At 70.0% G+C, this 55,307-nt stretch carries 58 protein-coding genes and 2 pseudogenes (1 of these 60 running past the window's edge); 35 read left to right on the forward strand and 25 right to left on the reverse strand.

Translation table 11 applies throughout. The features are described 5' to 3' along the window. Positions 1–288 (reverse strand): RNA polymerase sigma factor (locus tag ACRDSQ_RS07825; protein WP_431420025.1); only part of this gene is annotated, 288 nt, incomplete at its 3' end. Positions 289–386: 98 nt separating this feature from the next. Continuing rightward, positions 387–1,553, reverse strand: a complete 1,167-nt coding sequence (locus ACRDSQ_RS07830; protein ID WP_431420027.1) for a pyridoxal phosphate-dependent aminotransferase — start codon at positions 1,551–1,553, stop codon at positions 387–389. 77 nt (positions 1,554–1,630) lie between these two features. Between ACRDSQ_RS07830 and ACRDSQ_RS07835 the strand changes: the two genes are divergently transcribed. After that, positions 1,631–2,833: a DUF445 domain-containing protein gene (locus tag ACRDSQ_RS07835; protein ID WP_431420029.1), complete on the forward strand. Its 1,203-nt coding sequence runs from the start codon at positions 1,631–1,633 to the stop codon at positions 2,831–2,833. Positions 2,834–2,848: 15 nt separating this feature from the next. Here the strand turns inward: ACRDSQ_RS07835 and ACRDSQ_RS07840 are convergent, their stop codons facing one another. After that, entirely contained in the window at positions 2,849–3,313 is a 465-nt protein-coding gene (locus ACRDSQ_RS07840; protein WP_431420031.1) for a CGNR zinc finger domain-containing protein, read from the reverse strand. A gap of 84 nt (positions 3,314–3,397) precedes the next feature. Between ACRDSQ_RS07840 and ACRDSQ_RS07845 the strand changes: the two genes are divergently transcribed. The 6 genes from ACRDSQ_RS07845 to ACRDSQ_RS07870 all read left to right on the forward strand — a co-directional run bounded on the left by ACRDSQ_RS07845 (position 3,398) and on the right by ACRDSQ_RS07870 (position 8,435). Continuing rightward, positions 3,398–3,757: a VOC family protein gene (locus ACRDSQ_RS07845; RefSeq protein ID WP_431420121.1), complete on the forward strand. Its 360-nt coding sequence runs from the start codon at positions 3,398–3,400 to the stop codon at positions 3,755–3,757. Between the two features lie 58 nt (positions 3,758–3,815). After that, positions 3,816–4,340 carry a PadR family transcriptional regulator gene (locus ACRDSQ_RS07850; protein WP_431420032.1) on the forward strand — a complete coding sequence of 175 codons (525 nt, stop codon included), beginning with the start codon at positions 3,816–3,818 and terminating at the stop codon, positions 4,338–4,340. Then, positions 4,337–5,017 (forward strand): ABC transporter ATP-binding protein, encoded by a 681-nt coding sequence (locus ACRDSQ_RS07855; RefSeq protein WP_431420034.1) that lies wholly within the window; start codon positions 4,337–4,339, stop codon positions 5,015–5,017. The genes ACRDSQ_RS07850 and ACRDSQ_RS07855 overlap by 4 nt, the downstream gene beginning before the upstream one ends. Continuing rightward, positions 5,014–7,305, forward strand: coding sequence for an FtsX-like permease family protein (locus ACRDSQ_RS07860; RefSeq protein ID WP_431420035.1), 2,292 nt, complete (start codon positions 5,014–5,016; stop codon positions 7,303–7,305). The genes ACRDSQ_RS07855 and ACRDSQ_RS07860 overlap by 4 nt, the downstream gene beginning before the upstream one ends. Positions 7,306–7,414: 109 nt before the next feature. Continuing rightward, positions 7,415–8,293: a helix-turn-helix domain-containing protein gene (locus ACRDSQ_RS07865; RefSeq protein WP_431420036.1), complete on the forward strand. Its 879-nt coding sequence runs from the start codon at positions 7,415–7,417 to the stop codon at positions 8,291–8,293. Between the two features lie 22 nt (positions 8,294–8,315). Continuing rightward, on the forward strand, positions 8,316–8,435 hold the full coding sequence (locus ACRDSQ_RS07870) for a DUF397 domain-containing protein (RefSeq protein ID WP_431420122.1): 120 nt from the start codon (positions 8,316–8,318) through the stop codon (positions 8,433–8,435). Here ACRDSQ_RS07870 and ACRDSQ_RS07875 read toward each other — a convergent pair. Then, a complete protein-coding gene (locus tag ACRDSQ_RS07875) occupies positions 8,420–9,127 on the reverse strand; it encodes a phytanoyl-CoA dioxygenase family protein (protein ID WP_431420037.1) in 708 nt (235 codons plus the stop codon). The two genes, ACRDSQ_RS07870 and ACRDSQ_RS07875, sit on opposite strands and share 16 nt — an antisense overlap. A 222-nt stretch (positions 9,128–9,349) precedes the next feature. Between ACRDSQ_RS07875 and ACRDSQ_RS07880 the strand changes: the two genes are divergently transcribed. Further along, positions 9,350–10,693, forward strand: a complete 1,344-nt coding sequence (locus ACRDSQ_RS07880; RefSeq protein ID WP_431420038.1) for a tannase/feruloyl esterase family alpha/beta hydrolase — start codon at positions 9,350–9,352, stop codon at positions 10,691–10,693. Between the two features lie 125 nt (positions 10,694–10,818). Next, positions 10,819–11,763 carry a zinc metalloprotease gene (locus ACRDSQ_RS07885; RefSeq protein ID WP_431420041.1) on the forward strand — a complete coding sequence of 315 codons (945 nt, stop codon included), beginning with the start codon at positions 10,819–10,821 and terminating at the stop codon, positions 11,761–11,763. A gap of 79 nt (positions 11,764–11,842) precedes the next feature. Here ACRDSQ_RS07885 and ACRDSQ_RS07890 read toward each other — a convergent pair whose 3' ends face one another. The 3 genes from ACRDSQ_RS07890 to ACRDSQ_RS07900 form a co-directional block, all read right to left on the reverse strand. Next, complete coding sequence (locus tag ACRDSQ_RS07890) at positions 11,843–13,711, reverse strand: helix-turn-helix domain-containing protein (protein WP_431420043.1); 1,869 nt, start codon at positions 13,709–13,711, stop codon at positions 11,843–11,845. Positions 13,712–13,782: 71 nt separating this feature from the next. Continuing rightward, on the reverse strand, positions 13,783–15,111 hold the full coding sequence (locus tag ACRDSQ_RS07895) for an MFS transporter (RefSeq protein WP_431420045.1): 1,329 nt from the start codon (positions 15,109–15,111) through the stop codon (positions 13,783–13,785). Between the two features lie 55 nt (positions 15,112–15,166). Beyond that, entirely contained in the window at positions 15,167–15,928 is a 762-nt protein-coding gene (locus tag ACRDSQ_RS07900; protein WP_431420047.1) for a 3-hydroxybutyrate dehydrogenase, read from the reverse strand. A gap of 124 nt (positions 15,929–16,052) precedes the next feature. On the opposite strand from ACRDSQ_RS07900, the gene ACRDSQ_RS07905 reads away from it, so the two are divergent. The 4 genes from ACRDSQ_RS07905 (at position 16,053) to ACRDSQ_RS07920 (ending at position 18,115) form a co-directional block, all read left to right on the forward strand. Next, positions 16,053–16,400, forward strand: coding sequence for a zf-TFIIB domain-containing protein (locus tag ACRDSQ_RS07905; RefSeq protein WP_431420049.1), 348 nt, complete (start codon positions 16,053–16,055; stop codon positions 16,398–16,400). 5 nt (positions 16,401–16,405) lie between these two features. Then, complete coding sequence (locus tag ACRDSQ_RS07910; protein ID WP_431420050.1) at positions 16,406–17,020, forward strand: AAA family ATPase; 615 nt, start codon at positions 16,406–16,408, stop codon at positions 17,018–17,020. Between the two features lie 197 nt (positions 17,021–17,217). Next, a complete protein-coding gene (locus tag ACRDSQ_RS07915; protein WP_431420052.1) occupies positions 17,218–17,589 on the forward strand; it encodes a type II toxin-antitoxin system Phd/YefM family antitoxin in 372 nt (123 codons plus the stop codon). Positions 17,590–17,593: 4 nt separating this feature from the next. Further along, on the forward strand, positions 17,594–18,115 hold the full coding sequence (locus tag ACRDSQ_RS07920; RefSeq protein WP_431420053.1) for a type II toxin-antitoxin system RelE family toxin: 522 nt from the start codon (positions 17,594–17,596) through the stop codon (positions 18,113–18,115). Between the two features lie 65 nt (positions 18,116–18,180). On the opposite strand, the gene ACRDSQ_RS07925 is transcribed toward ACRDSQ_RS07920, so the two are convergent. Beyond that, positions 18,181–18,843, reverse strand: coding sequence for a hypothetical protein (locus tag ACRDSQ_RS07925; RefSeq protein WP_431420055.1), 663 nt, complete (start codon positions 18,841–18,843; stop codon positions 18,181–18,183). Then, the gene (locus tag ACRDSQ_RS07930; RefSeq protein WP_431420056.1) at positions 18,827–19,297 is read right to left on the reverse strand and encodes a helix-turn-helix domain-containing protein; all 471 of its coding nucleotides are present in this window, start codon (positions 19,295–19,297) and stop codon (positions 18,827–18,829) included. The genes ACRDSQ_RS07925 and ACRDSQ_RS07930 overlap by 17 nt, the downstream gene beginning before the upstream one ends. A gap of 171 nt (positions 19,298–19,468) precedes the next feature. On the opposite strand from ACRDSQ_RS07930, the gene ACRDSQ_RS07935 reads away from it, so the two are divergent. Then, entirely contained in the window at positions 19,469–19,762 is a 294-nt protein-coding gene (locus ACRDSQ_RS07935; protein WP_431420057.1) for a DUF2516 family protein, read from the forward strand. Continuing rightward, on the forward strand, positions 19,759–20,472 hold the full coding sequence (locus ACRDSQ_RS07940) for an alpha/beta fold hydrolase (RefSeq protein ID WP_431420059.1): 714 nt from the start codon (positions 19,759–19,761) through the stop codon (positions 20,470–20,472). Before ACRDSQ_RS07935 ends, ACRDSQ_RS07940 begins: the two co-directional genes overlap by 4 nt. On the opposite strand, the gene ACRDSQ_RS07945 is transcribed toward ACRDSQ_RS07940, so the two are convergent. Continuing rightward, the gene (locus ACRDSQ_RS07945; RefSeq protein WP_431420061.1) at positions 20,452–20,742 is read right to left on the reverse strand and encodes a hypothetical protein; all 291 of its coding nucleotides are present in this window, start codon (positions 20,740–20,742) and stop codon (positions 20,452–20,454) included. The two genes, ACRDSQ_RS07940 and ACRDSQ_RS07945, sit on opposite strands and share 21 nt — an antisense overlap. Before the next feature lie 11 nt (positions 20,743–20,753). After that, positions 20,754–20,975 (reverse strand): PspC domain-containing protein, encoded by a 222-nt coding sequence (locus tag ACRDSQ_RS07950; protein ID WP_431420063.1) that lies wholly within the window; start codon positions 20,973–20,975, stop codon positions 20,754–20,756. A gap of 99 nt (positions 20,976–21,074) precedes the next feature. Here ACRDSQ_RS07950 and ACRDSQ_RS07955 point away from each other — a divergent pair, with 99 nt between their 5' ends. Next, on the forward strand, positions 21,075–21,947 hold the full coding sequence (locus ACRDSQ_RS07955; protein WP_431420064.1) for an AAA family ATPase: 873 nt from the start codon (positions 21,075–21,077) through the stop codon (positions 21,945–21,947). 111 nt (positions 21,948–22,058) lie between these two features. On the opposite strand, the gene ACRDSQ_RS07960 is transcribed toward ACRDSQ_RS07955, so the two are convergent. Both ACRDSQ_RS07960 and ACRDSQ_RS07965 read right to left on the reverse strand, forming a co-directional pair. Continuing rightward, entirely contained in the window at positions 22,059–23,390 is a 1,332-nt protein-coding gene (locus tag ACRDSQ_RS07960; RefSeq protein WP_431420065.1) for a M1 family metallopeptidase, read from the reverse strand. An 83-nt stretch (positions 23,391–23,473) separates the two neighbouring features. Next, a complete protein-coding gene (locus ACRDSQ_RS07965) occupies positions 23,474–27,361 on the reverse strand; it encodes a Pls/PosA family non-ribosomal peptide synthetase (protein ID WP_431420066.1) in 3,888 nt (1,295 codons plus the stop codon). Positions 27,362–27,608: 247 nt separating this feature from the next. Between ACRDSQ_RS07965 and ACRDSQ_RS07970 the strand changes: the two genes are divergently transcribed. From ACRDSQ_RS07970 to ACRDSQ_RS08010, 9 genes are all read left to right on the forward strand, one after another. After that, positions 27,609–27,908, forward strand: a complete 300-nt coding sequence (locus ACRDSQ_RS07970; protein ID WP_431420068.1) for a PadR family transcriptional regulator — start codon at positions 27,609–27,611, stop codon at positions 27,906–27,908. 16 nt (positions 27,909–27,924) lie between these two features. Continuing rightward, a complete protein-coding gene (locus ACRDSQ_RS07975) occupies positions 27,925–29,010 on the forward strand; it encodes a vWA domain-containing protein (protein WP_431420070.1) in 1,086 nt (361 codons plus the stop codon). Then, complete coding sequence (locus tag ACRDSQ_RS07980; protein ID WP_431420071.1) at positions 29,003–30,106, forward strand: XdhC family protein; 1,104 nt, start codon at positions 29,003–29,005, stop codon at positions 30,104–30,106. The genes ACRDSQ_RS07975 and ACRDSQ_RS07980 overlap by 8 nt, the downstream gene beginning before the upstream one ends. 171 nt (positions 30,107–30,277) lie before the next feature. Next, complete coding sequence (locus ACRDSQ_RS07985; RefSeq protein WP_431420072.1) at positions 30,278–30,820, forward strand: (2Fe-2S)-binding protein; 543 nt, start codon at positions 30,278–30,280, stop codon at positions 30,818–30,820. After that, on the forward strand, positions 30,817–33,249 hold the full coding sequence (locus tag ACRDSQ_RS07990; RefSeq protein ID WP_431420073.1) for a xanthine dehydrogenase family protein molybdopterin-binding subunit: 2,433 nt from the start codon (positions 30,817–30,819) through the stop codon (positions 33,247–33,249). The genes ACRDSQ_RS07985 and ACRDSQ_RS07990 overlap by 4 nt, the downstream gene beginning before the upstream one ends. Beyond that, positions 33,246–34,100, forward strand: coding sequence for an FAD binding domain-containing protein (locus ACRDSQ_RS07995; RefSeq protein ID WP_431420075.1), 855 nt, complete (start codon positions 33,246–33,248; stop codon positions 34,098–34,100). The genes ACRDSQ_RS07990 and ACRDSQ_RS07995 overlap by 4 nt, the downstream gene beginning before the upstream one ends. 11 nt (positions 34,101–34,111) lie before the next feature. Further along, positions 34,112–34,897, forward strand: a complete 786-nt coding sequence (locus ACRDSQ_RS08000) for an SRPBCC family protein (protein ID WP_431420077.1) — start codon at positions 34,112–34,114, stop codon at positions 34,895–34,897. Between the two features lie 112 nt (positions 34,898–35,009). Continuing rightward, complete coding sequence (locus tag ACRDSQ_RS08005) at positions 35,010–36,143, forward strand: CapA family protein (RefSeq protein ID WP_431420124.1); 1,134 nt, start codon at positions 35,010–35,012, stop codon at positions 36,141–36,143. Between the two features lie 72 nt (positions 36,144–36,215). After that, complete coding sequence (locus ACRDSQ_RS08010) at positions 36,216–38,477, forward strand: HelD family protein (protein ID WP_431420079.1); 2,262 nt, start codon at positions 36,216–36,218, stop codon at positions 38,475–38,477. A gap of 14 nt (positions 38,478–38,491) precedes the next feature. Here ACRDSQ_RS08010 and ACRDSQ_RS08015 read toward each other — a convergent pair whose 3' ends face one another. From ACRDSQ_RS08015 to ACRDSQ_RS08025, 3 genes are all read right to left on the reverse strand, one after another. Beyond that, complete coding sequence (locus tag ACRDSQ_RS08015) at positions 38,492–38,977, reverse strand: carboxypeptidase regulatory-like domain-containing protein (protein ID WP_431420081.1); 486 nt, start codon at positions 38,975–38,977, stop codon at positions 38,492–38,494. After that, the gene (locus ACRDSQ_RS08020) at positions 38,974–39,579 is read right to left on the reverse strand and encodes an RNA polymerase sigma factor (RefSeq protein ID WP_431420082.1); all 606 of its coding nucleotides are present in this window, start codon (positions 39,577–39,579) and stop codon (positions 38,974–38,976) included. The genes ACRDSQ_RS08015 and ACRDSQ_RS08020 overlap by 4 nt, the downstream gene beginning before the upstream one ends. A gap of 131 nt (positions 39,580–39,710) precedes the next feature. Further along, positions 39,711–40,031: a protease inhibitor I42 family protein gene (locus ACRDSQ_RS08025; RefSeq protein ID WP_431420084.1), complete on the reverse strand. Its 321-nt coding sequence runs from the start codon at positions 40,029–40,031 to the stop codon at positions 39,711–39,713. 226 nt (positions 40,032–40,257) lie between these two features. Between ACRDSQ_RS08025 and ACRDSQ_RS08030 the strand changes: the two genes are divergently transcribed. Continuing rightward, positions 40,258–40,800: a YbaK/EbsC family protein gene (locus ACRDSQ_RS08030; RefSeq protein WP_431420085.1), complete on the forward strand. Its 543-nt coding sequence runs from the start codon at positions 40,258–40,260 to the stop codon at positions 40,798–40,800. Between the two features lie 77 nt (positions 40,801–40,877). Continuing rightward, a complete protein-coding gene (locus ACRDSQ_RS08035; protein WP_431420087.1) occupies positions 40,878–41,570 on the forward strand; it encodes a response regulator in 693 nt (230 codons plus the stop codon). Here the strand turns inward: ACRDSQ_RS08035 and ACRDSQ_RS08040 are convergent. Further along, positions 41,541–42,686, reverse strand: coding sequence for an LOG family protein (locus ACRDSQ_RS08040; RefSeq protein ID WP_431420088.1), 1,146 nt, complete (start codon positions 42,684–42,686; stop codon positions 41,541–41,543). The two genes, ACRDSQ_RS08035 and ACRDSQ_RS08040, sit on opposite strands and share 30 nt — an antisense overlap. Positions 42,687–42,729: 43 nt before the next feature. Between ACRDSQ_RS08040 and ACRDSQ_RS08045 the strand changes: the two genes are divergently transcribed. Then, a complete protein-coding gene (locus ACRDSQ_RS08045; protein WP_431420089.1) occupies positions 42,730–43,170 on the forward strand; it encodes an SRPBCC family protein in 441 nt (146 codons plus the stop codon). After that, positions 43,170–43,994 carry an NADP-dependent oxidoreductase gene (locus tag ACRDSQ_RS08050; RefSeq protein WP_431420091.1) on the forward strand — a complete coding sequence of 275 codons (825 nt, stop codon included), beginning with the start codon at positions 43,170–43,172 and terminating at the stop codon, positions 43,992–43,994. The genes ACRDSQ_RS08045 and ACRDSQ_RS08050 overlap by 1 nt, the downstream gene beginning before the upstream one ends. Here ACRDSQ_RS08050 and ACRDSQ_RS08055 read toward each other — a convergent pair. Together ACRDSQ_RS08055 and purU are read right to left on the reverse strand one after the other, a co-directional pair. Further along, positions 43,991–44,845, reverse strand: coding sequence for a GNAT family N-acetyltransferase (locus ACRDSQ_RS08055; RefSeq protein WP_431420092.1), 855 nt, complete (start codon positions 44,843–44,845; stop codon positions 43,991–43,993). The two genes, ACRDSQ_RS08050 and ACRDSQ_RS08055, sit on opposite strands and share 4 nt — an antisense overlap. 383 nt (positions 44,846–45,228) lie before the next feature. After that, the gene (gene purU, locus ACRDSQ_RS08060; RefSeq protein WP_431420093.1) at positions 45,229–46,104 is read right to left on the reverse strand and encodes a formyltetrahydrofolate deformylase; all 876 of its coding nucleotides are present in this window, start codon (positions 46,102–46,104) and stop codon (positions 45,229–45,231) included. 223 nt (positions 46,105–46,327) lie between these two features. Here purU and ACRDSQ_RS08065 point away from each other — a divergent pair. After that, positions 46,328–46,714 (forward strand): annotated as a pseudogene (locus ACRDSQ_RS08065) (hypothetical protein); the annotation flags it as partial. 99 nt (positions 46,715–46,813) lie between these two features. Here the strand turns inward: ACRDSQ_RS08065 and ACRDSQ_RS08070 are convergent. The 5 genes and pseudogenes from ACRDSQ_RS08070 to ACRDSQ_RS08090 all read right to left on the reverse strand — a co-directional run bounded on the left by ACRDSQ_RS08070 (position 46,814) and on the right by ACRDSQ_RS08090 (position 49,659). After that, positions 46,814–47,356 carry a mycothiol maleylpyruvate isomerase gene (locus tag ACRDSQ_RS08070; protein WP_431420094.1) on the reverse strand — a complete coding sequence of 181 codons (543 nt, stop codon included), beginning with the start codon at positions 47,354–47,356 and terminating at the stop codon, positions 46,814–46,816. Between the two features lie 10 nt (positions 47,357–47,366). Next, positions 47,367–47,486: pseudogene (locus tag ACRDSQ_RS08075) on the reverse strand (maleylpyruvate isomerase family mycothiol-dependent enzyme); the annotation flags it as partial. Between the two features lie 51 nt (positions 47,487–47,537). After that, positions 47,538–48,293 (reverse strand): MerR family transcriptional regulator, encoded by a 756-nt coding sequence (locus ACRDSQ_RS08080; RefSeq protein ID WP_431420097.1) that lies wholly within the window; start codon positions 48,291–48,293, stop codon positions 47,538–47,540. Between the two features lie 52 nt (positions 48,294–48,345). Then, positions 48,346–49,158, reverse strand: a complete 813-nt coding sequence (locus tag ACRDSQ_RS08085; RefSeq protein ID WP_431420099.1) for a class I SAM-dependent methyltransferase — start codon at positions 49,156–49,158, stop codon at positions 48,346–48,348. A 3-nt stretch (positions 49,159–49,161) separates the two neighbouring features. After that, entirely contained in the window at positions 49,162–49,659 is a 498-nt protein-coding gene (locus tag ACRDSQ_RS08090) for a DUF2505 domain-containing protein (RefSeq protein WP_431420101.1), read from the reverse strand. 25 nt (positions 49,660–49,684) lie between these two features. Here ACRDSQ_RS08090 and ACRDSQ_RS08095 point away from each other — a divergent pair, with 25 nt between their 5' ends. Beyond that, entirely contained in the window at positions 49,685–50,776 is a 1,092-nt protein-coding gene (locus tag ACRDSQ_RS08095; protein ID WP_431420104.1) for a UDP-N-acetylmuramate dehydrogenase, read from the forward strand. Here ACRDSQ_RS08095 and ACRDSQ_RS08100 read toward each other — a convergent pair. Then, a complete protein-coding gene (locus ACRDSQ_RS08100) occupies positions 50,754–51,512 on the reverse strand; it encodes an SDR family NAD(P)-dependent oxidoreductase (RefSeq protein ID WP_431420106.1) in 759 nt (252 codons plus the stop codon). The two genes, ACRDSQ_RS08095 and ACRDSQ_RS08100, sit on opposite strands and share 23 nt — an antisense overlap. Positions 51,513–51,665: 153 nt before the next feature. Between ACRDSQ_RS08100 and ACRDSQ_RS08105 the strand changes: the two genes are divergently transcribed. The 4 genes from ACRDSQ_RS08105 to ACRDSQ_RS08120 all read left to right on the forward strand — a co-directional run. Next, entirely contained in the window at positions 51,666–52,808 is a 1,143-nt protein-coding gene (locus tag ACRDSQ_RS08105; protein ID WP_431420108.1) for a L,D-transpeptidase, read from the forward strand. Between the two features lie 200 nt (positions 52,809–53,008). Beyond that, positions 53,009–54,301 carry a D-inositol-3-phosphate glycosyltransferase gene (gene mshA, locus ACRDSQ_RS08110; protein WP_431420110.1) on the forward strand — a complete coding sequence of 431 codons (1,293 nt, stop codon included), beginning with the start codon at positions 53,009–53,011 and terminating at the stop codon, positions 54,299–54,301. Continuing rightward, positions 54,298–54,819, forward strand: coding sequence for a YbjN domain-containing protein (locus tag ACRDSQ_RS08115; RefSeq protein WP_431420111.1), 522 nt, complete (start codon positions 54,298–54,300; stop codon positions 54,817–54,819). Before mshA ends, ACRDSQ_RS08115 begins: the two co-directional genes overlap by 4 nt. A 69-nt stretch (positions 54,820–54,888) precedes the next feature. Further along, positions 54,889–55,307 carry the 5' end (the start) of a DUF4349 domain-containing protein gene (locus ACRDSQ_RS08120; protein WP_431420112.1) on the forward strand. The gene runs 505 nt beyond the window's last position, so only the first 419 of its 924 coding nucleotides appear in the window; its start codon is at positions 54,889–54,891; the stop codon falls past the right edge of the window.

The following is a 55,307-nucleotide window of genomic DNA, read 5'->3' on the forward strand; positions in this document are numbered from 1 at the left end:
GGTCCACTCCGGCGCCCGCACCTCACGGCCGCGGTCGGCGATCATCCGCAGACACTCGCGCCGGGCCGTGGTCGCCAGCCACGCCGACAGCCGCTCCGGCGAGCGGAGCGTGGGCAGGTTCTCGGCGAGGGCGATCCAGGTGCTCTGGCTGACGTCGGCCGCGTCCGCGTCGTCGAGTTTGTGGGCGCGGGCGACCCGCCAGACCAGGCCCGCGTGCCGGTCGACCAGGTCGCGCCACGCCGCCTGGTCGCCTGTGCCCGCCCGACGGACGAGTTCGGCTGTGTCCACTGGGTCCTCCCGGTGATCGTCATCGCCGGTCGGACGACGATCACCGGGCGCCGGATCCGGGTGACCCACCAACGGGGGACACCGGGAACCAACGGGAGTCAGCCGAGTTTGTGCAGCCTGCTGATCGCCTCGTCCAGGATGTCGTCCTTCTTGCAGAAGGCGAAGCGGACCAGGTGGCGCCAGCGGTCCGGGTTGTCGGTGAAGACCTGCACCGGCACCGCCGCCACCCCGATCCGACCCGGCAGTTCGCGGCACAGCTCCAGACCGTCGGTGAAGCCCAGCGGCCGCACGTCGGCGCAGACGAAGTACGTGCCCGCCGTCTGCCGCACCCCGAACCCGGCCTCCGCGAGTCCCGCGGAGAGTCGATCACGCTTGTTCGCCAGCGAGTCCCGCAGTTCCTCGACCCACGCGCCCTCGTGGTTCAGCGCGTGCGCGACCGCGGGCTGGAACGGCGCACCGCCGACGAAGGTGAGGAACTGCTTGGCCGCGCGGACCGCCGCGACCAGCTCGGCGGGCCCGCAGACCCAGCCGATCTTCCACCCGGTGCAGTTGAAGCTCTTGCCCGCGCTGGAGATCGTCAGCGTCCGCGACGCCATCCCCGGCAGCGAACCCAGCGGCACGTGCGCCAGCCCGTCGAAGAGCAGGTCCTCGTACACCTCGTCGGTGATCGCCAGCAGGTCGTGCTCGACGCAGACCTCGGCGATCGCCTCCAACTCCGCCTGGGTGAAGACCGTCCCCGTCGGGTTGTGCGGGGTGTTCACCAGGATCGCCTTGGTCGCGGGCGTGACCGCGGCCCGCAGCGCGTCGGCGTCGAGGCCGAAGCGGCCCGAGGGCTCCTCCGCCAGGGAGACGACCCGCCGGGTGGCGCCCGACATGGCGACCGACGCGGCGTAGGAGTCGTAGTACGGCTCGAAGAGGATCACCTCGTCGCCGGTCTCGACCAGGGCCAGCAGCGACGCCGCGATGGCCTCCGTGGCGCCCACGGTGACGAGGATCTCGGAGTCCGGGTCGAAGGCCGTCCCGTACCGCGCCCGCCGCGCCGCGATGGCCGCGCGCAGCTCCGGGCGGCCGGGGCCCGGCGGGTACTGGTTGATCCCGTCGGCGATGGCTTTCTGGGCTTCGGCCAGCATGGCGGGCGGACCGTCGGTGTCCGGGAAGCCCTGGCCGAGGTTGACCGCGCCGTTGCTCACCGCGAGAGCTGTCATCTCCGCGAAGATCGTCGACGTGAACGGACGCAGCCTGGGTACGAGCGTGGTTCGAGGCACGGATATGGATCCTCACGGACAATGACGTCGTGGAGCAAGTACCCGGCGAATTTGAGAAGCGGCGCGCCCTTCGACAGATGAAGCGCGTCGCCCTGGGTTTCCTGCTGGGGGCGACGGCGATCTTCATCGGCCTGACCCTCTGGCCGGACGCGCCCCCGTGGGTCGGCTACGTGAAGGCGGCCGCCGAGGCGGGCATGGTCGGCGCCCTCGCGGACTGGTTCGCCGTCACCGCGCTGTTCCGCAGGCCGATGGGGCTGCCCATCCCGCACACGGCGATCATCCCGAACAAGAAGGACGTCCTGGGCGACAGCCTCGGCGACTTCGTCGGCACGAACTTCCTCTCCGAACAGGTGGTCCGCGAACGCCTGCGCCGCGTCGGCATCGCCAACCGCCTCGGCGGCTGGCTCGCGCAGCGCGACAACGCGGAGCGGGTCACCTCCGAGCTGGCCACGGTCGTCCGCGGCGCGGTCACGGTCCTGCGGGACGAGGACGTGCAGGCCGTCATGGAGCAGGCGGTCGTCAGCCGGATCATCGGCACGCCGTGGGGGCCGCCGATGGGCAAGCTGCTGGAACGGGTCATCGGCGACGGCGCCCACCACAAGCTCGTGGACCTCATGTGCGACCAGGCCTACGACTGGGTCAAGGTCAACCACTCGCAGGTCCTCAACGTCGTCTCCGGCCGCGCGCCCACGTGGTCGCCGAAGTTCGTCGACGCCCTGGTGGCGGACAAGGTCTACGGCGAGGTCCTGTCCTTCGCCTGGAACGTCAAGACCGACGTCAACCACCCGATGCGGCTGGCCCTGGACAAGTTCCTCACCGAGTTCGCCGGCGACATGCAGACCGACCCCCGCGTGATGGAACGCGCCGAGCAGGTCAAACACCAGGTCCTCGAACACCCGGACGTGCAGACCCTCATCGGCTCGGCGTGGAGCACCGCCAAGAAGATGCTGCTCGACGCCGCCGAGGACCCGTCGAGCGAACTGCGTACCCGCGTCCGCGCGGGCCTGATGACCCTCGGCACCCGCCTGATGAACGACGAGTCCCTGCGCACCAAGGCCGACGGCTGGGTCGAGGGCGCCGCCGCCCACATCGTCCTCAACTACCGCGACGAGATCACCACCCTGATCACCGACACGGTCCAACGCTGGGACGCTGATGAGACCGCGCGCAAGGTCGAACTCCAGGTCGGCCGCGACCTGCAGTTCATCCGAATCAACGGCACCGTCGTCGGCGCCCTCGCGGGCCTGGTGATCTACACCGTCGCCCAGCTGATCAGCTGACCCCTCGCGGGTTGGTCAGCCGAGCTTGGAGCGTTCTCGCCAGGCGCGGGCTTTTTCCCGGTTTCCGCAGACCTGCATGGAGCACCACGTCCGTGACCGGTTGCGGGACCGGTCGAAGAACGCCCACTGGCACTCGTCCGCCGGGCAGATCTTCACCCGCTCCCACTCGCCGAGCACCGCCAGCCTGCTCGCCGCCGCCAGCACCGCCCCCGCCGCGTCCGGCGCGGACACCTGTGGCACGCCCCCGACCAGCGAGATCCGCACGTCGGCGGCAGGTGGGGGATCCGCGGGCGTGCCGCCGACCAGCCCGCGCAACCCGTCGCGGACAGCCCTGACCTGCGTGGGATCGCCCGCGGTCAGTCCGCGCGAGGCCAGCCAGGCGTGCCATTTCAGGTCGTCGTCGAGCAGGTCGGCGTTCTCTTCGACGTCAAGGGTGTTCAGGAAGTCGAGGACCAACTCGACGTCGTGGGTAGAGCTCACGAAAACCACTGTAGGCCCTTTACCGGTTGACGGGTCCGCGCCTAACCTACATGCTCATATCACTGGTTACGCATCTGGGAGGAAATCATGTCCGTACCCACACTCGGCTCGGTCGTCCTGGACTGTCCCGACCCGCTGGAGCTTTCGAAGTTCTACGCACGCCTGCTCGACTGGCCCGAGCCCGACGCCGCCGAGGACAACTCGTGGTCGACCATCGGCAACGGCGGCACGCTGATCGAGTTCCAGGCGGTGGCGAACTACGAGGCGCCGACGTGGCCGGAAGGCGACCGGCCGCAGCAGTTCCACCTCGACCTCAAGGTCGAGGACCTGCCCGCCGCGCACGAGCGGGCCCTCGGGATCGGTGCGAAGCTGCTCGACGAGCAGAAGACGTTCCGCGTCTACGCCGATCCCGCCGGGCACCCGTTCTGCCTCTGCGCCTGTTGATCTCCGCAGGTCACTCCTCTATTCGCACTGTGTATACACATGCGGTACAGTTCGGGTCATGTCAATCGGCCACGCCTTGCTGGGGCTCCTGGAAACAGGGCCAAGGCACGGATACGACCTGAAGCGCACCTACGACGAGCACTTCGGCGCCGACCGCCCGCTGGCATACGGGCAGGTCTACTCGACGCTCTCGCGGCTGCTGCGCAACGGACTGGTGGAGGAGAGCGGTGTCGAACCTGGGGGCGGTCCGGAACGCAGGCGGTACGCGATCACGGACGCGGGCGTTACCGACGTCGCGGAGTGGCTCGTGACGCCGGAGAAGCCGGAGATCTACCTGCAGAGCGCGCTCTACACGAAGGTCATCCTGGCTCTCATGTCCGGCCGCAACGCCGCCGACGTGCTCGACGCCCAGCGCGTCGCGCACCTGCGGGCGATGCGCGAGCTGACCGTGCGCAAACAGCGCGGCGACCTGGCCGACCAGCTCATCTGCGACCACGCGCTGTTCCACCTCGAGGCGGACCTGCGCTGGCTGGAGTTGACCACGGCCAGGCTCGCCGACCTCGGCAAGCAGGTGGCCTCGTGACCGAGCCGCTCCTGGTCGGCGCCGATCTCCGCAAGACCTACAGCCAGACCGCGGCGCTCGACGGCGCGTCGATGACCGTCGGCGCGGGGGAGATCGTCGCGGTCATGGGACCGTCCGGCTCGGGCAAGTCGACCCTGCTGCACTGCCTGGCGGGGATCGTCGCGCCCGAGTCCGGCACGGTCGTCTACAAGGGACAGACGCTGTCGGCGATGTCCGACAAGGACCGCAGCGCGTTGCGCCGCACCGACTTCGGCTTCGTCTTCCAGTTCGGTCAGCTCGTCCCCGAGCTGACCTGCCTGGAGAACGTCGCCCTCCCGCTGCGCCTGGGCGGCCTGGCCCGCGCGAAGGCCGAGGAGTCCGCCCGGGAATGGTTGGGGCGCCTGGAAGTCGACGGCGCCGCGGCCAAGCGCCCGGGCGAGGTCTCCGGCGGACAGGGCCAGCGGGTCGCGGTCGCCAGGGCGCTCGTCACCGGCCCGAAGGTGATTTTCGCCGACGAGCCGACCGGCGCGCTGGACTCGCTCAACGGCGAACAGGTCATGCGGCTGCTCATCGACACCGCGAGGGAAACCGGCGCCGCGATCGTCCTCGTCACCCACGAGCCGCGGGTCGCCGCGTACTCCGACCGCGAGGTCATCGTCCGCGACGGCCGCGCCCGCCAGGTGGAGATGGTGCAGTGAGGGCCTGGTTCAACGACCTGTTCATCGGGGTCCGGCTGGCCGTCGGGGGTGGCCGGACCTCGGTGGCCAGGCTGGTTCTGAGCACGGTCGGCATCGGGATCGCCGTCGCGGTCCTGCTCCTGGCGTCCTCGGTCGGCCCGATGATCGACGCCCGCTACGAGCGGGGAAAGCTCTCCGAGACCAGCGAGTACGGCAAGATCGAGGGCGTCGACCCGCTGATCTACCACTACCGCAGCGACGATTTCCGCGGCCGTTCGATCGAGGTCGGGTACGTCTGGCCGAGTGGGCCCACGTCGCCGGTGCCGCCGGGTCTGCGATCGGTGCCCGCGGAGGGCGACATGTACGTGTCGCCCGCCTTGGCCGACCTGCTCGCCGAACCGGGATCAGAGCTGTTGCGCGAGCGGCTCCCGTATCGCACGGCCGGTGTGATCGACGAGTCTGCGGTCATCTCACCCGACCAGACCCGCGCCATCGTCGGGGTCGGGCCGGACATCGTGGGCCACGGCCAGGAGGTCTACGCGTTCGGCGGCCCGTCGTGGGGCACGCCGCTGGACCCGGGCCTGCTTCTGTTGCTGCTCCTGGGATCGGTGGCACTGCTCGTGCCCGTGTTCATCTTCGTCGCGTCCAGCACCAGGATCGCGGGCGCGGAACGGGACCGGAGGCTCTCCGCGTTGCGGCTGGTGGGCGCCGACAGCGGCCAGGTCCGGCGTATCGCCGCGGCCGAGAGCCTGGTCAGCGCGGCGGCGGGCCTGGTGTTCGGCGCGGGGCTGTTCCTGATCGGCAGGGAACTGGCCGCGGGCGTCCGGATCAGGGATGTCAGCGTCTACCCCTCGGACATGATGCCGGTGTGGTGGATGGTGGTCCTGATCGTGCTGGCGATCCCGGTCCTCGCCGTGCTGACCGCCCAGTTCGCCTTGCGCCGCACCATCATCGAGCCGCTCGGCGTCGTGCGGTTCAGCAAGCCCGTCCGCAGGCGAATGGTGTGGCGGTTCGCCACCGTCGGTCTTGGGGTGGCCTTGCTGTTGTTCGCCGACGAACTCAGCTCCAGCAGCCAACTCTGGTCCTACGTCATCGCGACCGGCGCGACGCTCGTGCTAGTCGGCGTCCCGCTGCTGCTCCCCTGGGTCGTCGAGCGCGCGGTCTCCGGGCTGCGTGGTGGCCCGTCGTCGTGGCAGCTGGCGATCCGCAGGCTGCAACTCGACAGCGGGACGTCGGCCAGGGTCGTCGGCGGTGTCGCCGTGGTGCTCGCGGGTGCGATCGCGCTGCAATCGGTGCTGATGTCACTCTCGGTCCGCTACGACATGCCGCCAGAGCCGACGCCCGCCCCGACCCAGTCCACCGCGACGGTGATCGGCACCCCTGAGGGGATCGACAAGGTGGTCGATCACCTGCGGCGGGTGGACCCGGATCTCCCGGTCGCGAGATTCCGGGAGGTCGAGGTCATGTTCCCTGACACTGGCTTCACGACGAACGTGCGAATCGTCGACTGCAAGACGATCGAGCGCCAGCTCAAGATCACCGACTGTGCGGACGGTCAGGTCTTCGTTCATCCGTTTCGGGGTCAGAACGACAACGACGGCATGACACCCGGCCGAGTGCTCTCCGTGGTCTATTACGACCAGCAGGGCACGCAGCGGGTGCACAGCAGATGGACGGTGCCGCCTACCCGCAGGGAGCTCAAGTACTGGCCCGCCACGCTGTCGTGGGGGTTGATCACCACTCCGGCATCCGGCCCGGCAGCGCCGCCGTCCGGTATGACGTCCGGGATAGGCGTTGACACCAGTGATCCCAACTCGGTGGAACGGCTCCGTACGGCGATGGCACTGACTCGCTGGGACGTGCACATGAATCAGTGGACGGAGACCCGCTACCAGGATCCCAACCAGCAGATGTTCGTGGCCGCCCGGCGCGGGCTGCTCATCGGATCGATCTTCACGCTGCTGCTGGCCGGGACCAGCCTGCTCGTGCTGGCGCTGGAACACATCCGGGAACGCCGCCGCCCGCTGGGGATCCTCGCCGCGAGCGGGGTGCCGACCGGGGCGCTGGCCCGCTCGCTGCTCTGGCAGATCGCCGTGCCGATCGGTCTGGGGATGGTGTTGGCGGTGGCGATCGGGGTTGTCCTCGCCGCGCTGGTGATGCGGCTCTCGGGGTCGTCGACGCTGGTCGTCGACTGGGCGGGGGTGGCGACGATGTCGCTGGCCGCCGTCGTGTTGGGCCTGCTCGTCTCCCTGGTGACGCTGCCGTTCCTGCGCGGCGCCACGAGGTTGAGCTCCATGCGAACCGAATAGCCGGGGGTGGTCAGCTGGGGACCGCTTCGGGGGCGGTCCCCAGCTGACATTGTCACTCGATCAGGGCATGGGATTCCCGGTTCCCGACTCGCGCGGGCATGGTGATCAGGTGGATGAGCGGGTCAGCCCAACGTTCAAGCGCGCCCGACTGGCGCGCATCCTTCGGTCGTACCGGCTGCAGGCCCGACTCACCCTCGAGGAGGTTGCGGCCCCGCTGTTCACCTCCAACCGGGCGTTGAGCCGGATCGAACTCGGCCAGCAGGGCATCGACCCGCACTTCCTCAAGTCCATGCTCGATCTCTACGGCGTGCCTGCGGACCGGTGGCCGGACCTGGTCGACCTGTGTTTGGAGGCACGCAAGAAGGGCTGGTGGACCGACTTCGGCGTTCCACACGCGAAAGGCACCTATGTGAGTCTGGAGACGGAGGCGAGTGCGGTCTTCGATTTCTCTCTCGGGCTCCTGCCAGGTCTTCTTCAGTGCCCGGCCTATGCTCGGGCCACTCTCATCAAGTTCGGCGCCACAGCGGCCACGATCGACCGCCAGGTCGAGTTTCGGCTTGCCCGGCAAGAGCGGTTGACCGCCGATGACCCGCTGCCCTTGCACGTGGTAATCGATCAACTGAGCCTGCTTCGACCGATTGGCGGGGAACGGGTACGGATAGCCCAGTGCGATTACCTCGCGGGGATGGCCGAGCTGCCGAACATCAAGATCCAGATCCTCCCCTTGGATGCGGGCGAACACGTTGGCATGGAGGGCTCATTCACCGTCATGCGCTTTCGGCCTCGCACCGACTATCCCGACGTCGTCTATCATCAGTTCGCGGGTAGCGAGATCTTCATCGACAGCAGAGAGCGGACCGGCAGGTTCAGCCGCCTGTTCGCCGAACTTGCCGACGTGGCCCTTGGCGAGCACGACTCGGTGGACCTGCTGGTGCGGATGGCGGAACATAGAGGTGTCTGCAGTGGAGTGGCGCAAGAGCAGCCGTAGCTCATCCGATGGCACCAATTGCGTGGAGATCGGCATCTTGATCGACCGCGCGGGTGTGCGGGACTCCAAGAATCCCAGCGGCCCGGTCATGACCGTGCCTGTCGGCGCTTTCCGTGCGCTCACCGCTCACATCAACAAATAGGCCGCGCTGCCCAACCGCTCGATAGTTCCGTCCGATGGCGAGGTGTCCAGCAGGGCCGCCGCGCCCCGGCGCTGGAACCTGGTCAGAACGGCGTGGCGGATCTGCCCAGTCTCGTTCTTCGTGCCCGAGTGCCACAGGTGTGAGTTGAACAGCCAGCACGTCCCCGCCGCGCCCACCAGCGTCACCTGGTCGGGGTGGTCGTCGTGGCCGTGCGGCGGCACGAAGCCGTGGTCGAGGTGCGAGCCGGGGACCACGCGGGTCGCGCCGTTGTCCGCGGTGAAGTCCGTCAGGGCGACCACCGCGTTGCAGACCTGCCACCGGCCCGGGCCCGCGCGGTCGATGGTGTCGATGTGCAGCGCTTGGCCGCCGTGGTCGGGGGTGCTCGCCCGGTAATGCATCTCGCTGATGCGGAACTCGGGCCCCAGCTGGTGCCGGACCGCCGCGAGCAGGTGTGGGCGCAGCCAGAACGCATCGAACACCATGCCCGCTTCGAGCAGGCCGCGCAGGTGCAGGGTGCCGCCCTGCCTGCCGCTCTCGCGGAGCCGGATCTCGACGTCGGCGAGCGCCGCGGCGACCTGGTCCGGGGACAGGAATCGGTCGAACCGGCAGTAGCCGAGTTCGTCGAGTTCGCTGAGCTGTTGCGGCGCGAGCAGGTCGGCACGGACTCCCAGTTCGGCGAGCACCTCATGCACGAATTCAGGTGTAGCCCAGTGATCGGCGCCCCGCCACCGGATTCACCTGTTGGCTCCATCGCCCAAGGTCATTCTGTGTCCGGGACCACACTTTCGGCTGACTCGACGCTCACGGTGATCACCACTACAAGCGCCCGCCGGATTGTGTGGATCACCGGGATATCGCCGGTCGACCCTCGGTCCTTACGTTGGCCTCCACCCCGACGACGTGGAGGCCTCCCGATGTTCGCCCGCATCGCCTTGACCCTGGTCGGCCTGGTCTGCCTGGCGCTCACCGCCGCACCCGCCGCCGCGACTGAACACAGTGGACACTGCGCGGCCGACCGACTGCACGTGCCCGGCGCGCAGCGCCGGCTGGCCGCCTGCCTCGACGACCTCACCACCACCGGCACCGCGGTCACCGGGCACACCGTCGTCGCCGACTGGACCGGTCTGACCTCCGCGGGTCTTCCCAGGCCATCGGCTGTGCCGGGCGTGCAGGTCGACGGCCACTTCGCCGACACCTCCAGCGCCAACACCCACCACGGCTGGAACTCCGACGCCCAGTTCGTCCTGCGGCTGCCCGACCGGTGGAACGGCGGGCTGGTCGTCTCCGGCGCCCCCGGGGTGCGCAGGCAGTACGCCAACGACCGGGCGATCGCCGACCACGTCCTCGCGGCCGGATACGCGTTCGCCGCGACTGACAAGGGCAACACCGGCGTCGGCTTCCACACCGACGGGCGGCGTCCGGGTGACGCGGTGGTGGAGTGGAACACGCGGGTGACCCAGCTGACGATCGCGGCGAAAGCCGTTGTGACGCAACACTATCGCCGCCCACCCGCGCGAACACTGATGGCCGGGCTGTCCAACGGCGGCTACCTGGTGCGCTGGCAGTTGGAGAACCGGCCCGGCCTCTACGACGGCGGTGTCGACTGGGAAGGGACACTGTGGACGGACGAGGGGCCGAACCTGTTCACCTCGCTGCCCGCCGCGATCCGCCACTACCCCGCCTATGCGGCGGGTGATCCCGCCGCGCACCAGGCGATCCTGGACGCCGGTTTCGCTCCGGGATCGGAATTCCTGTGGCCGTTCCACCACCAGGTCTACTGGGATCTCACCCAGCGCGTCTACCGCGAGGAGTTCGACCCCGCCTTCGACGGCGACCTCCAGGCCGGGATCCCCTTCTGCGCCACCGGAACGCCGAACTGCGACGCGGACTACGACTACGCGGCCCGACCGAAGTCGGTGCACCGGGCGGTGGAGCGGATCTCGCTGACCGGCCGGATCCACAAGCCACTGATCACCCTGCACGGCACACTCGACGCCCTGCTGCCGATTTCGCGGACCTCGGACGTCTACGCGGACCTGGTGACCACACAGGACCGAGGCGCGCTGCACCGCTACTACCGGATCGACGGCGGGACCCATGTGGACGGTCTCTACGACGTGTACCCGGACCGGCTCCGACCGCTCGGCCCGTGCTTCCGGACCGCGTTCGACGCCATGGAGAGTTGGTTGGATGGCACCCCGCCGACCGGAACTCTTGTGCCGATATCGGCTTCTACCTGCGGGTACTCCGGAAGCTGAGCGAATATATGGGAATACGTTTACAAGTGACCCAGGTCACAAATGCCCCGTCGCGCATGCGCCCCCGGTGAGGATCCTGACGTCCCACTCCCCTGCATGGAGGACACATGACTCAGGATCGTTCTATGCGTGCGCGCACTGTGATGCTGGCGGCGACGCTCGCGCTCGGTGGCCTGACCCTCGCCGGCGGTGCCGTCGCCGACACCGGTACCGCCACCGCGGCGCTGCGCCCGGAACTGTGTGTTGGCAACCTTTCCTCCGACCGCGTCAAGCCGGGCACCGCCCCCGGCGTGGAGCGCAACGAGATCTCGCAGGACGAGGCGCTGCGGATCAACCGTGAGCTGAAGTTCAAGGTCGCGGCGCTGAAGTCGAGCGGCGCCTACGCCGCGGGCGCGACCATCCCGGTCGTGTTCCACATCATCACCGGCAACGGCGGCGTCGGCTCGATGTCCGACGCCACGGTCGCCGAGCAGATCAAGGTCCTCAACGACGGCTTCGCCGGCGCCGAGGCCCCGGGCGTCGCCGCGAACACCGGCTTCACCTTCACCCTGCAGGAGACCAAGCGCTGGTCGAACGCCACCTGGTTCTCCAAGCTGGACCGCTCCAACGTCGAGAAGCAGATGAAGACCGCGACCCGCGTCGGCGGTGCGAGCACCCTCAACGTCTGGTCGGCCGACATCGGCGGACTCGGCTGGGCGTACTTCCCGTCCAACTACACCAACAGCCCCAAGCTGGACGGCGTCGTGATCGACTACGCCAGCGTTCCCGGTGGCAGCGCGACGAACTTCGACAAGGGCAAGACCCTGACCCACGAGGCCGGTCACTGGATGGGCCTGTGGCACACCTTCCAGGGTGGCTGCACCACGACCAACGACTCGGTCGCCGACACCCCGGCGCAGTCCAGCTCCACCTCGGGCTGCCCCGTCGGCCGCGACTCCTGCGCGCTGCCGGGCCTGGACCCGATCCACAACTACATGGACTACTCCTACGACGACTGCTACAACCAGTTCACCCCGGGACAGTCGACCCGCATGTCCGACGCCTGGGCCGCCTACCGCGCGGGCAAGTAAGGCGCTGACGGCCGGCTGTGTGAGGCGGCCGGCCGTTTCCGGAGGGGGCTCGTCATCGTGACGGGCCCCTCTGGGCTGTCTAGGGCATGACGTCGTGCAACCGAAGGGCCAGCTGGATTTCCAGTGAGCGCTCGGGGGTCTGCCAGTCCTCGCCGAGCAGTGAGCCGATCCGCTCCATCCGCTGCACCACGGTGTTCACGTGTACATGCAGCACATCTTTGGCCTTGGTGAGGTTCGAGCCGCTGGCGAAGTACGCCCGCAGGGTCCGCAGCAACTCAGTGCCGCGTCGCTCGTCGTAGTCCAGGACCGGGCCGAGCGTGGACCGCACATAGGCTTCGAGATCGGTGGACTCGCCCAGCAGCAGGCCGACGAAGCCGAGATCGACCATCGACCCGCCCTGCCCGGACCGCCCGAGCGCGAGCAGCGACCGCAGGCACCTGGCCGCCTCCGCGTGCGCCTCGACCAGGGCGCTGACGCCCGCCACCGGACCCGCGGCGCCCACCGTGACCTCGGTGTCCAAAATGGACCCGAGCGCCGTCGCCATCCGCGCCGCCACCTTCCCCGGCGCGGACTCCCGGCTCAACACGACGACCTGGTCCGCGTGCACCCCGACCAGCGCGCCATAGCGCGCGGCGGCAAGCGCCAGCCGTCGGCGCGGAACCTGGTCGGCGGTGGCCACCAGCACCGCGTGCGGCTCGGTGAGATCGACGCCCAACCGCCTGCCACGGGCCAACAGCGCGCCCGGGTTGCGGTCGGGGGCGGTGAGCAGGTCGGTCAGCAGCTCGCCGCGCACTTCGTCCTCGGCCTGGGCCACCGACCGGCGCAGGATCAGCAGCAGGGCCGTCACCACGCCCGCCCGTTCGAACAGGCGCCGGTCGGCGTCGGCCAACTCGGGCCTGCCGGTGAGCACGAGGCTGCCCAGCAGCTCCTGGCCCGCGTGCACCGCGCAGACCCAGTTGTCCTGTGTGGACACCGCGCGGCCGGAGGAGCGTGACTTCCCCACGGCTTTCACCGACAACCGGGCGGACCCGGCGCCGACCCGGGCCAGCTCGACACCCGCGGCGTCGTACACGGCGATGCCGCCGTGGAGCACCTCGGCCACCGCGGCGGCGACATCGGGGACGTCGCCGCCGCGCAGGACGACGTCCATCAGCTTGTCGTGGGCCTCCTCGGCCCGGCGCATGGCGGCGTTGTGCGCGCTGATCGTCTCGTTGGCGCTGTTGAGGTCCGCCAGCGCGAGTCGGGTCTCGTCGAGCAGGTGGGCGTTGTCGATGGCGATCGCGGCGTGGTCGGCCAGTGACGCCAGCAGCGCGACCTCCTCGGCGGCGAAGTCCCGAGGGGTCCGGTCGGCGGCGTAGAGGACGCCGATCACCTTGCTGCCCAACAGCAGCGGCACACCCAGGATCGCCGCCAGACCCTCGTCGCGCACGGAGGTGTCGATCGGGTTCGTGTGCCGGAAGCGCACGTCGGCGAAGTAGTCGCGGGTCGCGTAGGGCCGGGCGGTCTGCGCGACGAGACCGCCGAGGCCCTCGCCCATGGCCAGCGTGACCTCCTGGAACAGCGCCGACACCGAGCCGTCGGTCACCCGCATGTAGGTGCGGCCCGCGACCTCGTCGTTCATCGACAGGTACGAGACGTCCACCCCGAGCAGCATCCGCGCCCGGTGCACGATCGACCGCAGCACGGCGTCGGTGTCGCGCAGCCGGGCCAGGTCGCTCGCCGTGTCGAACAGGGCCGTCAGCTCGGCCTCGCGCCGCCGGTGCTCGGCGACGGTGTGCCGCACCCGCAGCGCGTTCTCCGTGGCCTGCTCGATCAGCGCGAGTTCCGCGCCGTCGAGGCCCGACGCTCTCGCCGTCGCGGCCACCTGCGCCAACTGGTCCCCGCCCGCCCCGCGGGCGAGCAGGTCGAGCAGCGTGCGCACGGCGTCGTCGGCCATCACGGTCGCCATGGTCGCACCTCACGCAATCCCCAGGTGGAAACCCCGGGGCCACCCGTGGTGGCGGATGGCCCCGGGGCTGGTCAGGACGCGCTCGGAACCGGCTCGCGGGCCGTGCTCCCGGCCCGCTCACCCAGCGACTCGCCCTTGGACTCGCGGGCCGCGAGGACCGCGATCGTGGTGATCACGCACATCGTGACCACGTACAGCGACACCGGAATGGTGCTCTTGTACTCCCGGAACAGCGCGACCGCGATCAGCGGGGCGACGGCTCCCGCGGCGATCGAGGACAACTGGCTGCCGACCGACATCCCCGTGTAGCGCACGTGCGTCGGGAACTGCTCGGCGAAGAACGCGGCCTGCGGCCCGTACATCGCGCCGTGCAGCACCAGGCCCACGGTGGCGGCCAGGATGATGGTCGCGGGGGACTTGGTGTCCAGCAGCGCGAAGAACGCGAAGCTCCACACCGCCATGCTCACCGCGCCGATCAGGTACACCGGCCTGCGGCCGATCCGGTCGGAAAGCGCCCCCCACAACGGGATCGACACGAAGTGCACGGCCGACCCGACCAGCACCGCGTTGAGTCCGACGCCCTTGGCCATGCCCAGACCGGTGGTGACGTAAACCAGGATGAACGCGGTGATCACGTAATACGACACGTTCTCCGCCATCCGCGCCCCGATCGCGATCAGCACGCGGCGCCAGTGGCCGCGGAACACCTCGACCACGGGAACGTGCTTCTCCTCGCGCTCCGCCGCCTTCGCCTGCGCGGCCAGGAACACCGGCGACTCGGTGACGGTGAGCCTGATCCACAGGCCGATCACCACGAGGACACCGGAGAGCAGGAACGGGATGCGCCAGCCGTAGGACATGAACGCCTCGTCGGTCTGCACCGCCGCGAGCACCGCGAGAACCGCTGTGGCCAGCAGGTTTCCGCCCGGGGCGCCGCACTGCGGCCACGACGCCCAGAACCCGCGCCGCTTGTCGTCGCCGTGCTCGGACACGATCAGCACCGCGCCGCCCCACTCGCCGCCCAGCGCGAAACCCTGGATCAGCCGCAGCAGCGTCAGCAGGATCGGCGCACCCACCCCGATGGCGGCGTAGGTGGGCAACAGACCCATCGCGAACGTCGAGCCGCCCATCAGCAGCAGGCTCACCACCAGCAACTGTTTGCGGCCGATCTTGTCGCCGAAGTGGCCGAACACCAGCCCGCCGATGGGCCGGGCGAGGAACCCGATGGCGTAGGTGAGGAACGCCAGCAGCGTGCCGGTCAGCGGGTCGGTGTTGGGGAAGAACAGCTTGTTGAACACCAGCGCGGCGGCGGACGTGTAGAGGAAGAAGTCGTACCACTCGATAGTCGTGCCGATCAGGCTCGCGCTCACGATGCGCACGAACGACTTGTCGGATGCCAAGGGAGTCACCTCTTTCCGGGAGACTGGGGGATGGGACTGCGGGGATCAGGTCGGCTCACGTCGCGGTCCAGCCGCCGTCGACCGGGACCGAGGCCCCGGTCAGGTGGCCCGAGTGCGGTCCGCAGAGCCAGAGCACGAGTTCGGCCACGTCCTCGGGCTCGATCAGCCGCTTGACCGGCGCGCGGTCGAGCAGCACCCGCTCGACCACCTCGTCGGCGCCGATCCCGTGTTCGCGGGCCTGGGCGTCGATCTGGTTCTGCACCAGCGGGGTCCGGACGTAGCCGGGGCTGACGCAGTTGCTGGTCACGCCGTGCGGGGCGCCCTCGATGGCGGCGACCTTCGAGAGCCCCTCCAGCCCGTGTTTCGCCGCGACGTAGGCGGACTTGAACGCGCTGGCCCGCAGGCCGTGGACGCTGGAGATGTTGACGATCCGGCCCCAGCCGCGGGCGTGCATGTGCGGCAGGGACCGGCGGATCAGCAGGAACGGCGCGGTCACCATGACCCGCTGGATCAGGTCGAACCGCCGCGGTGGGAACTCGTGCAGGGCGGCCACGTGCTGCAGCCCGGCGTTGTTGACCAACACGTCGACGTCGGTGGGCAGGGTGTCGAGTGCGTCGGGGTCGGACAGGTCCACCCCGTGCGCCCAGCCGCCGACCTCGGCGGCGACCAGTTCGGCGCCCGGCAGGTCCCGGTCGACGACGTGCACCTTCGCGCCCGCCGCCGCCAGCACCCGCGCGCACGCCCGGCCGATCCCGCTCGCCCCGCCGGTGACCAGCGCGGAGCGACCATCGAGGGTGTGAAGGGGATCACTGCTCATGGGCGTCGACGTTAGGTTCGGCGGGCGGGCCGGAACCATGTGCGGGCAGGCCACAAAGCGGCACGTTCGGGTGTCTGATCAAGCTATGCGGACAGTGGCATGCAACTTTGCGTAGGCTGGCGACGTGATTTGTCCGAAGTGTCAGAACGCGATGCGTACGGTGGATCGTCTCGGCATCCACATCGACCAGTGCGACGGCTGCCGCGGGATCTTCCTGGACCGCGGCGAGCTTGAGCAGATCGTCGGTGCCGAGCAGCGATACACGACGGCTGCGGCCCCGCCGCCTTACCAGGGTGCGCCTGCCCCGCATGTGCCGCCCGCACAGCACTACCCGCCGCCCGTGCAGCAGCACGGCGGTTACCGGGACTCGCCTCCCGGCTACCGGGACTCGCCTCCCGGGTACGGCCACGCAGGCTACGGCGGCCACTACAAGAAGAAGCGCAAGAGCTTCCTCGAGGAGCTTTTCGACTGAACCCGATGATCTGCGCTGCCTGCGGTGAGTGGGCCGACGCACCGGTGGTCGAAGACGACGTCCTCGTCTGCGCGCGATGTGGGCATCGGGAGCCGTTCCGGCGGCTCCCGATGTTCGCCGTGACCGGACCGAGCGGGACGGGCAAGTCCACGGTCTGCCGGGGTCTGACGAAACTGCTCGGCGACCGCGCGGTCGTGCTCGAGCAGGACCTCCTGTGGATCGACGCCCTTCACGAGCCGGACGACGACTACGCGTCGTTCCGCCGAATCTGGCTGCGCATGGCGGCCACCATCCACCAGAGCGGCCGCCCGGTGGTGCTGTGCGGAACCGTCGCACCCCCACAACTGGAACACCGCCCAGAGCGCGTCCTGTTCTCGGAGATCCACTACCTGTCCCTGGTAGCCGACGACGACGTCCTCAGCAAACGTTTGCGAGCCCGCCCGCCCTGGCGCGGCTGGGACAACGAGCAACGCATCACCGACATGCTCGACTTCAACAGCTGGATCAAGAAGAACGCGGCGACCACGTCGCCGCCGATGGACCTCCTGGACACCACCACGGCCACCGTCGAAGAGACCACCAAGGCCGTCGCGGACTGGCTCCTGGCCCGCCTCCCCTGACGAGTTATCCACAGTTGTCCACAACGGCGGCTGGAGCTGTGCACAGCCAAAGTCCCTGGTTGCCCACAGCTTCCGCCAGGTTGTCAACATCATCTCTCGGGTTATCCACAGGTGGGTACTCGTTATCCACAGCCCGCGCGCACCTCTGCCTCTACCCCTTGGCTGCCGATAGACTGGCCAAGGGCAGCCCCCCAGTGGTGGGTGGGGGTTTCTGGGACGACACGGCCGATAATCTGTGCGGATTTCTGTATAGTTTTGTCATGGCCGTTTTGAAACACGCACGCGAGATCACCGTGACCGAGGCCAGCAGACGTGGTGTCGCCGGCCTCGTCGCGGACGCCGAGCACGGTGAGGCCCTGGTGGTCACCCGTCATCACCGCCGCGTGGCAGCCCTTGTCAGTGTCGATCGCCTCGCTGAGATCGAGGACGCGGCCGAGGACCTTCGCGATTTGGCACTCGTGCTGGCCCGCTCGGCCACCGACAGTGGGCGCCGCACATCCTTCGACAACGTGTTGGCGGCTTTCGGGCACACGCGGGAATCCCTCACCGCGATCGAAGACGACGACTGATCGAATGTCAGACGTCGTCTTCACCGATTCGGCCATCGATGACCTGCGTCGGCTCGGTCCCGATGTGGCACCCAGGGTGCTCAAGAAAATCCAAATCCTGTTCGACAACCCCGCGGCCGGACAGCCGCTGGGCGGCAAGCTGACCGGTTTTCGCAAGCTTGTCGTCGGCCGGAACCACTGGCGCGTCGTCTATCGCATAGACGACGCCGGGGTGGTCGAGGTGTGCGAGGTGTGGTGTGTCGGTGCGAGATCCGACGCCGAGGTCTACGCGGAGGCGACTGCGAGAGTCGCGGATGTCGCGCACAAGAATCCTGCCTTTGCCCGCCTTGCCGATGTGATCACCAGGCTGGGCAGGCTGGTCGGAGACGTGGCTGTGGAAGAGGTCCGGGAAAGTGAGCCGGTGCCGGACTGGCTCGCGCACAGACTTGTCCACTCGGCCGGGATTCCAGCGGAGCGGGTCGCCGCTCTCGATCTCGAACAGGCAGTCGACCTCTGGGAGACGTTCATGACCTCACCCCGCGACTGACCAACCAGCACAGACGTCAAGGCCCCGGTTCGATTTCTCGAACCGGGGCCTCGCCGTCGGGGGATTTACTTGGTGGTCTTCGTGGTGGAAGCCGTGGTGGTCTTGCGGGTCGCCGGCTTGCGGGCCGGCGCCGTCTTGTTCGCCACGCTGCGGGTCGTGCTGCGGACCTCGGAAGCGGCCTCGTCACCGGCCTCCTCGATGGCCTCCGCGACCTCGGCGGCGACCTTCTGGGTGCGCACGGCGGTCTTCTCGCCGACCGAGCGGGTCTTGCGGGTCACCTTGGCCAGGATGTCCTCGGCCAGGGCGCGGGCGTCGCCCGCCGCGTCGCCCGCACGCTGCTGGGCGGCCTCGATGGCCTCCTCGAGCTGCTCGACGACCTTCTTGACCTGCGGCTGCGCCTTGATCTTGTCCAGCGCGTCCTCGCCCTGGTCGGCCAGCTTCTGGTACAGCTTCACCGCGGCCTCGGTGTACTCATCGACCAGCTTGCGAAGCTCGGCGGGGTCGAGCTTCTCGCGCAGGCCCGAGAGCTCGGTCGGGAGGTCGGCGGCGGCGGTCTTGGTGGACTCGGCACGCACCTTGGCCCTGTTCACCGCGTCGGCGACGGCCTTGGCAGCCAGGTCACCGGCGCCCAGGGCGGCCAGCAGCGGGGTGCGGACCTGTTCGACGGCGGTGTTCACCGCGGCGGCGGCCTGCTCGCCTGCCTTGCGGACGTCAGTGCTCTTGGTCATGCGGATTCACTCCTTGGGAGGTGGGGTCCGTCTTGAGGGTTTCGTCGTCCACATCAGACCCCTCCACTGTGGACTGGTTGGCGTTCTCGCGCCGGAAAGTCTCATAGATGTCAAGCAAAACTTGCTTCTGCCGCTCGGTCAGCTCGTCGGCTGCCCGCACGGCGTCGACCACGGGGCCGCCCGCCGGGAGATCGAGGATCCCCGCCTGGACGTAGAGCGCTTCGGCGGAGATCCGAAGCCCCTTGGCTATCTGCTGCAAGATCTCGGCACTGGGCTTGCGCAGACCACGTTCGATCTGGCTGAGGTACGGGTTGGACACACCAGCGAGCTTCGAGAGCTGCCGCAGCGAGATCTTCGCCGAATTGCGCTGGTGCTTGATGTATTCACCGATGTCGCGTCCGAGGTCGGCGACCTTGTCGATCGCCCTGGCCTCGCCGGTTCCGACCTCGTCCATCCAGCCTCCTTGTGACAGCTCCAACGCTACGCGCTACCGCTAGCAGTTGCAAGCACTCTGCTTGCAACCGATTGGTGCGGTCTGTCACAACTCCTGGTTACCCAACTGGCGGGAAGCGCTAACAAGCCGGGCATGTGGTGGACGACCCGGTTTCGCACGTAGGCTGGGGCTGTGCCGGAGACCGCTCTTTGGATCTTGCGAGTCATCGACTGGGCCGCCGTCCCCGTCGGTGTGTTCGCGCTCGTCCACGCGCTGATGCAGCGGCCGGACGCCTATTCCGCCGCCGACCGCATGACCAAGGTGGCCTGGGTCGGCATCACGGCCGCGTCCACGGTCGCGCTGCTGCTGTTCAGTTTCGCGGGCAGAGGCTGGATCTTCTGGATGGCAGGCCTGGTCGCCGCGCTCGTGTACCTGGTGGACGTGCGCCCCAAGCTCATCGAGGTCCAGCGCGGCCCACGCTGGTGATCCGCCGGGCCTACGGGTCCGGTGATCCGGTCACCCTGATCGTTCCCGGCCTCGGCGCCACCGCGGGCGAGGCGCGCATCCCCGCGTCCGGCCTGCCGGGCACGCGAATCGTGCTGACCCTGCCCGGTCACGCCGACGCCCCCGACCCGACCCCCGACTACTGGCATTACCCGACGCTGGCCAAGGACATCGGTCAGACCGCCGCGTCTCAGGCCGTCGGCGTCTCGCTCGGCGCGGCCGCGCTGTGCGCGCTGGTGAGCACCGAGCCCGATCGATTCGACCGGCTCGTTCTGATGTTCCCCGCCGCCTTGTCCCGCGCGCGCACGAACGCGCACCTGGTTGAGGCCATGGCCGCCGCCGTCGACACCGGGGACCGTGCCCGCCTGCGCGAACTCATCGGCGTCCTCCCCGCCGCGGGCTCCTACCTCGAAGACCGCACTGACGCCCTCATGCGACTGGGCCCCGCCCTGCGCGCCGTCGCGACGCAGGTGCCGGTGCCGGACCCGGACGCCCTGCGTGACGTCCGGGCGAAAGTCCTGGTCATCGCGGCCGAACACGACCCGCTGCACCCCGTCGAAGTCGCCCACGAAGCCGCCGAGGCCTTCCCGGACTCCCGGCTGGAAGTGCTGCCGTCGGCGTATCCGCTGCTCACGCACCGCAAGGAGGTCCGCACGTTGCTGACCGGCTTCCTAGGTGATCAGCACCAGTAGCGTCCCCACCGCGATGGCGGCCCCGATCAGCAGCGTCGCGCAGCCGCCGAGGACCACCCGCTGAGGGGTCCGCCCCCGCAGCGTCAGGAAGATCGCCAGGGCCACGGTCAGCACCGTGATCACCATGAACGCGACAGCCCCCGAGTACGGCCAGCCGCGCAGCCTGGGTGCGAAGAGCGCGACCAGGAAACACACCACCCCGGCCGCCGCGAACAGCACCCCGGAGGCGATCAGGACCAGTGCTTTGGCGGTTCCCGTCCGATCGGTCACCCCTCAAGATCTTAGGCGGTTTCCTCCGGCATCAGGATCCAGCAGGCCAGGTAGATCAGCACACCGGTGCCGAATCCGAGGATCGTCGCCACGACGAGACCGATCCGCACCAGCGCGGCGTCGATCCCGAGCGTCTTGGCGATACCGCCGCACACGCCCGCCAGCATCTTGTCGGTCCGGCTGCGGCGCAGGGTGCGGGTGGTCTTGGTGTCTCCATCGCTGTAGTTCGTCATACCTCAAGGTTGCGCGACCGCGGCCGCCCGGACATCGGGGAACGACCCTGGTTTTCCTCTCGGGGTGTCCCCGGGTGCCCGCGCGGATACTGTGGCTGGATGGAGCAGCCGCGTGACGTCGCCGCCGCGCTCGACCGTGTCGGCTACCTGGCCGACGAGGGTGTGGCCACCGCCGCGTTCCTCGCCATGCGGATGGGCCGCCCGCTGTTCTGCGAAGGCGAGCCCGGCACCGGCAAGACGTCGCTGGCCACCGCCCTCGCCGAGGCGCTGGGCGTCGAGCTGATCCGCCTGCAGTGCCACGAGGGCATCGACGCCACCCAGGCCCTCTACGACTGGGACTTCCCCCGCCAGCTCCTGCACCTGCGCGCCCTGGAGGCCGCGTCGCCGGGTCGACTCGACCCCGACGAGGCGGAGAAATCCCTGTACAGCCGCCGTTTCCTGCTCGCCCGGCCGCTGCTGCGGGCGTTGGAGGAGGCGCCGTGCGTGCTCCTGGTGGACGAGGTCGACCGGGCCGACGACGAGTTCGAGGCGTTCCTGTTGGAGGTCCTCAGCGAGAACGCCGTCACCATCCCCGAACTCGGCGAGATCCGCGCTTCCGTTGCGCCCCTGGTGATCCTGACCTCCAACCGCACCCGTGAGGTACACGACGCGCTGAAGCGGCGGTGCCTTTACCACTGGCTCGAACACCCGGATCTGGCCCGCGAGGTCGCCATCCTGCGCCGCCGGGTGCCGGGTATCGGCGAGCGTCTGTCCACACAGGTCGCCTCGGCGGTGCGGAAACTGCGGTCGGCGGAGCTGCTGAAACCGCCTGGGGTGGCGGAGTCGATCGACTGGGCGCAGGCGCTGCTCGCGCTGAACCGCACGGAACTCGACGCCGCGAGCGCGGCCGCCACCCTCGGCGCGGTCCTCAAGTACCGCGAGGACGCCGACCGAGTCGTCGCCGCCGGGCTCGACGCGCTGCTGTCGTCCTAAATCGGTCGCTTTCGCGGCCCCGCCGGCGCACCATTGACCCAGACCGGCCCGGACGACGAGTGGCGGCGTCGAACGGGATGTGGAGCGGAGCCGCTCGGTGAGGCGGCTCCGCTACTTACTCGGCAGCGGCGGCAAAGCGGTGTCGAAGAGCCATCGGGCGAACAGCTCGGTGAGCGGCCACGGCGTGTGCCGCTGCGCCATCGCTGTGAACGCCTCCGTGGTCACCACGCCGTGCTCGTGCGTGGACGTCCACTCACGGAGCAGCGCGAAGAAAGCGCCGTCTCCCAAGCGAAGCCGCAGCGCGTGCAGCGTCATGGCGCCGCGTGCGTACACGCGGTCGTCGAAGATTCTCTGCGCGCCCGGATCGGCGAGCCGCAGATCTTGTGGCTGCGTAACGGTTTCCCGCCAGGACCGCCGCGCATGGGTGTCGGCACTGTCACCGCCGGACACCTCCGTCCACAGCCACTCCGCATACGTCGCGAACCCCTCGTTGAGCCAGATGTGCCGCCACTCGGCGACCGTGAGGCTGTTGCCGAACCACTGGTGCGCAAGCTCGTGCGCCACCAGGTTCTCCGAGCCGCGCTTGCCGTCGACGTGGTTCGAGCCGAAGATCGACAGCGCCTGCGCCTCCACCGGCGCGTCCAGCTCCGCGTCCACGACCACCACGCCGTAGCGGTCGAACGGGTACGGCCCGAACATCTCGCTGAATTCGGCCAGCATCTTCGGCTGCCTGCCGAAGTCGTACTGGAACGGCACCATCAGCCGGGCGGGCACCGCCGCGTGGACGGTTCCGGCGCCGCTGAGCACGTACCGGCCGATCTGGACGCTGATCAGGTACGCCGAAGTCGGCTGCGCCAACCGGTAGACCCATGTGGTCGTCGACGCCGACGTCCGCCGCGACTCCAGCACCCCGTTCGCCACCACCTGGTACGGCGACGCCACGGTCACCGCGATCCGGTACGTCGCCTTGTCGCTCGGGCGGTCGTTGCACGGGAACCACGACGGCGACCCGATCGGCTGGCTCGCGACGATCACCCCGTCGTCGAGGTAGTCCCAGCCCAACTCGCCCCACACGGTCGGGACCGGCTCGGGTGCGCCGACGTAGCGCACCTCCACGGCCACCGGGCTCAGGGCGGGCAGCGCCTTGGCGGGCGTGACGTGCAGCTTCGACCCGCGCTGAGCGTACCGGGCGGCCTTGCCCCCGACGGTGACCTTGATGACGCGCAGCTTGCCGAAGTCGAGGCTGAACCGGGTCAGCGCGTGCGTCGGGGCCAGCGTCAGCCGGGCCAGCCCGTCGAGCCTGCCCGGACCGACCCGGTAGTCCAGTTCGAGGTCATAGTGCGTGACCCGGTAGCCGCCGTTTCCGTGCTGCGGGAGATAGGCGTCGGCCGACGTCGTGGCGCCGGGCTCCCCGGCGCGAGCCGGATCAGCCTTGGCGCTCATGCGGCCACCTCACAGGTTCGGTGGCTCCACTCGCGAAGGCACTGTGTCGATGATTCGCTCGCAAGCTCGCTCACTAGCCCCATTCAACAGCAGCCGGGCCACGCCGAGATCGGGTTGCCCAGCCAGCGAGTCCCGTCCGGCACCGACTCACCCCGCATGACCAGCGACGCGGGACCCACGGTGGCCTGGTCTCCGATCGACGCGCCGGGCAGGACGATGCCGTGCGGGCCGATCGTGCCGCCGTCGCCGACGGCCACCGCGGACATGCTCATGATCCGGTCGTGGAACAGGTGGGTCTGCAGCACGCAGCCCCGGTTGACCGTGGCGCCGTCGCCGATGCGGACCAGGTCGTACTCCGGCAGCCAGTACGTCTCGACCCAGGCGCCCCGGCCGACCTTCGCGCCCAGCCCGCGCAGCCACAGGGTCAGCAGCGGCGTGCCCTGCGCGGAGGTGGCGAACCACGGCACGGCGAGCATCTCCACGAACGTGTCCGCCAGCTCGTCGCGCCACACGAACCCGCTCCACAGCGGCCGCTCGATCGCGGTGAACCGGCCCACGAGGATCCACTTCGCCGCCACCGCGACAGCACACGCGGCAATCCCCGCCCCGAAGAGCAGCACCCCGCTCAGCGCCAGCGCGACACCGAATCCCATCGAAGCCGCGAGCGCCTCGAACCCGGCCGCGACCAGCACCGCGAGCGCCGGCGACGCCATCACCGGCACGATCCGGCACAGCTCGACAAGACCCCGCGCGATCTTCAACCGGGTCGGCGGGTCGAAGGTCGTGCTCTCGTCGCCCGCCTCGACCGTGCGCGGCAGCCTCATCGGCGGCATGCCCAGGTACGACGAACCCGCCTTGGCCTTCTTCGGCGTCGACGACAGCACGCCGACCAAGCCGCGTTTGGGCACCTTGCGCCCGGGCGCCGTCATGCCGGAGTTGCCCAGGAACGCGCGCTTCCCAACCCGCGCGTGCGCGATCCGCAGCCGGCCGCCGCCGAGTTCGTAGGACCCGATCATGGTGTCGTCGGCCAGGAACGCGCCGTCGTCGACCGTGGTCAGGCTGGGCAGCGCCAGCACCGTGGACGCCTCGACACCCCGGCCGACCTTCATGCCCAGCGCGCGCAGCCAGACCGGGGTCAGCTGGCTCGCGTAGAGCGGATAGAGGCCGACGCGCGCGATCCCCATCAGCCGCTCGGTCGCCCAGGCCTGCCACGCGATCCGGCTGTGCACCGGGTGGCGGCCCTCGCGCAGGCCGATGCTCAGCGCCCGCACCGACACCAGGATCAGCAGCGCGTAGGCCACCAGCCAGGACACCGTCGCGGGGGCGACCGCGAGCAGCGCCTGCCCGAGCGCCGCGCCGAGGGTGGGCGTGCCGGATACGAACGACGCGAGGATCAGCAACGCGGGCGCCGCGGCGAGCACCGGCAGCAGGCTCAACGCGAACGACGCGACCGCGTAGGCGGCGACCCAGCGCTTCCGTCGTGGCGGGCGGTTCGCGCGATGCGACGCCTTGCCCGTGCGGCTCGCGGGCGACCCGGACCACTGCTGACCGGTCGGCACCGACCCCTGCACACCGGAACCGGGTGCCACGTCGGCGCGCTTACCGACCCGCGCACCGGGGAACAGCGTGCTGCGCGAGCCCACCGTGGCGTCCGCGTCGATCCGGATGCGGCCGATGTGCAGGACGTCGCCGTCGAGCCAGTGCCCGGACAGGTCGACCTCCGGCTCGACCGCCGCGCCGCGCCCGAGCTTGAGCAGGCCGGTGACCGGCGGCAGCGAGTGCAGGTCGACGTCCTCACCGATGCGTGCGCCCAGAGCGCGCGCGTAGTGGGTCATCCAGGGGGCGCCCGCCAGGTTGGTCGCGCCGCTCAGCTCGACCATGCGCTCGGCCGCCCACAGCCGCAGGTGCACGCCGCCCCCGCGGGGGTAGCGGCCCGGCCGCACGCCACGCAGCAACGTCCGCGCGGTTCCGGCGGCGATCGCCATCCGGCCCCATGGGCTGAGGAACACCAGCCACCCCGCGAAAACCAGCCACCACGAGACCGTCGGCGCCCAGGGGAGCTGGATGAGGTTGTTCAGCGCGGCGAGCGTGACCACCCAGCGCGCGCCGACCACGGAAAGCATCGGGATTGTCGCGAGAACCTGGATGACCTGCGCTTTTCGTGGCGTTGGCGCCACCGTACGGTCGCTGCGAACGGTGCCCGCGGTGGCGTCGATCAGCTTCGCGAGCGAGGACAGCGTCGAGTGCTGGTAGACGTCCGAGACCGAGATCGTCGGGTACGCCTCCCGAATCCGGGAGACCAGTCGCGCGGCGGACAGGCTGCCGCCGCCATGGGCGAAGAAGTCGGCCTCCGGATCGCCGACACCGATGCCCAACAGCTCGGTCCACAGCCCGGCGAGCCAGGCCTGCGTCGGCGACATCGCCTGCACGTCGACCGCGGTGGTGTCGAGCGCGGGCAGCGGCCAGGGCAGCGCCGCCCGGTCGACCTTGCCGGACGTGCGCGTGGGCAGCGTGTCGACCTTCGCGAGCAACGGCACGAGGGCGGCGGGCAGCGCGGTGCGCAGCCGCTCCACGGCGGTGCCCTGGTCGAACTCCTCACCCGCCACGACGTAGCCGACGAGCAGCTGGTTGCCCGCCTTCGTGGTGCGCACGGCGGCAGCGGCCCCGGCGACCCCGGCCAGCGCCTGCAGCGCCGCGTCGACCTCGCCCAGCTCGATGCGCCTGCCGCCGAGTTTGATCTGCTCGTCGGCCCGGCCCAGGAACAGCAGGCCTTCCGGCTCGGCCTTCACCAAGTCGCCGCTGCGGTACGCGCGCGACCACGACAGCGCGGGAAGCGGCGCGAACTTCTCCTGGTCTTTGACCGGGTCGAGGTACCGGGCCAGGCCCGCGCCCCCGATGACCAGCTCGCCGGACCCGCCCATCGGCACCAGTTCGCCGTCGGCGTCGACCACGGCCAGCTCCCAGCCGTCGAGCGGCAGCCCGATCCGCACGGGACCGTCGCCGGTCATCCGAGCGCCGCAGGCCACCACGGTCGCCTCGGTCGGGCCGTAGGTGTTCCAGACCTCGCGGCCCGGCACCGCGAGGCGCTCGGCCAGCTCGGGCGGGCAGGCCTCGCCGCCGAAGATCAGCAGCCGGACGTCGTCGAGCGCGTCGGACGGCCAGAGCGCGGCGAGCGTGGGGACGGTGGAGACCACGGTGATCTCGCGCTCGACCAGCCACGGCCCCAGGTCGACGCCGGTGCGCACGAGTGCACGGGGCGCGGCGACCAGGCAGGCGCCGTTGCGCCAGGCCAGCCACATCTCCTCGCAGGAAGCGTCGAACGCGACCGACAGGCCTGCCAGCACCCGGTCGTCCGGGCCGATCGGCTCGTCGGGCAGGAACAGGTCGGCCTCGGCGTCGACGAACGCGGCGGCCGACCGGTGGCTGACGGCGACGCCCTTCGGCTTCCCCGTCGACCCTGAGGTGAAGATGATCCAGGCGTCGTCGTCGGGCGACGGTGTGCCGAGGTGGCCCAACGGTGCTCCGCGCGGGGTCAAGGCGCGGCCCTCGCCGAGCACGGCGGCGACATCGGCCTCGGTAAAGACCAGGTCGGCACGCTCCTGCGGGTCGTCGAAGTCGACCGGGACGTAGGCGGCGCCCGCGGCGAGGACGCCCAGGATCGAGACGTAGAGGTCGACGGAGCCCGACGGGACGCGCACGCCGACCCGGTCGCCGACGCCGACACCGGCGTCGTTGAGGGAGCGGCGCAGCGTGTCGACCTCCGCGAGCAACTCGCGGTAAGTCAGGACAATGGTGCCGTCGTCGAGCGCGTGGGCGTCCGGGTGCGGCGCGGCGGTCGCGTGGAGGACGTCGAGGAGGGTCCGCGGTGCGCTCTCGGGGCCCGCGCGGAACACGGCCAGCCCGCGGACGGCGGCGTCGGCGAGGAGGTCTGTCGGGTAGTGCATGGGTGGGGAGTGGTCGGCCAGCGTCATTTCTCGCACCGCTTGGACGGACGCATCTTCCACCTTTCGCCGAGGCTGTGACCTGGGTACTTTACGCGGGGTGACCATCTTTCGGCGCGTTCTTGACCCCTTCGCGTGTCGGGTTTCACACTGTCGTGGCAGTGATTTAGTACTCGGGTTCTGATATCGGATTGCGATTTCAATGCTTATCAGGTTGCTGCTGAAGCAGATCACCAAAAAGTCGGATCTCGATATCGAGATGCGATATCGTGGACCGATGGATGTGGTCCGGGACTTCAAGAACGGCGCGCTGCGGCTGCGCGTGCTGCAGTACGCCGCCAACGACGAGGTGCACGGCGCCTGGCTGACCGCCGAACTGACCAACCACGGCTACCGGGTCTCGCCCGGCACGCTCTATCCGCTGCTGCACCGCATGCAGGAAGCGGGCCTGCTCAAGTCGCGCGGCGAGGTCGCCGACGGCAGGCGCGTGCGGCTCTACCGCACCACCAAGCGCGGCAAGAAGGTGCTCGCCGACTGCCGCGACGTCCTCACCGGCCTCGCCGCCGAGGTCGCCTGAGGCGCAGACTGGGCGGGTGGACCCACTCCCGGGGCTGGTCGGCTTCGCCGCCGCGGTGCGCGAGGCAGGCGTGGCCTGCGGTCCCGGCCGGGTCCGGGCCTACCTCGACGCGGTCGCCGAGATCGACGCCGCGCGGGTCGGGCAGCTCTACTGGGCGGGCCGAGTCACCTTGTGCGGCGAGCCCGACGACCTCCCCCGCTACGACGCCGCGTTCCACGCCTGGTTCACCGGGGCCACCCCGCGCCCACGTTCGGCGGGCCCACCCGCGATCCGCCGCAGTCGTCTGAGCCCGTTGGGTGATTTAGGAGCGGGTTCCTCCTCGGAGGCCCGAGACACCGACCGGATGGCGAGCGACGCCGAGGTCCTGCGCCACCGCGACGTGTCCGAGTTGACCGCCGCGGAACGCGCCCACCTGCGTGAACTCATCGCCCTGCTGCGGCCCGACCCGCCGCTTCGCCGGGCGCTGCGCAAAAAGCCCGACCGGCGCGGCTCGATCGACAGCCACCGCACGCTTCGCGCGATGCGGGCCGCCGGTGGGGAGACCGTGCGCCTCGCCCGCGAACGCAGGCGCAGCCGCCCGCGCCGGATCGTCCTGCTGATCGACGTCTCGGGCTCGATGTCGCCCTACGCGGACGCTCTGCTGCGCTTCGCCCACGCGATGGCCCGGCGGTCCCCGGTGGAGGTGTTCACCCTCGGCACCCGGCTGACCCGCCTCACCCGGCAGCTCCGCCAGCGCGACCCGGAGTTCGCGCTGGCCGCGGCCGCGCGGGCCGTCCCGGACTTCGCGGGCGGCACCCGCCTCGGCGAGACCCTTCGAGCGTTCCTGGACCGTTGGGGACAGCGCGGTGTCGCCCGCCAAGCGGTCGTCGTCCTGTTCTCCGACGGCTGGGAGCGCGGCGACCCGCGGCTGCTCGGCGAGCAGATGGCGCGGCTGGGCAGGCTCGCGCACCGGGTGTTCTGGGTGAACCCACACGCGGGCGCGGACGCGTACCAGCCGGTGCAGTCCGGGATCGCTGTCGCCCTGCCCCATGTCCACCGGTTGCTCGCGGGACATAGCCTGGCCACATTGGACCGTTTGCTCCAGGAGGTGCGCCGTGCGTGACGTGCTCGACGAGGTCATGCGTCGCTACGAAGCCGGTGAGGCGGTGGCGGTCGGGACCGTCGTGGCCACGTTCTCCTCGGCGCCGCGCTCGGCCGGGGCGTCGATGATGGTCGCCACCGACGGCACGGTGACCGGCAGCGTGTCCGGCGGGTGTGTCGAGGGCGCGGTCTACGAGGTCGGCCGCGAGGTGCTCGAGACCGGGCAGCCGGTGCTGCAGCGCTACGGGGTCAGCGACGACGACGCCTTCGCGGTCGGGCTGACCTGCGGCGGGATCATCGACATCTACGTCGAGCGGATCGACCGCGACAGCTTCCCGGAGCTGCCCGCGCTGGCCGAGTCGGTCCACGCCGAGGTGCCGGTGGCGGTGGCGACCATCGTGGCTCACCCGACTCTGGTCGGCGCGCGCATCGTGGTCTGGCCGGATCGCGTAGAGGGCTCTACGGGGTCCCCGCGTATCGATGACGCGATAGCCGACGACGCGCGCGGGCTGCTCGCCGGCGGTCGCAGCGGCACCCTGGTCTACGGCACCGACGGCGAACGGCGCGGCGAGGGACTGAGCGTGTTCGTGAACTCGTTCGAGCCGCCGCCCCGGATGCTCGTCTTCGGCGCGATCGACTTCGCCGCCGCGATGGCCCGGCTCGGCACGTACCTCGGCTACCGCGTGACCGTCTGCGACGCCCGCCCGGTCTTCGCCACGACGACCCGCTTCCCGGGCGCGCACGAAGTGGTCGTCGACTGGCCACACCGCTACCTCGCGGCGGAACTGGCCGCGGGCAGAGTGGACTCGCGGACGGTTGTCACGGTGCTGACGCACGACCCGAAGTTCGACGTGCCGGTGCTGGAGGTCGCTTTGCGCGGCAAGCTCGCCTACGTCGGCGCCATGGGCTCACGCCGCACCCACGACGACCGCCTGGCCCGGCTACGCGAAGCGGGTCTCACCGAGAGCGAGCTGTCCGCGCTGTCCTCCCCGATCGGCCTCGACCTGGGCGCCCGCACCCCGGAGGAAACCGCGGTCTCGATCGCGGCGGAGATCATCGCGCTGCGCTGGGGCAGGCAGGGCAGGCGCCTCGCCGAACTGTCCGGCCGCATCCACTAGCGGGCCGCTCGATCCGGTGACACCGCCCGGAGTTGTCCACAGCCGGGGCGGGTGGGGTTGTGACGGCGACTGAAGAGGGGCACGCTCGGATGTGAGCCCAGTCACGCACACCTGGGTTCGGTCCGTTCTCCGCCAGCCCAGCCCCAGCGGGCGTGTTCGCTTGGAGGCACGATGCGCATCACCGTCACCGTCGACGGCATCGAGTACGCCGACGACGTCGAGCCCCGCCAGCTGCTCGTGCACTACCTGCGCGACAAGCTCGGCAAGGTCGGCACCGTTGTCGGCTGCGACACCAGCAACTGCGGCTCCTGCACCGTCCACTTGGACGGCCACAGCGTGAAGTCCTGCTCCGTTCTCGCCGTCCAGGCCCACGGCAGCGAGGTCACCACCATCGAAGGGCTGGCCCGCGACGGCAAGCTCCACCCGGTCCAGCAGGCCTTCCATGACAACCACGCGCTGCAGTGCGGGTTCTGCACACCCGGAATGATCATGCAGTCGATCGACCTCCTCGCCGACAACCCCGACCCCGACGAGGCCGCCGTCCGCCACGGCCTTGAGGGAAACCTGTGCCGCTGCACCGGATACCAGAACATCGTCAAGGCAGTCCGCGACGCCGCGCACCAGATGCGGCCGGGCGCCGGACCCGAGGTGGAGCGGGTCTCCGAACCGCACGTCAGCCGCACGAAGAGCCAGGTCTCCGGGGGCGAGCGATGACCGCGACAGTCGAACCGGAGGTCGGCCGGTCCCGGCTCCGCAAGGAGGACGCCCGCCTGATCACCGGCCGCACCCGGTGGACCGACAACCTGGCGCTGCCCGGGCTGCTGCATGTGGCCTTCCTGCGCAGCACCTCCGCCCACGCGCGGATCGCGTCAATCGATACCTCCGCGGCGAAGGCCAAGCCGGGGGTCATCGCGATCCTGACCGGCGCGGACCTCGCGGAGGAACAGGGCAGCCTTCCGTGCGCGTGGCCGATCACCGAGGACATGAAGGCCCCGCCCGCTCCGTCCCTCGCGATCGACACGGTCAACTTCGCCGGTGAGGCGATCGCCGTGGTGATCGCCCGCGGCAAGGCCGAGGCGCACGACGCGCTGGAGGTCATCGACGTCGACTACGACGAGCTGCCCGTGGTCCTCGACATGGCCACCGCCATCGACGACACCGACCTCGTGCACCCCGACCTGGGCACCAACAAGTCCGCGCTGTGGGTGTTCGACTCGGCCGAGGCGGGCACCGGGTCCGACGTCGAGGAGGCCATCGCGGACGCGGAGGTGCTGATCGAGCGGACCTTCCGCCAGCAGCGGCTGATCCCGTCGTTCATGGAGCCGCGCTCGGTCATGGTCGACCCGACCGGCGAGCAGCTCACGATGTGGTCCTCGACGCAGATCCCGCACATCCTGCGGCTGATGCTCGCGCTGACCACGAACACGCCCGAACACAAGATCCGCGTGATCGCGCCCGACGTCGGCGGCGGCTTCGGCGGCAAGCTCCAGGTCACGCCGGAAGAGGTCGTCTGCCTGCTCGCCGCCAAGCGGCTGGGCAAACCGGTGAAGTGGACCGAGTCCCGCTCGGAGTCGCTGGTCTCGGGCCACCACGGCCGCGACCAGATCCAGAAGCTCACCCTCGCCGCCCGCCGCGACGGCACGGTGACCGGCCTCAAGGTCGAACTCCTGGCCGACATGGGCGCCTATCTGCGCCTGGTCACGCCGGGCGTGCCGATCCTGGGCGCGTTCATGTTCAACGCGATCTACAAGATCCCGGCCTACCGGTTCGCGTGCACGAACGTCTTCACGAACAAGACCCCCACCGATGCCTACCGCGGCGCGGGCAGGCCGGAGGCGACCTTCGCCATCGAACGCCTGATGGACGAACTTGCCGCCGAACTCGACCTGGACCCGATCGAGCTGCGTGAGAAGAACTGGATCAAGAAGGACGAGTTCCCCTTCACCACCGTCGCCGGGATGACATACGACTCGGGCGACTACGAGGCGGCGACCGCCCGCGCGAAGGAACTCTTCGACTACGACGGCCTGCGTGCCGAACAGCGGGAACGGCGCCGGCGCGGCGATGTGGTCCAACTCGGCATCGGCACGTCGACGTTCACCGAGATGTGCGGCCTCGCGCCATCGCGGGTCCTCGGCGCGCTGGCCTACGCGGCGGGCGGTTGGGAACACGCGGCCATCCGCATGCTGCCTAGCGGCAAGGTCGAGGTCGTCACCGGTTCCTCGCCGCACGGCCAAGGCCACGAGACGGCGTGGAGCCAGATCGTGGCCGACCAGCTCGGCGTCCCGTTCGACGACATCGAGGTCCTGCACGGCGACACCCAGATCTCGGCCAGGGGGATGGACACCTACGGCTCCCGCTCGCTGACTGTCGGCGCGATGGCCGTGCTCAAGGCGGGGGAGAAGGTGATCGCGAAGGCCCGCAAGATCGCCGCGCACATGATGGAGTGCGCCGAGGACGACCTCGAGTTCGCCGGCGGCCAGTTCACCGTCCGCGGGACCGACAAGTCCACCGGAATCACCGATGTCGCGCTCGCCGTGTTCGCGGGCCACGACCTGCCCGACGGCATCGAGCCCTCCCTCGACGCCGAGGCCACGTTCGACCCGGAGAACTTCTCCTTCCCGCATGGCACCCACCTGTGCGCCACCGAGGTCGACACCGAGACCGGGCTCGTGAAGATCCGCAAGTACGTGTGCGTGGACGACATCGGCAAGGTGATCAACCCGATGATCGTCGACGGCCAGGTCCACGGCGGTCTCGCCCAAGGCCTGGCGCAGGCCTTGTACGAGGAGGCCATCCACGACGAGACCGGAACCCTCACCACCGGCACGTTCGCCGACTACCTGGTCCCGTCCGCGGCCGACCTTCCGGCGTTCGTCACCGACCGCACGGTGAGCCCGTCGACGACGAACGCCTTGGGTGTCAAGGGAGTCGGCGAGGCGGGCACCATCGCGTCGACACCGGCGGTGGTCAACGCTGTGATCGACGCCGTCCGGCACCTGGGTGTCCGCGACATCCCGATGCCCTGCACCCCCATGCGCGTCTGGTCGGCGATCCAGGGCGCGTCCACGGCCGAGAGCGGCATCCGCGGTGAAGCGGGCGGCGGACTCGGCTCGATCGACACGGCTGGAGGCTCGCGATGATCCCGGCGGCTTTCGACTATGTCGCACCCACCACGGTCGACAGTGCGGTGCGCGCCCTGGCCGAGGCGGGCGACGAGGCCAAGGTCATCGCGGGTGGCCAGAGCCTGCTGCCCGTCCTGCGCATGCGCCTGGCCGCGCCGACCAAGCTCATCGACCTCGGCCGGATCCCGGAGATGCGTGGTGTCCGCGACGGCGGCGACCACATCGTGATCGGCGCGATGACCACCCACTACGACATCCAGAGCGATCCGCTGGTGGCCGAGCACGCCGAGCTGATCAAGCTCGCGACGGACACGGTCGCCGACCCGCAGGTCCGCCACCGCGGCACCTTCGGCGGCTCACTGGCCCACGCCGACCCGGCCGGGGACCTGCTCGCCCCCGCGCTGGCCCTCGACGCGCGGTTCATCGTGTCCGGAATGGACGGTCGGCGCACGGTGTCGGCCGCCGACTTCTTCGTCGACTTCTTCACCACCGCCCTGCACCAGGCGGAGATCCTCATCGAGGTCCACGTCCCGAAACACACCGGCTGGACCGCCCACTACGAGAAGTTCCAACGCGTCGCCCAGGCCTGGTCCATCGTCGGCGTCGCCGCCACGGTCCGCGCCGACGCGGGCAAGATCGCCGAAGCGCGCGTCGCCTTGACCAACATGGCGTCGGTCCCGATCCGCGCCACCGCCGTCGAGGACGCCTTGATCGGCAAACCGGCCACCGCCGAAACCATCAAGGCCGCCGCCGAACACGCCGCCGAAGGCACCTCACCCACCACCGACGGCAACGCGGACCCCGCCTACCGCCAACACCTGGCCCGCGTCCTGACGTCGCGTGCCCTGACCGCCGCAGCGGGCGTCTAGGAGGAAGTCCCGTGCAGTTGGAGCACCGGTTCACGGTCCCAGCCGACATAGACACCGTCTGGGCCGCCCTCATGGACCCGGAACGGGTGGCGCCGTGCCTGCCAGGCGCCACCCTCACCGAGTACTCGGGCACCACCTTCACCGGGACGGTGAAGGTGAAGGTGGGCCCGATCTCGTTGCTGTACAAGGGCTCCGGCGAGTTCGTCGAGACCGATGAGGACACCCACCGGGCCACCATCAAGGCATCCGGAAAGGACTCAAGAGGCAACGGCACCGCCACCGCGACGGTCACCGTCACCCTCATCGACAACGGCTCAAACACCGAAGGCGAAGTCCGCACCGACCTCGCCATCACCGGCAAACCCGCCCAGTTCGGCCGCGGCCTGATCTCCGAGGTAGGCGCCAAGATCCTCAACACCTTCGCCGACTGCCTGGCGACGAAGCTCGCCCCGGACACCGCGCCCAGTGCCGACACAACCGCCGCGGCGTCGACCGCACGGCGGTCACCACCGGCCGGCAACCCACCGGATACACCCACGCGATCCGCCGACTCGCCCGGTCCCACCGCCGCCCGGACCGCTTCCTCGGCTCCCGTCACGACCGACGAGCGACAAGAGATCCCGGGCATCCCGACCCAGCCAACCCCGTCCCGTGTCCTCCGCGCGGTCCCGGAGTTCGAGGCCGAACCCATCGACCTCATGGAGATCGCGAGCCACTCCTTGAAGAAACGCCTGTTCCCCGCCCTGCTCGCCGCGGTGGTGGCGGCTCTGGTGGTGATCCTCCGCCGCAGACGATGACCACGGTAGGGCAGGCACACCTCCCGCCTGGCCGACCCAACCGCACGGGCATCGACCAAGGACCGGCATCGTCCAGCGCGACCGCAGGTCCAGTACCGTGCCGACCGTGCGCATGAGCCGAGTCAACGCTGGTGTGGTCAGTTGTGTCCTGCTGACCGCCGCCGCGGGCTGCACCGAGGTCGCACCGGTCCCCTCCGCGGCCTCCGTCCCCTCCTCTTCGCTCCAAACACCGACATCCGCCGCTCCGGCGGACTCCTTCACCCTGATCGCCGGCGGCGATGTGCTCATCCACCCCGCCCTCACCGAGCAGGCCACCGAGGACGGCAACGGCAAGCGCGACTACGCGCCGCTCTTCGCTGGGATCAAGCCGGTCCTTGAGCAGGCCGACCTCGCCCTGTGCCACCTCGAAGTCCCCATCGCCACCGCAAAGGGACCATTCAAGGGCTACCCGACCTTCTACGCCCCGCCCGAGGTCGCCACCGGTCTGGCCGACAGCGGTTTCGACGTCTGCTCGACCGCCTCGAACCACACCATGGACCAGGGCGCCGAGGGGGTCGCCAACACGCTCGACGCGCTCGGCGACGCCAAGATCCAGCACACCGGGTCGGCCCGCTCGGCCGCCGAGGCGGCGAAACCGCTGGTCCGGGACGTCGCCGGGGTCAAGGTCGGCTTCGTCTCCTACACCTTCGCCTTCAACAAGGGCACGTCCCGCCCCACGCCCTGGATGGCCAACCTGCTCGACCCGGCGGCGGTCATCGCCGAGGCGAAGCGGGCCAGGGACGCGGGCGCCGAGGTGGTCGTCGCGAGCATCCACTGGGGCATCGAGGGCAAGCATGAGCCGACGGCCGACCAGCGCAAGATCGCCCAGCGGCTCCTCGGCGACCCGTCGATCGACGTGATCATCGGCCACCACGCGCACGTGGTGCAGCCGTTCGAGCGGATCAACGGCAAGTGGGTCACCTACGGGCTCGGCAACCAGGTGGCCAAGCACGAGGAGCCCAAGGGGACCACCGAGGAAGGCGTCCTCGCGCGGTTCCGCTTCGTGAAGTCGGGCCAAGGCTGGACTGTCGACAAGGCGGAGTACCTGCCCACGCTGGTCGACCTCGGCCCGCCGATCCGGCTGCGCGACCTCACCAGCGACACCGAGGTATCGGCCGCGCGCAAGGAACAGGCTCTCAAGCGGACCGACGGTGTCGTCCTGAGCCGGGACGCTGCCACGGACGGATTGGCCCGACCCGGCGGCTGAAATCGCCCGCGCTTTCCGTGCGCTATATTTGACCTTCGTACAAAAAATGACGCCCAATGGGGCGCCGATGAAATGAATTATATGGCAAGTGGAGGACGTTTGTCAACCGAGATCGACGGTGAGCAGGAATACGTTTCCCTGCTCTACGCGCACCTCGACGATCTCCGCGATGACGCGGACACTCGCCTGGCCAAGACCCTGTGCGAGACCAGCAGCAACCCGCAGGCAATGACCCAGCGCGACGCCGCCACCGTTCATTACGGTGAGCGGCTGGCGCATTACAACGCCGTCGAGAACGGCCTGTGTTTCGGCAGGCTCGACTTCTCCGATCAAAGCCGCAGCTATATCGGCCGGATCGGTCTTTTCGACGAAGAAGACGATTATGAGCCGCTCCTGCTCGATTGGCGCGCCCCCGCCGCCCGGCCGTTCTACCTGGCCACCGCCGCCTCCCCGGACGGCGTGCGCAGGCGCCGCCACATCCGGACCAGCCGCCGCAAGGTCACCGGCGTCGACGACGAGGTCCTCGACCTCGGCGCGGGCGAGCAGCACGTCCACGAGGGCGTGACCGGCGAGGTCGCCCTCCTCTCCGCCCTCAATGCGAGCCGCACCGGCCGGATGGGCGACATCGTCGAGACGATCCAGGCCGAGCAGGACGAGATCATCCGCTCCGGCCTCAACGGCGTCCTCGTCGTCCAAGGCGGTCCGGGCACCGGCAAGACCGCGGTGGCCTTGCACCGCGCCGCGTACCTGCTCTACACCTTCCGCGAGCAGCTCTCCCGCCGCGGCGTGCTGATCATCGGCCCCAACGCGACCTTCCTGCGCTACATCGGCCAGGTGCTCCCGTCGCTCGGTGAGACCGGCGTGCTGCTCCAGACCGTGGGCGAGCTCTACCCCGGCGAGAACGGCACCCGCCCCGAGCCCGCCGCGGCGGGCGAGATCAAGGGCCGCCTCGCGATGGTCGACGCGCTGCGCCGAGCTGTCAAAGACCGGCAGGAACTGCCCGACGAGCCCATGGTCCTGATCGTCGAGCGTGAAGAGTTGATCCTCGACCGCGACACGGTCGCCGCCGCACGTACCCGCGCAAGACGCTCCCGCCGAACCCACAACGAGGCCCGTCCGATCTTCGCGGGCGAGATCGTCGCCGCGCTGGCCCGCCAGGAGGCCGAGCGGCTCGGCGCCGAGTTCCTCGACGAGGCCGACCTTGCCGACATCCGCCGCGAATTGGGTGAGGAGCAGGCCGTCCAGGACGCGATCGACCAGCTGTGGCCCCAGCTGAGCCCTCAGCGGTTCCTGTCCGACCTCTACGCGAGCCCCGACCGACTCGCCGTGGCGATGCCCGACATCCCCGAGCGTGAGCTGCTGCTTCGCGAACCCCGTCTCGGCTGGACCGCCGCCGACGCCGCCCTGCTCGACGAGGCCGCCGAACTCCTCGGCGTGGACGACGCCGCCGAACGGGCCGAGGCCGCCCGCCGCCGACGCGAGGAACAGGACTACGCCCAGGGCGTCCTCGACATCCTGCAGCTGGAGGACGATGCCGACCCCGACATCCTCACCGCCTACGACCTCATCGACGCGGGCCGACTCGCCGCCCGCCACGACGGCGAGGACCACCGCACCGCCGCCGAGCGCGCCGCCGCGGACCGCAGCTGGACGTTCGGCCACGTGATCGTCGATGAGGCCCAGGAACTCTCCGCCATGGCCTGGCGGGTCCTCATGCGCCGCTGCCCGTCGCGGTCGATGACCCTGGTCGGCGACGTCGCCCAGACCGGCGACCTGGCGGGTGCCGACTCCTGGTCCGACACCCTGGCCCCGTACGTCGAGGACCGCTGGCGGCTGGCCGAGCTGACGGTGAACTACCGCACGCCCGCGGAGGTCATGGCGGTCGCCGCCGACGTCCTCGCCGAGCTGGCCGCCGACGTCGAGCCGCCCCGCTCGGTCCGCGAGACCGGGGTCCCACCGTGGACGCGAAGGGCGCGGGCGAGCGACATACCGGGACTGGTGGCGCGACTGGCCGCCGAGAACGCCTGCCCTGGCACGCTGGCCGTCCTCGCCCCCGAGTCCCTGGTCGCCGGCATCGGCGCGGCCGTGGTGGTCTCGGTCCCGGACGCGGCGGTGGGCGACCAGCCCGACCTGGAGAACAAGGTCGTCGTGCTGACCGTCCGGCAGTCCAAGGGTCTGGAGTTCGACTCGGTGCTGCTGGTCGAACCCGCGAGGGTGGTCGCGGAATCCCCGCGCGGCCTCAACGACCTCTATGTCGCCCTGACCAGGGCAACCCAGCAGGTCGGCGTGATCCACGCCGACGCGCTGCCGCCATCCCTGGCCAAGCTGCCATAGGCGAGCTCAAGCCATCACAGGACGACGGTCGGGGTGACCACTGTGCGCGGCTTGCCGCCGTTCATCCGGACAAGGATCTGCGTGGTCCCACGCGGCACCTCAGTCAGCACGAACCGGCCGCCCACATCCGCGGTCGTCGCCGTCGACCCGTGGTCGGCGACCCGGACCTCGACACCATGCTCGCCCGCCGGCACAAGCCAGCCGTCGATGCGCTGACGCTCACCGGTGCGGGTCACGTTGACCATGACGGTGAGGTCGCCGACGAAGAACGTGATCGTCCCCGGCGCCCCGCTGCGCACGCCGACCAGCGGCCGCTGGTCGGCCCAGCGCGCGGCCTCCAGTTCGACCTCGGCGTCGATGTCCTCGATGGCGATGGCGAACTGGGCCCGCGCGACGAGGCCGACGGGCACCGGGTCGAGGTCATCTACCAGATGGGCGACTTGGGCCAGCCAGAAGTCCCGCTCGGCCGGTTCCATCTCGTACTCGTCTTTGGTTCTCATTTGACCCCGTCCCCATTGTCGTACAAGTCGCGCAACGAGCTCAGGCACCGACCGCGGGTGGGGCCGATGCTGCCGTGCGGCATCCCCATCCGATCGGCGACCACTCGGTATTCGGCCCGGCCCGCCAGCACGGTCAGGCGCAGCAGCTCCTGGCAGCGCGGCGGGAGTTTGCGGAAAGCGGCCCATAGCTTGTGGTCGCGTTCACCGCGCAGGACTTCGGCCTCGGGCATCGGCTCGGTGCTGAGCACGTGCTCGGCGATCTCCGGCGACAGCTCGATCTGCCCGTTCCCGCGCTGCCGGGTCCGGTTCGCCTCGCGGCGTGCGGTCGTGATGAGCCAGCCCACCAGGGCGCGGGGTTCGGCGAGCCGGTCGACGTGGCGCAGCAGCGCCAGCCACACCGTCTGCACGACGTCTTCTGCCGCGGTCCGGTCAAGGCCCGTGCCGCGTGCGACATGCCAGACCAATGGCGTCAGCTCGGCCACGAGCACGTCGAGCGCGCCCTTGTTGCCGCTGCGTGCCGCGATCATGCAGGCCGCATGCCGGTCTGACCCTTCCAGCCCTTCCCAGGGCGGATTGGTCCCTACCGTGCGGAGCTCGCTCACCGCTCCCACCCCATCTTCCGTCTGCCGGGGTTGTGCATTCTCGTGCCAATGGTTACATCGCTGTGAAGTGGGCTGATGCGTCGCATCCGAATTGACCTCACCCAAACTGATGAACCCATCCCGAACATTCGTCACAGTGCGTGGAGGACGAACGTGAGCGCCTGCTGCGCCTCGCCCTCCCACGGTCGGGCCAGCTCGGCCCGGAGCTCGTGCAGCCCCGCCGCGGTCACGTCGAACGCGAGCCTGCGCACACCCGCCGAGCCCGGCATGTCCACCTTCGCACCAGCGTGCGTGACGTGCTCGTCGGCCACCATCCGCAGCGTCACCGGCAGTCGCCAGCGCCAGCGGTAACCGGTGCTCAGCGACTCCGGCAACCGCAGCTCCACCGTGTCGCCACGGTGCAGCTCCGTCGGCCCGTCGGCGTCTGTCGCCGACAGGTGAACCAGCGCCATCGGTGGCTCCTCTGCACATGGGATCAGACCGCGGCCGGGCAGGCGCCGAGCTGCGGTCGCGGCCTTGTCTCGGCGGCGGCCACCCTCAGTCGGTCGGGGTTCATCGCCACTCCTCGCGGTCCGAGTATTTCTCCGGTCACCTGCAAGAGGCGGGTTGCCGTGCCTGGATACGTCCCCGACCGGCCAATTTGCCGATCACCGGCAATGGCGTGGCTAATCTGGATGGGTGATCTGGAACATCGCCGGAAGCCTGACCGTCGTGCCCGCCCTGGACCACGCGGATCTACTCGCCGAGCCGGTGGCGAAAGCGCTTGCCACGGTGGACGGGGCCGATCGCGTCGGCGTGGCCCGCATCGATCCCGACCTCGCCGACACCGCCGCGTTCTGCGACGCCTACGGCTCGCCGCTCACCGTGTCGGCCAACTGCGTGGTCGTCCTGGGCAAGCGCGGCGGCGAGGAGAAACTCGCCGCCTGCCTGGTGCTCGCCACCACGCGCGCCGACGTCAACGGCGTCGCCCGACGCAGGCTCGACGTGCGCAAGGCGTCGTTCGCGCCGATGGACCGCGCGGTCGAGGCGACCGGCATGGCCCACGGCGGCATCACCCCGATCGGCCTGCCCGCCGACTGGCCGCTGCTCATCGACGCCGCCGTCGCCGCCGCACCCGAGCTTGTCATCGGCAGCGGAATCCGCGGCAGCAAGTTGTTCGTCCCGGGCGACGTGCTCGCCGCGCTGCCTGGCGCGGAGGTCATCGAGGACCTCGCCCGCTGAAGAACCTACGAACGTCGGTAGCCGAGAACGTGCCTGGTCAGGTCCTATTTGCCAGAGAACCTTGAAAGGGGCGTGCCGTGACGGCGCAGTTCGATGTGGACGGTCTGACCACCGAGCGGGCCACCGTTCGCGTGGGCGTGGTCGACGACGAGCCGATGGCGCGCGCGTTCGTCTCCAAGATCCTCAGCTCCGCCCCTGACCTGCAGGTGGTCGGTGAGGGCGCCGATGGTGGCGAGGCGCTGCAGCTGGCCCGCACCCAGGACCTCGACGTCCTGCTGCTGGACCTGAAGATGCCCCGGATGGATGGTCTTGACGCGCTCCGCGAGCTGCGCAGGCTGCCGACCATGCCCGCCGTGGTGGTGCTCACCACGTTCCACGCCGACCAGGCCGTGGCCTCCGCGCTGCGGCTCGGCGCGAAGGGCTTCCTGCTCAAGCACGTCGACCCGGCCGAGCTGGTGCGCGCGGTCCGCGTCGCGGCGCGCGGCGGTGCCGTGCTTGACCCGACGCTGACGCACGACCTGATGGGCCACCTCGCCTCCCACCACCTCGACCGCATCGGCGCCGCCGCCGAGGTCGCCCGGTTCTCCGCGCGCCTGCGCGACGTGCTGCGGCTGGTCGGCATGGGACGCAGCAACAACGAGATCGCCGAGGAGCTGCGCCTGTCGGACTCGACGGTGCGCGGGTACGTCTCGGAGATCCTGGCGGCCACCGGCTGCTCGAACCGGGTCACCGCGGCGGTCCTAGCGCAGCGCGCCGGCCTGCTGGACTGACTCGGCGTAGTTCCGCAGCAGGGTCACTGCTTCGTCGATGTCGTCGGTGACCATGATCCATGGCTCCGCTTCGCGCCCGCGCGCGAGCCTGCGGACCAGGGGCGCGGCGGGCACGTCCTCGTTCCAGAACCGGCTGCCGAGGAAGATCATCGGCGCTGGCGGGCCGATCGACGAGTAGTGGTTCTGCGTGTAGTCCTGGAAGACCTCCTGGACCGTGCCCGCGCTCCCCGGGGTGTAGACGATGCCGCCGGTGGCGATGGTCAGCAGGCCGTCCTCGCGCACCGAGTTGGCGAAGTACTTCGCGTGCAGCTCGCAGAACGGGTTCGGCGGCTCGTGGCCGTAGAACCACGTGGGGATGCCGATCGTGCGCGGGGTGTGGTCGACGGGCAGGTCGACCGCCAGGCCCGCGGCCAGCCAGGTGCCGATCTCGCTCGCGTCGACCGTGGCGCCGCTCGCGAACTTCGGCGCGATGGCGAGTGAGCGCACCACGTCGTTCACAGAGTCCACAGAGGACGTGTGGGAGAGCCGCACGCCCAGCGGGACCGCCTCCATGGCGCCCGGTCCGCCGCCGGTCAGGACGGTGAAACCCTCCTGGCCGAGGGTGACGCCGAGTTCCACCGCGTCGCGGTATCCGGGTGAGTCGCGGGTCAGTGCGTGGCCGCCCATCACCGCCACCGGGTGGCCGGTCATGGCGTCGGCGAGCGCCTCGGAGATGCTGTGGTCGTGCAGCCGCTCGGTCAGCGCGTGCAGCGGGTCGAGCTTGGTTTCCTTGGTGTGCCGGTAGATCCGGGCGTCCGGGGTGCCCGCGTAGGACTCCGGGCGGGCGGGGTCGAAGCCGTCGAACAGCTCGGTGGCGGTGTAGAGGGTCGACCGGTACATGTCGTACGGCAGGTCGGGGACGGCGGGGAACGCCAGTGCGCCCGCCGCCTCCGCTCGCCTGGCCGCCTCCGGGGTGAGGACGCAGCCGAGCAGCAGCGCGTCGTCCAGGGCTGTGCGCAGCAGCGCGTCGTCCTCGCGGGCGGTCAGGTCGAGCCGGACGAGCACGACTCCCCGCAGGTCGCGGTTCTCCGCGCGGTGGCGGCGGAGCGTGTCCAGGTCGGTGATCTCAGTCCGCACGCGAGTAGCGTACGGGCGTCGCCGATTCGAAGTACGGAGAACGATGAACCAGGTCCAGGCTGTCGCCGAACAGGTGATCAATGTCCCCGTCGAGCAGGCTCGCGCCGCTGTCGCGGACTACGCGGGCGTGCGCGGGAAGATCCTCACCGAGCACTACCGCGACTACGAGGTCCGCTCCGGCGGAACCGGTCCGGGCACGGTCGTGCACTGGACGCTGCAGGCCACCGCGAAGCGGGTCCGCGACGTGCTGGTCGAGGTCAGCGCGCCGCAGCCGGACGTGCTGGTCGAGGCCGACAAGAACTCCACGCTGATCAGCACCTGGACCGTCGAGGGGTCCGGGGACACGAGCACCGTGCGGGTCGTCACGACGTGGGAAGGCGCCAACGGCGTCGGCGGGTTCTTCGAGCGGATCTTCGCCCCGGCGGGCCTGCGCCGCATCCACGGCGAGCTGCTGGCCAACCTGAAGCGGGAACTGGAGAGCTGATGACCGCCGCCCTGGAAGTGCATCTCGCCGGCAGGCCCAAAGGTGTGCCGAGGCTGGAGAACTTCGCCTTCGTCGAGACCTCGCTGCCCGCTCCGGCGGCAGGCGAGATCCTGGTGCGCAACCACGTCATGAGTCTCGACCCGTACATGCGGGGACGGATGAGCGCCGCGAAGTCTTATGCCGAGCCATATGCGCTCGGTGAGGTGATGCACGGCGGGGCGGTGGGCGAGGTACTTGAGTCCACTGTGGACTCGCTGGCGCCGGGCGACTTCGTGTTGCACGGCGCCGGGTGGCGCGACCACGCGATCGTGCGGGCGGACGCGGTCGCCAAGGTCGACCCGACGGTCTCGCCGCTGGGCGGGGCGGACAAGGTCCAGCACCTGCTCGACCTCGGCTTCGACGCCGCGCTCGACTACAAGGCGGCGCCAATCGGCGAACAGCTGGCCTCGGCGGCGCCCGACGGCATCGACGTGTACTTCGACAACGTCGGCGGTGACCACCTGGAAGCCGCCATCTCGGCGATGAACGTCCACGGCCGGATCGCCGTGTGCGGCATGATCTCGCTCTACAACGCGACCGAGCCCACGCCCGCGCCGCGAAACCTCATGCAGATTGTCGGCAAGCGCATCACGATGCGCGGCATGCTGGTGAGCGACCACGCGGCCCGCCGTGCGGACTTCGTTCGCGAGGTCGGCGGTTGGATCAAGTCCGGCGAACTGCGCTACACGGAGACCGTGGTCGACGGCCTGCGCAACGCGCCTGAGGCGTTCCTTTCGCTGCTCAGCGGCGGCAACACGGGGAAGATGCTGGTGCGGCTGGTCTAGCCGATCGCCGGAAGCAGCGGCGCGAACAGCCGCGTGCGGTCGCCCGGCAGCGGCACGCCGCCGACGACCATGGATGTGGCCTGGAAGAGGACTTCCAGGCCATTTTCCTTGCACCAGGTGGGCAGTTCCGACTGCGCGGGGTCGAGGTCGATGCGAATCCGGCCGCCTGCCGCCAGATCCCCGATCAGCGCCCGTGCGTCGGCTTCGTCGGCGGCGATCACTGGGCCGATCTGGGTGTAGTCCTGTGTCGACATCGCCCGGGTGGCCGCCGCGTAGCCGGTGATCGACCCGTCGCGCTCGAGGACCCGGATGTGGTCGGCGTACTCGGGCAGCCGGTCGAGAACGTGCGTCCGGTCGATGCCGAGCACCTCTGCGTCCAGCCGGCGGATCGCGGGAAGATCGGCAGCCGTCGCCGGGCGCGTGGTGTGCTCCGCGGTTCCGGTGAAGCCGCCGAGGAAGACGTCGCAGCCGGAAGCGGCTTCGAAGCCAAGCTTTTCGTAGAGCGGCCTGCCGTAGGAGGTCGCGTAGAGGGTGACAATGCTGTCACCCGCCTCGGCCATCACATGGCGCATGATCCGCTTGCCGAGTCCGCGACCCTCATACCGGTCGGCCACCAGCACCATGCTGATCGCCGCCACACCATCGAGGCGCGTGAGAACGGCCGACGCGGCCAGTTTCCCGGCCGCGTCGACGATTCCGTATCCCTGGCCTACCCGCAGCAGGAATTCCCACTTGCGGTCCTCGTACGGCCATTCGCGGTTGTCCGCGAGCTCGAGGCAAGCAGTCAGGTCCACAAGGGACAGCGGGCGAGGATCGGTGGTGGGAACCTGGTCGGCGGGTCGGATGGTCATAGGGAAAGCATGGCGACACAAGGCAGTGCTCGGCAATCGAATTAACCGGCGAAGCACACGGATCGCCGCCCGTCAAACGTCCATCCCCATGCTAAAGAGGCAATGACAGGCCACGGTCGGCCACCTAACCTGGAATCACCGAGTCGGGAGGACAACCGTGAAAACTATTGAGACACAAGGGTTCTGTGCAGTATCTGTGCAGTATCTGTGCCGCGATCCCGTTTCTCATGGCTGCCCCTCGACACGGCACCGGTCACGCCGCTTTCCGTCATTGCCACGCCCCGTCTTGCGAAGCGGCGCCCGTCTTTGCGAGTGCGCGCGTGCGTTGCGGGGCGTGCCTCCGGTCGCCTCCATCGGGTTACCCCGCCGCTCGGAGTGTCGCGTCAGAAGACGACGGTCTTGTTGCCGTGCACGAGGATCCGTCCCTGCAGGTGCGCCCGGAGCCCACCCGCGAGCACGACCTTCTCGATGTCACGCCCCTTGCGCACCATGTCGGCCACTGAGTCGCCGTGGTTCACCCGAATCACGTTCTGCTCGATGATCGGCCCGGCGTCGAGCTCCGCGGTCACGTAGTGGCACGTCGCGCCGATCAGCTTCACCCCACGCTGGTGCGCCTGGTGATATGGGCGCGCGCCGACGAACGAAGGAAGGAAGCTGTGATGGATGTTCAGCGCGCGACCAGTCCACCGCGCGCACAGCTCGGCGGGCAACACCTGCATGAACCGGGCCAACACGATCGCGTCCGGGGTCGCCGCGTCCACCAGTTGTGCCAACTGCGCGAAAGCGGCCGCCTTGCCCTCTGGGTCGCCGGGCGGGAACGGCACGTGGTGGAACGGGATCCCGTGCGCCCGGGTGATGTCGGCGAGGTCGCGGTGGTTGCCGATGACCGCGCGGACGTCGATATCGAGCTCGCGGCCGTGCACGCGGCCGAGCAGATCGTAGAGGCAGTGCCCTTCTTTGGACACCAGAATCACCACGCGCCGCTTGACCCCGGTGTCGATGATGCTCCAGTCCGACAGCGGGCTGAGCTGCCGAGCCACCTCGGCGAACCGCGCCCGCAACTCGTCCACGCCGAACGGCAGCGAGTCAGCCCGGACTTCCTGCCGGGTGAAGAACCAGTTGGTGTCCGGATCGGAGTGGTAGTCCGCCTCGACGATCCACCCACCGGCCTCGGTCAAGAACGACGCGATCCGCGCCACGATCCCGGTCCGGTCCGGACACCCGAGCTTGATCACATAGCGACGTTCGTTCGGCGGCACGCCCCCGATTCTGTCAGGCGCTCGTCGGCCCGCGTGCTCCGGCCGGACCACCCTCACCCCTGTGACCAGCCCGAACATGAATCGCCCTCGACATCCGCCCTGTCATCGCCCTGTCGCCACGATGATCACTCGTACAGTCGAACCGTGAGGAGACACATCGAATTCGCCCGCCTGCACAACTTCCGCGACTTTAGGCGGCTATGCCACCGCCGACGGCCGCACGGTCCGCTGGGGACGGCTGTACCGCTCCGACTCACTGTCCAACCGACCGCCTGGTCGCCGACTGGAAGGAGTCCCACCCCGGCAAGACCCTCACCTGGCTCGGCTACGGCCGCGGCCCCCGGACAGACCTGGCAGCCGACCGCACCCTGATCGCCGCCCTCGAAGCCAACCTCCTGGAGGAAACCACCTGACACTCACCCACCCGCAAGCACCTGAACCCACGACCGGACCGTGGACCGCACGTTCCGCACCTGGGTCGACCGTTCCCCCGGACATCCAACGCAACTCGGGGGACCAGGATCAGCCGCTGCGTCCACGATCGACGTTCCGCCGTGCTGGAACCCACGGCGGGCAGATGATGAAACTGCCCCGCGCCACGCGAGTTTAGGTCCTTCTCCCCCCGAATCAAGGCGAACCACCCGAACAGGCCGTTGGGTTCGGCCCGTTGCGTTTCGTTGTGGTTATTGGGGGTTGGGGCCGAGACAGGCTACGGGGACTTGAGTTGGTTCAGCAGTAGTTGGTCGCCCGTGATGATGGCGGCGCTCGGTCTGCGCCATAGGGCCCGGTAAACCGCGTCGGCGGTGCCGACGATGGCTGCGTCGAAGTCGATCGCGGGGCCCTCGTCGTTGCCCACCTCCACGCCCTGGCCGGGGGCCAGCCGCAGGTTCCACACCCGGCCGGCGTCGGCGGCGTGCAGCAGGACCTCGGCGGGGGCGGCCACGGTGCAGCGGCGGGCGGCGATCAGGGACAGCAGTTCGTCGATGCCGTCCGCGGCGAAGTCGGGGTCGAAAAGGAGCGTGGGCACTGGCAGGCCACGCGCGTGCTCGGCGTCAAGACGGTGGATGGCGGCCTCGTGGGCCGACCTTCGCGCCCACCACATGAGGGTCGTGTGCGGCCACAGTGCCGCGGCGGACAGCAGTGTGTCGCAGAAGGACTCCGGGCTCCACCACGCCAGCAGCTCGCCCCAATCCTCCGGTGCCGGGCGGGGATGGGGCTTCCGCGCCGGGCCAGGACTGGGCTCGGGCCACATGGGACACCAGCTGGTGGACAGTCCACTCCGGACATGTCGGCACCGCCGCTTCCGGGCCCGCGTCGATGGCCGCCGCGCGCAGGGCGGTGGAGTGGAGGCGGATCTGGTCGACTGCCTTGGCGAAGTCCACCGTCCGACCTTAGAGCGCGCGGCGGGGGATCTGCAGCTCCCCCGCCGGGTGCTAGTCGAGCCTTGTGCGGGCGTACTCGGCCATCGCCGCGCGCAGGAACTCCGCGAGGCGGGGGTCGGTGTCGTCGAACTTCGCCCGGAACCGCGGGTCGTCGGCGTACACGTCGCCGAGGCCCGTGTAGGACTCGCGGTTCGGGGTCCAGAAGCTCGTCAGCCACCGGTGGTGGCCCTCGATCGTCTCCTGCACCAGCGGATCCGCCGGCTCACGTCCCGCGTCGATGTGCGCGACGAGAGCCTCCAGCGACGCCACCCAGGTCTGTCCCTGGTCGCGCCACCAGTCCTCGCCCTTGCCCTTGACCCGCTCGGTCGCGGCGTCCACGTCCGACGCTCCCCACCGCTCGCGGGCCTCCTGCTGCAACGCCGCCTGCCGAGGGGAGTCGAATCCCTCGAACCAGTGCTCAACGGTCGTCATCTTGTGTCCTCCCTCCACATCCTTGATCGTCCGGGAGACGGTCTCGGCCAGCCGGTCGAACCGGTCGCGCTCGGCGAGCAGCCAGCGGTGGTGCAGGCGCAGCGCCTCCACCTTGTCGCGGCCGTTGTCGACGATCTCGGCGATCGCGTCGAGACCCAGCCCCAGCTCACGCAGGACCAGGATCTGCTGCAGCCGCAGCAACTGCTGCTGCCCGTAGTAGCGGTAACCGTTGTGGCCCACCGACTCCGGCGGCAGCAGCCCGATGTCGTCGTAGTGCCGCAGGGTCCGTGACGTCACCTTCGACATCCGCGCGACCTGGGCGATCGACCAGCGCATCCCGTCTCCCTCCTTGCCGAGGTCAACGGTAGAAGTTGACGCAGCGTCAATGTCAAGGCGCGACGGCGGACCACTCCACGGTGACTTCGCCGAGCCGCCAGCGCCGCCGGGTGTCGAGCACCGGCCACCCCGCCGCCGCGAACGCCCGGATGGTCTCCACCCACCGCGCCCGCGGGCCGAAGGGGGCGAACGACGCCGCGGTGGCCCAGCAGCCGTCCAAAGCGGCGAGCAGGTCGTGGACGCGCTCGCCTGGGACATTGCGGTGGATGAGTGCCTTCGGCAGCCGCTCGGCCAGGTCCGAGGGCCGCTCGATCCCGGACGGCAGGCAGGACAGCGTGAACGTGCGGGGTCCGGACGCGTCGAGCGTGATCCAGCAGCAGCGCCTGCCGATCTCGTCGCACGTGCCCTCGACCAGCAGACCGCCGGGCGCGAGCCGCGCGAGCATGGTCGCCCACGCCGCCGCCGACTCCTCCTTCGTGTACTGCCGCAACACGTTGAACGCGCGCAGCAGCACCGGTCGGGCACCCGCGAGCTCGAACCCGCCGCGCCGGAACTCCAGCCTGGGCGGGTCGGCGACCGGCAGGGCAGCGGCTACCCGCTCGGGGTCGATCTCCAGGCCCAGCACCCGCACATCCGCCCGCACGGTGCGCAGCCTGGCCGCCATCTCGACCGTGGTGATCGGCGTCGCGCCGTAGCCGAGGTCGACGGCGAGCGGGTCGGCGGCCGCGGTCAGGGCCGCGCGCACGTCGGGGGACCCGACCAGCCAACGGTCGACCCGGCGCAGCCGGTTCGGGTTGGTCGTGCCGCGCGTCGGGCTGCCGAGGGCTCGGGCTCGACCCGCGGCCAAGCGGGGGGTACGGGCCACGCGCTACTTACCGGCGAGCCACTTCGCGGCGAACTCGGCCTCGGCGGCGAGCAGCCGGTTGACCTGTTCGGCGATGACCGATTCGATCTTGCCACCGATGAACGGGATGCTGACCTTCACCTCGCCGCGGGTCGACCACTCGCTGCCGCCCGCGGTGTCCGCGAGCCGGAACGCGCCCTTGATGTCGCCCGGCACGGCCGAGACGTTCGCCGCGGTCGAGCCGGTGAAAGCGGCTCCGTCCGGCCGCCACGACTCGGTGCGCTCGACGATCAGGTCGCCCTTGATCACGGTGCGCACGACCGAGGGCAGCCGCTGCGCGTCGACACCCTGGCGCAGCTTGAAGGTCACCGTGTCGCCGCTGACCGCGTAGTCCAGCAGCATGGCGTCCTTGCCGCCCAGTTCGCGCAGCCGCGCGTCGAGAAACGCCCGGTCGACGAGCGCGGCGTGGACCTCGGAGGCCGGTCGGGTGAACGCGGCGCGGTGCTCGATGCGGCTAGCCATGGCCAGGAGGTTACCGTTGGGTCCCGTGACCAGCCTCCCACTCGGTGCCGGCGTCCGGACGGACGTTCCGCTCAGCGGCTACACCACCTTGCGCCTCGGTGGTCCGGCCGCCGATTTCGTGGCCGCCGCGACCGCCGCCGAGGTGGTCGACGCGGTCCGCGCGGCCGACGGCACGGGCACCCCGCTGCTTGTTCTCGGCGGCGGATCCAACCTGGTGATCGCCGACGCGGGCTTCGACGGCACCGTCGTGCGGGTCGCCAACCGCGGCAGCAAGATCGACTGCACCTCGCCCGGCCGGGTCCAGCTGACCGTCGAGGCGGGCGAGGACTGGGACACCGTCGTCGCCGGCACCGTGGAGGCCGGGCTCGGCGGCCTGGAGTGCCTCTCCGGCATCCCCGGCTTCGTCGGCGCGACCCCCGTGCAGAACGTCGGCGCGTACGGCGTCGAGATCTCCCAGGTCCTGGTCTCGGTCGACCTTCTCGATCGCGAGACCACCGAGGTGCGCACCCTCGACGTCTCCGAGCTGGGCCTGGGCTACCGCACCAGCATCCTCAAGGGCACCGACCGCGCGGTCGTGCTGCGTGCCCGCTTCGAACTGGTCGACGACGGCATGTCCGCGCCGATCCGCTACACCGAGCTGGCCCGCGCCCTCGGCGTCCGCCAGGACGACCGGGTCCCGGTGGCCGCCGCCCGCGAAGCCGTGCTGACCCTGCGCCGCGGCAAGGGAATGGTCCTCGACCCGCTGGACCACGACACGTGGAGCGCGGGCTCGTTCTTCACCAACCCGATCGTCGCCGACGTCGACATCGAGGGCGTCATGGCCCGCATCGTCGAGCGGGTCGGCCCGGACGTGTCGGTCCCGAAGTACCCCGCGGGCCCCGGCGCGTCGAAGCTGTCGGCCGCCTGGCTGATCGAGCGCGCGGGCTTCGCCAAGGGCCACGAAGGCCCCGGCGGCCGGGTCGCGCTCTCGGCCAAGCACACCCTGGCCCTGACCAACCGCGGCAACGCGACCACGGCGGACCTGCTGGCGCTGGCCGCCGAGGTCCGCGACGGCGTCCGCGCGACCTTCGGCGTCGACCTGCACCCCGAGCCCGTCATGGTGAACTGCGAACTCTAGCGCGCTGGACCCGGTGCGCCCTGGTCGCTGAGGCCTGGGCGCGGGGCTTCATGACGATCTGGTCCAGGTTCACGTGCGGCGACCGGGTCACCGCGAACGTGATCACCTCGGCGACGTCGTCGGCGGTCAGCGGGTCGATGCCCTCGTAGACCTTCTCCGCGCGCTCCTGGTCCCCGTCGAACCGGTTGGCCGAGAAGTCCGTCTCGACCATGCCGGGCAGCACCTCGGTGAACCGCACGGGCTGCCCGAGGTGCTCGCCGCGCAGGGTGCGGTGCAGCGCGGACTGGGCGTGCTTGGCCGCGGTGTACCCGGAGCCGCCGTCGTAGATCTCGGTCGCGGCGATGGACGTCACCGTGACCACGTGCCCGTTGCCGGACGCGACCAGCTTCGGCAGCAGGGCCTTGGTCATCCGCAGGGTGCCCATGACGTTGGCGTCCCACATCCACTGCCAGCGGTCCTCGTCGGCGTCGAGGACGCGGTCGAGACCGCGGGCGCCACCGGCGTTGTTCACCAAGACGTGGCACTGTGGAACCCGGGCGCAGAAGGACTCGATCGACGCCGGATCGGTCACGTCCAACTCGATCGCCTGTCCGCTGACCTCGGCGGCGACCTTCTCGAGCAGGTCGAGGCGCCGGGCGCCCAGGACGACGTCGAACCCGGCGGCCGCGAGGTGGCGGGCGGTGGCCGCGCCGATCCCCGCACTGGCGCCGGTCACTACCGCGATTGCGTTGTTCACGGCGCAATCCTTCCCCACCCGCCGTCAACCATGTATGAGCACGGTCACAGCGACCCCACCCGGGCGGCGGGTGGCGCGTCCCCATCGGTGGGGACGAGACTCGACACAGGAGGCAAGACGGTGAGACGCAGTCGGACGGCAGTGGTGCTGAGGATGCTGGGAACCTTGTTCCTGGCCTTGGCGCTGGTCGCCGGATGCACGTCCGAATCCCCTGGCCCCGGCGGTGGTTCCACCGGCAACGACGAGCCGCCCAAGGCGAAGCTCGTCGCGAGCCCGGCCGCCGACGCCAAGGACGTCCCGCCGACCGAGCCGGTCACGGTGTCGGTCACCGAGGGCACCCTCGACGAGGTCGAACTCACCAACGACGGCGGCAAGCCCGTCGCGGGCGAACTGGCCCCCGACAAGCTCACCTGGAAGTCCGGCGAGGTGCTCGGCTACGCCAAGAAGTACACCTACACGGCGTCCGCGACCGGGACCGACGGCAAGAAGGTCGAGCTCAAGGGCACCTTCACCACCCTCAAGCCCGCGAAGACCCCGCGCGCCACGGTCAACCCCGGCGACAACGCCACGGTGGGTGTCGCGATGCCGATCAGCATCAAGTTCCCCGAGGGCAAGGTGACCGACAAGGCCGCCGTGGAGAAGGCCCTCAAGGTCGAGACGTCGCAGCCGGTCGAGGGCTCGTGGGCGTGGCTGCACGACCAGCAGGTCGACTGGCGGCCCAAGGAGTACTGGCCCGCGGGCACGAAGGTCACCGTCACCGCGAAGCTCTACGGGCTGGCCTACGGTGGCGGCGCCTACGGCAAGGCGGACCTGTCGTCGAAGTTCACCATCGGGCGCAACCAGGTCGTGAAGATCCACACCCCCGACCACAAGATGAACGTCTACCGCGACGGCAAGCTCTTCGCGAGCTACCCGGCGAGCAACGGCAAGGACGCCGACCCGAACCTGAACACGCCCAACGGCACCATGATCGTCATGCAGAAGGACCCGATCGGCGACTTCTCCAACCCGCAGTACGGCTACACCAACGTCAAGAAGAAGTGGGCCGTCCGCTTCTCCAACCACGGTGAGTTCATCCACGAGAACGAGGAGAACCGGGCCAACATCGGCAAGGTCAACTCCTCGCACGGCTGTGTGAACCTGTTCGAGGCCGACGCCAAGGCGTACTTCGACAGCGCGATCATCGGCGACCCGGTGGAGGTCACCGGTTCCCAGGCGAACATGCCGACGACCTCGGATGTCTACGACTGGCTGATCCCGTGGAGCCAGTGGCAGAAGATGTCCGCCCTGCGCTGATCAACCTGGTGTGTCCACACCTGACCCGCGGACGGATGTGACATAGCTCACCGAGCGGTTGGGGAGTCCCGCACTCGGGAAGATTCCGGGGTCGTTTCCGCGTTGGATCTCCCGGGTGGGTCTCCGCCCTTCGCCGAACGCGTCGACGAGGAACCGCGTCCTCCGCCAGCCATGCGGCGGACCGGAAGGGGTGAACCGGGGTGACTCCCACTCAGCTGCGCAAGCCGCGCCGCGTCGCGGTGCTTTCGGTGCACACGTCGCCGCTCGAACAGCCCGGCACGGGCGACGCGGGCGGCATGAACGTCTACATCACCGAGACCGCCACCCGCATGGCCGAGCGCGGCATCGCGGTCGAGGTCTTCACCCGGGCCACGTCCTCGGGTCTGCCCCCGGTGGCCGAACTCGCGCCGGGTGTCCTGGTGCGCCACGTCTCCGCGGGACCGTTCGAAGGTCTCGACCGGGCCGAGCTGCCCGCCGAGCTGTGCGGTTTCACCGCAGGCGTGCTGCGCGCCGAAGCCCGGCGCGAACCCGGCTACTACGACCTCGTGCACTCCCACTACTGGCTCTCCGGCCAGGTCGGCTGGCTGACCCGCAAGCGCTGGGGCGTGCCGCTGGTGCACACCGCGCACACCCTGGCGAAGGTCAAGAACGCCGCGCTCGCCGCGGGCGACACCCCCGAGCCGCGGCAGCGGGTCATCGGCGAGCAGCAGATCGTCGACGAGGCCGACCGGCTGATCGCCAACACCGACGTCGAGGCCGCCCAGCTGGTCTCGCTCTACGACGCCGACCCCGAGAAGGTCGACATCATCGCCCCCGGCGTCGACCTCGAACGCTTCCGGCCCGGCGGCGGGCACGCCGCCCGGGTGCGTCTCGGCATCGCCCCCGACTCGATCGTCTTCGCCTTCGTCGGCCGCATCCAGCCGCTCAAGGCCCCCGACGTGCTGCTGCGCGCGGTCGCCGCGTTGCTCGCGCGCGGGGAGATCGCCCGCGAGCGGCTCGTCGTGCTGGTCGCGGGCGGCCCCTCGGGCACCGGGCTGGAGCAGCCCGCCGCGTTGCAAGACCTGGCTGTCGCGCTCGACATCACCGATGTCGTCCGGTTCCTCCCGCCGCAGTCCGGCGAGGCGCTCGCGGACATTTACCGGGCCGCCGACACCGTGGCCGTGCCCAGCCACAACGAGAGCTTCGGCCTGGTCGCCCTGGAGGCGCAGGCCTGCGGCACACCGGTCGTGGCGGCGGCCGTCGGTGGTCTGCCGGTCGCCGTGGCCGACGGCTTCTCCGGCCTGCTCGTCGCAGGCCACGCGACCGACGACTGGGCCGACACCCTCGGCAGGCTCGCCATGAGCCCCGGCCTGCGTCTCAACCTGGCCGCGGGCGCCGTCCAGCACGCCCACCGCTTCTCCTGGGACCGCACGACCGACGCTCTCATCGCGGCCTACGCCGACGCCGACCACGCGCTGCGCTACTCGCCTGCGCGTGCTGAGGTGGCGGTGTGAGCGATCTAGACACCCTGATCCAGAAGACCCTCGACGAGCGCGAGCTCGCCTACGACCACCCCGCGCCGGGCCGGTTCCTGGTCACCCTGCCGGGGACCAAGAAGCAGCAGACCAACACGTGGTTGATCGTCGGCAACCATGGCCTCGTGGTGGAGGCGTTCGTGTGCCGCCGTCCCGACGAGGCGCACGAGGACGTCTACCGCTACCTGCTGCGCCGCAACGCCAAGCTCTACGGCGTCTCCTACACCGTCGACAAGGTCGGCGACATCTACCTGATCGGCCGGGTCGCGCTGAGTTCGGTCACCGCCGACGAACTCGACCGCCTGCTCGGCCAGGTCCTCGAAGCCGCCGACGGCGACTTCAACCCGATCCTGGAGATCGGCTTCGCCAGCTCCATCCGGCGGGAATGGGACTGGCGGGTCTCGCGCGGCGAGTCGCTGGCGAACCTCAAGGCGTTCGAGCACCTGGTGCAGTCCGAGCGGCAGGATCGGCCGGGACTGACCGAAACCGAGTCGTGATCAGCACTTCGGCAACGTGAAGTGCCTCCGCCGCCGTCTGATGAGGACGACGAAACTGGGAGGCACCGAATGCGCTCGACCAAACAGAGACGATTAGCAGGACTGTTGCTCGCCCTCGCCGCGACCGGCGGGCTGACCGCCTGCGGTTCGTCCGCCTCGGACTCCGGCAGCGCCGCCGCGCCCGCCGAGAACCCCGCCATGGCCCCGGAGGCGGCCACCGGCTACGGCACCTCGGGTGGGGCGGACAAGGCGGCACCCGGTGAGAAGCCGGAGCAGGCCGCGCAGGTCGGGCAGCCCGGCGTCGACCGCAAGCTCGTCCGCACGGCCACGATCGTCCTGGTCACGCCGAATGTGCGCGAGAGCGCCGAGCGGGCGCGCCAGATCGTGGTGGGGACCGGCGGCTACACCGGTCAGGCCGAGGTGGGCGACCGGAGCGCCACGATGACCCTCTACGTCCCGAGCGACAAACTCGACGACACGCTGAGCAA

The organism is Actinokineospora sp. (assembly GCF_050699995.1).
Lineage (GTDB): Bacteria > Actinomycetota > Actinomycetes > Mycobacteriales > Pseudonocardiaceae > Actinokineospora.

Coding starts and splice junctions, on each gene's coding strand:
- ACRDSQ_RS07930 (WP_431420056.1), bottom strand. CDS start 19,297: ATGGACGAGGTCGGAACCGGCGAGGCCAGGGCGATCGACAAGGTCGCC.
- ACRDSQ_RS08005 (WP_431420124.1), top strand. CDS start 35,010: ATGAGCCGAGTCAACGCTGGTGTGGTCAGTTGTGTCCTGCTGACCGCC.
- ACRDSQ_RS07965 (WP_431420066.1), bottom strand. CDS start 27,361: ATGACGCTGGCCGACCACTCCCCACCCATGCACTACCCGACAGACCTC.
- ACRDSQ_RS07890 (WP_431420043.1), bottom strand. CDS start 13,711: ATGGCGACCGTGATGGCCGACGACGCCGTGCGCACGCTGCTCGACCTG.
- ACRDSQ_RS07950 (WP_431420063.1), bottom strand. CDS start 20,975: ATGACGAACTACAGCGATGGAGACACCAAGACCACCCGCACCCTGCGC.
- ACRDSQ_RS08025 (WP_431420084.1), bottom strand. CDS start 40,031: ATGGCGCTGGTTCACCTGTCGGCGACAGACGCCGACGGGCCGACGGAG.
- ACRDSQ_RS07995 (WP_431420075.1), top strand. CDS start 33,246: ATGATCCCGGCGGCTTTCGACTATGTCGCACCCACCACGGTCGACAGT.
- ACRDSQ_RS07925 (WP_431420055.1), bottom strand. CDS start 18,843: ATGACCAAGAGCACTGACGTCCGCAAGGCAGGCGAGCAGGCCGCCGCC.
- ACRDSQ_RS07880 (WP_431420038.1), top strand. CDS start 9,350: ATGTTCGCCCGCATCGCCTTGACCCTGGTCGGCCTGGTCTGCCTGGCG.
- ACRDSQ_RS08045 (WP_431420089.1), top strand. CDS start 42,730: ATGAACCAGGTCCAGGCTGTCGCCGAACAGGTGATCAATGTCCCCGTC.
- ACRDSQ_RS07835 (WP_431420029.1), top strand. CDS start 1,631: ATGAAGCGCGTCGCCCTGGGTTTCCTGCTGGGGGCGACGGCGATCTTC.
- ACRDSQ_RS07970 (WP_431420068.1), top strand. CDS start 27,609: ATGGATGTGGTCCGGGACTTCAAGAACGGCGCGCTGCGGCTGCGCGTG.
- ACRDSQ_RS08070 (WP_431420094.1), bottom strand. CDS start 47,356: ATGTGGCCCGAGCCCAGTCCTGGCCCGGCGCGGAAGCCCCATCCCCGC.
- ACRDSQ_RS08090 (WP_431420101.1), bottom strand. CDS start 49,659: ATGGCTAGCCGCATCGAGCACCGCGCCGCGTTCACCCGACCGGCCTCC.
- ACRDSQ_RS07955 (WP_431420064.1), top strand. CDS start 21,075: ATGGAGCAGCCGCGTGACGTCGCCGCCGCGCTCGACCGTGTCGGCTAC.
- ACRDSQ_RS08050 (WP_431420091.1), top strand. CDS start 43,170: ATGACCGCCGCCCTGGAAGTGCATCTCGCCGGCAGGCCCAAAGGTGTG.
- ACRDSQ_RS07960 (WP_431420065.1), bottom strand. CDS start 23,390: ATGAGCGCCAAGGCTGATCCGGCTCGCGCCGGGGAGCCCGGCGCCACG.
- ACRDSQ_RS07920 (WP_431420053.1), top strand. CDS start 17,594: ATGTCAGACGTCGTCTTCACCGATTCGGCCATCGATGACCTGCGTCGG.
- ACRDSQ_RS08105 (WP_431420108.1), top strand. CDS start 51,666: ATGCTGGGAACCTTGTTCCTGGCCTTGGCGCTGGTCGCCGGATGCACG.
- ACRDSQ_RS07910 (WP_431420050.1), top strand. CDS start 16,406: ATGATCTGCGCTGCCTGCGGTGAGTGGGCCGACGCACCGGTGGTCGAA.
- ACRDSQ_RS07885 (WP_431420041.1), top strand. CDS start 10,819: ATGCGTGCGCGCACTGTGATGCTGGCGGCGACGCTCGCGCTCGGTGGC.
- ACRDSQ_RS08010 (WP_431420079.1), top strand. CDS start 36,216: ATGAATTATATGGCAAGTGGAGGACGTTTGTCAACCGAGATCGACGGT.
- ACRDSQ_RS07985 (WP_431420072.1), top strand. CDS start 30,278: ATGCGCATCACCGTCACCGTCGACGGCATCGAGTACGCCGACGACGTC.
- ACRDSQ_RS08055 (WP_431420092.1), bottom strand. CDS start 44,845: ATGACCATCCGACCCGCCGACCAGGTTCCCACCACCGATCCTCGCCCG.
- ACRDSQ_RS08015 (WP_431420081.1), bottom strand. CDS start 38,977: ATGAGAACCAAAGACGAGTACGAGATGGAACCGGCCGAGCGGGACTTC.
- ACRDSQ_RS07990 (WP_431420073.1), top strand. CDS start 30,817: ATGACCGCGACAGTCGAACCGGAGGTCGGCCGGTCCCGGCTCCGCAAG.
- ACRDSQ_RS08080 (WP_431420097.1), bottom strand. CDS start 48,293: ATGCGCTGGTCGATCGCCCAGGTCGCGCGGATGTCGAAGGTGACGTCA.
- ACRDSQ_RS07900 (WP_431420047.1), bottom strand. CDS start 15,928: ATGAGCAGTGATCCCCTTCACACCCTCGATGGTCGCTCCGCGCTGGTC.
- ACRDSQ_RS07850 (WP_431420032.1), top strand. CDS start 3,816: ATGTCAATCGGCCACGCCTTGCTGGGGCTCCTGGAAACAGGGCCAAGG.